This window comes from Pseudoalteromonas sp. TB64 (assembly GCF_000498095.1).
GTDB lineage: Bacteria > Pseudomonadota > Gammaproteobacteria > Enterobacterales > Alteromonadaceae > Pseudoalteromonas.
In genome coordinates, this window is record NZ_AUTQ01000081.1 from 1 (window position 1) to 57671 (window position 57671).

58 protein-coding genes, 1 tRNA gene and 1 pseudogene (1 of these 60 running past the window's edge) are annotated in these 57671 nt (G+C 37.4%); 16 read left to right on the forward strand and 44 right to left on the reverse strand.

Annotation, left to right across the window (positions count from 1 at the left end; all coding sequences use genetic code 11):
• Nucleotides 1–390 precede the first annotated feature (390 nt).
• Nucleotides 391–2010 (forward strand): M28 family metallopeptidase, encoded by a 1620-nt coding sequence (locus L647_RS0104445; RefSeq protein ID WP_024610112.1) that lies wholly within the window; start codon nucleotides 391–393, stop codon nucleotides 2008–2010.
• A gap of 228 nt (nucleotides 2011–2238) precedes the next feature.
• On the opposite strand, the gene L647_RS0104455 is transcribed toward L647_RS0104445, so the two are convergent.
• From L647_RS0104455 to L647_RS0104485, 7 genes are all read right to left on the reverse strand, one after another.
• The gene (locus L647_RS0104455; RefSeq protein WP_024610113.1) at nucleotides 2239–2454 is read right to left on the reverse strand and encodes an EF-hand domain-containing protein; all 216 of its coding nucleotides are present in this window, start codon (nucleotides 2452–2454) and stop codon (nucleotides 2239–2241) included.
• A 79-nt stretch (nucleotides 2455–2533) separates the two neighbouring features.
• Complete coding sequence (locus L647_RS0104460) at nucleotides 2534–2746, reverse strand: EF-hand domain-containing protein (RefSeq protein WP_024610114.1); 213 nt, start codon at nucleotides 2744–2746, stop codon at nucleotides 2534–2536.
• Nucleotides 2747–2908: 162 nt separating this feature from the next.
• Nucleotides 2909–3121, reverse strand: a complete 213-nt coding sequence (locus L647_RS0104465) for a calmodulin (RefSeq protein WP_024610115.1) — start codon at nucleotides 3119–3121, stop codon at nucleotides 2909–2911.
• 534 nt (nucleotides 3122–3655) lie between these two features.
• A complete protein-coding gene (locus tag L647_RS0104470) occupies nucleotides 3656–3871 on the reverse strand; it encodes a TIGR02450 family Trp-rich protein (protein ID WP_024610116.1) in 216 nt (71 codons plus the stop codon).
• Between the two features lie 75 nt (nucleotides 3872–3946).
• Entirely contained in the window at nucleotides 3947–4300 is a 354-nt protein-coding gene (locus L647_RS0104475) for a cupredoxin domain-containing protein (protein WP_024610117.1), read from the reverse strand.
• Nucleotides 4301–4330: 30 nt separating this feature from the next.
• On the reverse strand, nucleotides 4331–6577 hold the full coding sequence (locus tag L647_RS0104480) for a heavy metal translocating P-type ATPase (protein WP_024610118.1): 2247 nt from the start codon (nucleotides 6575–6577) through the stop codon (nucleotides 4331–4333).
• The gene (locus L647_RS0104485) at nucleotides 6577–7011 is read right to left on the reverse strand and encodes a MerR family transcriptional regulator (protein WP_024610119.1); all 435 of its coding nucleotides are present in this window, start codon (nucleotides 7009–7011) and stop codon (nucleotides 6577–6579) included. Before L647_RS0104485 ends, L647_RS0104480 begins: the two co-directional genes overlap by 1 nt.
• Nucleotides 7012–7279: 268 nt before the next feature.
• On the opposite strand from L647_RS0104485, the gene L647_RS0104490 reads away from it, so the two are divergent.
• Entirely contained in the window at nucleotides 7280–7840 is a 561-nt protein-coding gene (locus L647_RS0104490; RefSeq protein WP_024610120.1) for a hypothetical protein, read from the forward strand.
• 272 nt (nucleotides 7841–8112) lie between these two features.
• Complete coding sequence (locus tag L647_RS0104495) at nucleotides 8113–8679, forward strand: hypothetical protein (RefSeq protein ID WP_024610121.1); 567 nt, start codon at nucleotides 8113–8115, stop codon at nucleotides 8677–8679.
• Between the two features lie 67 nt (nucleotides 8680–8746).
• On the opposite strand, the gene L647_RS0104500 is transcribed toward L647_RS0104495, so the two are convergent.
• From L647_RS0104500 to L647_RS0104580, 16 genes and pseudogenes are all read right to left on the reverse strand, one after another.
• A complete protein-coding gene (locus L647_RS0104500; RefSeq protein WP_024610122.1) occupies nucleotides 8747–9079 on the reverse strand; it encodes a Na+/H+ antiporter subunit G in 333 nt (110 codons plus the stop codon).
• Between the two features lie 9 nt (nucleotides 9080–9088).
• Nucleotides 9089–9358 carry a K+/H+ antiporter subunit F gene (locus tag L647_RS0104505; RefSeq protein WP_013464545.1) on the reverse strand — a complete coding sequence of 90 codons (270 nt, stop codon included), beginning with the start codon at nucleotides 9356–9358 and terminating at the stop codon, nucleotides 9089–9091.
• On the reverse strand, nucleotides 9352–9888 hold the full coding sequence (locus L647_RS0104510; RefSeq protein WP_024610123.1) for a Na+/H+ antiporter subunit E: 537 nt from the start codon (nucleotides 9886–9888) through the stop codon (nucleotides 9352–9354). The genes L647_RS0104505 and L647_RS0104510 overlap by 7 nt, the downstream gene beginning before the upstream one ends.
• Nucleotides 9888–11389 (reverse strand): annotated as a pseudogene (locus L647_RS01000000123665) (monovalent cation/H+ antiporter subunit D). The gene L647_RS0104510 and the pseudogene L647_RS01000000123665 overlap by 1 nt, the downstream one beginning before the upstream one ends.
• On the reverse strand, nucleotides 11386–11739 hold the full coding sequence (locus L647_RS0104520; RefSeq protein WP_024610124.1) for a Na+/H+ antiporter subunit C: 354 nt from the start codon (nucleotides 11737–11739) through the stop codon (nucleotides 11386–11388). Before L647_RS0104520 ends, L647_RS01000000123665 begins: the two are co-directional and overlap by 4 nt.
• Complete coding sequence (locus L647_RS0104525; RefSeq protein ID WP_024610125.1) at nucleotides 11739–14531, reverse strand: monovalent cation/H+ antiporter subunit A; 2793 nt, start codon at nucleotides 14529–14531, stop codon at nucleotides 11739–11741. Before L647_RS0104525 ends, L647_RS0104520 begins: the two co-directional genes overlap by 1 nt.
• A gap of 197 nt (nucleotides 14532–14728) precedes the next feature.
• Nucleotides 14729–15808, reverse strand: a complete 1080-nt coding sequence (locus L647_RS0104530; protein ID WP_231613205.1) for a hypothetical protein — start codon at nucleotides 15806–15808, stop codon at nucleotides 14729–14731.
• Between the two features lie 34 nt (nucleotides 15809–15842).
• The gene (gene nlpI / locus L647_RS0104535; protein WP_024610127.1) at nucleotides 15843–16721 is read right to left on the reverse strand and encodes a lipoprotein NlpI; all 879 of its coding nucleotides are present in this window, start codon (nucleotides 16719–16721) and stop codon (nucleotides 15843–15845) included.
• A gap of 284 nt (nucleotides 16722–17005) precedes the next feature.
• On the reverse strand, nucleotides 17006–19132 hold the full coding sequence (gene pnp / locus L647_RS0104545; protein ID WP_024610128.1) for a polyribonucleotide nucleotidyltransferase: 2127 nt from the start codon (nucleotides 19130–19132) through the stop codon (nucleotides 17006–17008).
• Between the two features lie 352 nt (nucleotides 19133–19484).
• Complete coding sequence (gene rpsO, locus L647_RS0104550) at nucleotides 19485–19754, reverse strand: 30S ribosomal protein S15 (protein WP_024610129.1); 270 nt, start codon at nucleotides 19752–19754, stop codon at nucleotides 19485–19487.
• Nucleotides 19755–19910: 156 nt separating this feature from the next.
• Entirely contained in the window at nucleotides 19911–20870 is a 960-nt protein-coding gene (gene truB / locus L647_RS0104555; RefSeq protein ID WP_024610130.1) for a tRNA pseudouridine(55) synthase TruB, read from the reverse strand.
• Nucleotides 20854–21360 (reverse strand): 30S ribosome-binding factor RbfA, encoded by a 507-nt coding sequence (rbfA, locus tag L647_RS0104560; protein ID WP_024610131.1) that lies wholly within the window; start codon nucleotides 21358–21360, stop codon nucleotides 20854–20856. Before rbfA ends, truB begins: the two co-directional genes overlap by 17 nt.
• Nucleotides 21361–21469: 109 nt before the next feature.
• Nucleotides 21470–24130: a translation initiation factor IF-2 gene (infB, locus tag L647_RS0104565; RefSeq protein WP_024610132.1), complete on the reverse strand. Its 2661-nt coding sequence runs from the start codon at nucleotides 24128–24130 to the stop codon at nucleotides 21470–21472.
• A 25-nt stretch (nucleotides 24131–24155) separates the two neighbouring features.
• Nucleotides 24156–25655, reverse strand: a complete 1500-nt coding sequence (nusA, locus tag L647_RS0104570; protein ID WP_024610133.1) for a transcription termination factor NusA — start codon at nucleotides 25653–25655, stop codon at nucleotides 24156–24158.
• A gap of 39 nt (nucleotides 25656–25694) precedes the next feature.
• On the reverse strand, nucleotides 25695–26150 hold the full coding sequence (rimP, locus tag L647_RS0104575; RefSeq protein WP_024610134.1) for a ribosome maturation factor RimP: 456 nt from the start codon (nucleotides 26148–26150) through the stop codon (nucleotides 25695–25697).
• 272 nt (nucleotides 26151–26422) lie between these two features.
• Nucleotides 26423–26499 (reverse strand) — tRNA-Met (locus tag L647_RS0104580).
• 391 nt (nucleotides 26500–26890) lie between these two features.
• On the opposite strand from L647_RS0104580, the gene L647_RS0104585 reads away from it, so the two are divergent.
• Entirely contained in the window at nucleotides 26891–27352 is a 462-nt protein-coding gene (locus tag L647_RS0104585) for a globin (RefSeq protein ID WP_024610135.1), read from the forward strand.
• 2 nt (nucleotides 27353–27354) lie between these two features.
• On the opposite strand, the gene L647_RS0104590 is transcribed toward L647_RS0104585, so the two are convergent.
• Complete coding sequence (locus L647_RS0104590; protein WP_024610136.1) at nucleotides 27355–28161, reverse strand: hypothetical protein; 807 nt, start codon at nucleotides 28159–28161, stop codon at nucleotides 27355–27357.
• A gap of 77 nt (nucleotides 28162–28238) precedes the next feature.
• Here L647_RS0104590 and L647_RS0104595 point away from each other — a divergent pair, with 77 nt between their 5' ends.
• Complete coding sequence (locus L647_RS0104595; RefSeq protein WP_024610137.1) at nucleotides 28239–29795, forward strand: cryptochrome/photolyase family protein; 1557 nt, start codon at nucleotides 28239–28241, stop codon at nucleotides 29793–29795.
• A gap of 62 nt (nucleotides 29796–29857) precedes the next feature.
• On the opposite strand, the gene L647_RS0104600 is transcribed toward L647_RS0104595, so the two are convergent.
• From L647_RS0104600 to L647_RS0104635, 8 genes are all read right to left on the reverse strand, one after another.
• Complete coding sequence (locus L647_RS0104600) at nucleotides 29858–30304, reverse strand: Hsp20 family protein (RefSeq protein WP_024610138.1); 447 nt, start codon at nucleotides 30302–30304, stop codon at nucleotides 29858–29860.
• Between the two features lie 233 nt (nucleotides 30305–30537).
• Nucleotides 30538–31065, reverse strand: coding sequence for a redoxin domain-containing protein (locus L647_RS0104605; RefSeq protein WP_024610139.1), 528 nt, complete (start codon nucleotides 31063–31065; stop codon nucleotides 30538–30540).
• Between the two features lie 125 nt (nucleotides 31066–31190).
• A complete protein-coding gene (locus L647_RS0104610; RefSeq protein WP_024610140.1) occupies nucleotides 31191–32585 on the reverse strand; it encodes a sigma-54 dependent transcriptional regulator in 1395 nt (464 codons plus the stop codon).
• 9 nt (nucleotides 32586–32594) lie between these two features.
• Complete coding sequence (locus tag L647_RS0104615; RefSeq protein WP_024610141.1) at nucleotides 32595–32969, reverse strand: Hpt domain-containing protein; 375 nt, start codon at nucleotides 32967–32969, stop codon at nucleotides 32595–32597.
• Between the two features lie 143 nt (nucleotides 32970–33112).
• The gene (locus tag L647_RS0104620; protein WP_253948831.1) at nucleotides 33113–33925 is read right to left on the reverse strand and encodes an EAL domain-containing protein; all 813 of its coding nucleotides are present in this window, start codon (nucleotides 33923–33925) and stop codon (nucleotides 33113–33115) included.
• Nucleotides 33926–34253: 328 nt separating this feature from the next.
• Nucleotides 34254–34547 carry a hypothetical protein gene (locus tag L647_RS0104625; protein ID WP_231613152.1) on the reverse strand — a complete coding sequence of 98 codons (294 nt, stop codon included), beginning with the start codon at nucleotides 34545–34547 and terminating at the stop codon, nucleotides 34254–34256.
• Between the two features lie 375 nt (nucleotides 34548–34922).
• Nucleotides 34923–37718, reverse strand: coding sequence for a PAS domain S-box protein (locus tag L647_RS0104630; RefSeq protein WP_253948832.1), 2796 nt, complete (start codon nucleotides 37716–37718; stop codon nucleotides 34923–34925).
• A gap of 384 nt (nucleotides 37719–38102) precedes the next feature.
• Nucleotides 38103–39137, reverse strand: a complete 1035-nt coding sequence (locus L647_RS0104635; protein WP_024610145.1) for a response regulator — start codon at nucleotides 39135–39137, stop codon at nucleotides 38103–38105.
• A 266-nt stretch (nucleotides 39138–39403) separates the two neighbouring features.
• Here L647_RS0104635 and L647_RS0104640 point away from each other — a divergent pair, with 266 nt between their 5' ends.
• A complete protein-coding gene (locus tag L647_RS0104640; protein WP_024610146.1) occupies nucleotides 39404–39667 on the forward strand; it encodes a GrxA family glutaredoxin in 264 nt (87 codons plus the stop codon).
• 170 nt (nucleotides 39668–39837) lie between these two features.
• Nucleotides 39838–41682, forward strand: a complete 1845-nt coding sequence (locus tag L647_RS0104645) for a DEAD/DEAH box helicase (protein WP_024610147.1) — start codon at nucleotides 39838–39840, stop codon at nucleotides 41680–41682.
• Between the two features lie 413 nt (nucleotides 41683–42095).
• Here the strand turns inward: L647_RS0104645 and L647_RS0104650 are convergent, their stop codons facing one another.
• The 5 genes from L647_RS0104650 to L647_RS0104670 all read right to left on the reverse strand — a co-directional run bounded on the left by L647_RS0104650 (nucleotide 42096) and on the right by L647_RS0104670 (nucleotide 45628).
• Nucleotides 42096–42371 carry a YfcL family protein gene (locus L647_RS0104650; RefSeq protein ID WP_024610148.1) on the reverse strand — a complete coding sequence of 92 codons (276 nt, stop codon included), beginning with the start codon at nucleotides 42369–42371 and terminating at the stop codon, nucleotides 42096–42098.
• On the reverse strand, nucleotides 42368–43531 hold the full coding sequence (locus tag L647_RS0104655) for an ATP-NAD kinase family protein (RefSeq protein ID WP_024610149.1): 1164 nt from the start codon (nucleotides 43529–43531) through the stop codon (nucleotides 42368–42370). The genes L647_RS0104650 and L647_RS0104655 overlap by 4 nt, the downstream gene beginning before the upstream one ends.
• On the reverse strand, nucleotides 43521–44075 hold the full coding sequence (locus tag L647_RS0104660; RefSeq protein ID WP_024610150.1) for an elongation factor P hydroxylase: 555 nt from the start codon (nucleotides 44073–44075) through the stop codon (nucleotides 43521–43523). Before L647_RS0104660 ends, L647_RS0104655 begins: the two co-directional genes overlap by 11 nt.
• 582 nt (nucleotides 44076–44657) lie before the next feature.
• The gene (locus L647_RS1000000126325; protein WP_029880373.1) at nucleotides 44658–44918 is read right to left on the reverse strand and encodes a zinc-ribbon domain containing protein; all 261 of its coding nucleotides are present in this window, start codon (nucleotides 44916–44918) and stop codon (nucleotides 44658–44660) included.
• A 62-nt stretch (nucleotides 44919–44980) separates the two neighbouring features.
• The gene (locus tag L647_RS0104670; RefSeq protein ID WP_024610151.1) at nucleotides 44981–45628 is read right to left on the reverse strand and encodes a glutathione S-transferase family protein; all 648 of its coding nucleotides are present in this window, start codon (nucleotides 45626–45628) and stop codon (nucleotides 44981–44983) included.
• 118 nt (nucleotides 45629–45746) lie between these two features.
• On the opposite strand from L647_RS0104670, the gene L647_RS0104675 reads away from it, so the two are divergent.
• Nucleotides 45747–46586, forward strand: coding sequence for a LysR family transcriptional regulator (locus L647_RS0104675; RefSeq protein WP_029880374.1), 840 nt, complete (start codon nucleotides 45747–45749; stop codon nucleotides 46584–46586).
• A 7-nt stretch (nucleotides 46587–46593) separates the two neighbouring features.
• Here the strand turns inward: L647_RS0104675 and L647_RS0104680 are convergent, their stop codons facing one another.
• From L647_RS0104680 to prmB, 4 genes are all read right to left on the reverse strand, one after another.
• Entirely contained in the window at nucleotides 46594–46983 is a 390-nt protein-coding gene (locus tag L647_RS0104680; protein WP_024610152.1) for a DUF4112 domain-containing protein, read from the reverse strand.
• A 136-nt stretch (nucleotides 46984–47119) separates the two neighbouring features.
• Nucleotides 47120–47560, reverse strand: a complete 441-nt coding sequence (locus tag L647_RS0104685; protein ID WP_024610153.1) for a DUF4274 domain-containing protein — start codon at nucleotides 47558–47560, stop codon at nucleotides 47120–47122.
• Between the two features lie 164 nt (nucleotides 47561–47724).
• On the reverse strand, nucleotides 47725–48822 hold the full coding sequence (aroC, locus tag L647_RS0104690; protein ID WP_024610154.1) for a chorismate synthase: 1098 nt from the start codon (nucleotides 48820–48822) through the stop codon (nucleotides 47725–47727).
• A 66-nt stretch (nucleotides 48823–48888) separates the two neighbouring features.
• Complete coding sequence (prmB, locus tag L647_RS0104695; RefSeq protein ID WP_024610155.1) at nucleotides 48889–49824, reverse strand: 50S ribosomal protein L3 N(5)-glutamine methyltransferase; 936 nt, start codon at nucleotides 49822–49824, stop codon at nucleotides 48889–48891.
• A gap of 152 nt (nucleotides 49825–49976) precedes the next feature.
• Between prmB and smrB the strand changes: the two genes are divergently transcribed.
• The 7 genes from smrB (at nucleotide 49977) to L647_RS0104730 (ending at nucleotide 54408) form a co-directional block, all read left to right on the forward strand.
• The gene (smrB, locus tag L647_RS0104700) at nucleotides 49977–50534 is read left to right on the forward strand and encodes an endonuclease SmrB (RefSeq protein WP_024610156.1); all 558 of its coding nucleotides are present in this window, start codon (nucleotides 49977–49979) and stop codon (nucleotides 50532–50534) included.
• A gap of 27 nt (nucleotides 50535–50561) precedes the next feature.
• On the forward strand, nucleotides 50562–51491 hold the full coding sequence (locus L647_RS0104705; protein WP_024610157.1) for an AEC family transporter: 930 nt from the start codon (nucleotides 50562–50564) through the stop codon (nucleotides 51489–51491).
• 420 nt (nucleotides 51492–51911) lie between these two features.
• Nucleotides 51912–52184: a hypothetical protein gene (locus L647_RS1000000125765; RefSeq protein WP_139015423.1), complete on the forward strand. Its 273-nt coding sequence runs from the start codon at nucleotides 51912–51914 to the stop codon at nucleotides 52182–52184.
• Nucleotides 52185–52267: 83 nt separating this feature from the next.
• Entirely contained in the window at nucleotides 52268–52870 is a 603-nt protein-coding gene (locus L647_RS0104715) for a DUF2589 domain-containing protein (protein WP_024610159.1), read from the forward strand.
• A 29-nt stretch (nucleotides 52871–52899) separates the two neighbouring features.
• The gene (locus L647_RS0104720) at nucleotides 52900–53541 is read left to right on the forward strand and encodes a DUF2589 domain-containing protein (RefSeq protein WP_024610160.1); all 642 of its coding nucleotides are present in this window, start codon (nucleotides 52900–52902) and stop codon (nucleotides 53539–53541) included.
• A 70-nt stretch (nucleotides 53542–53611) separates the two neighbouring features.
• Complete coding sequence (locus L647_RS0104725; protein ID WP_024610161.1) at nucleotides 53612–53833, forward strand: hypothetical protein; 222 nt, start codon at nucleotides 53612–53614, stop codon at nucleotides 53831–53833.
• 224 nt (nucleotides 53834–54057) lie between these two features.
• Nucleotides 54058–54408, forward strand: coding sequence for a hypothetical protein (locus L647_RS0104730; protein ID WP_024610162.1), 351 nt, complete (start codon nucleotides 54058–54060; stop codon nucleotides 54406–54408).
• A gap of 79 nt (nucleotides 54409–54487) precedes the next feature.
• Here the strand turns inward: L647_RS0104730 and L647_RS0104735 are convergent, their stop codons facing one another.
• Genes L647_RS0104735 through sixA form a run of 3 tightly spaced genes read right to left on the reverse strand, consistent with a single transcriptional unit; the run spans nucleotide 54488 to nucleotide 56053 of the window.
• On the reverse strand, nucleotides 54488–55192 hold the full coding sequence (locus L647_RS0104735; protein WP_024610163.1) for an SDR family oxidoreductase: 705 nt from the start codon (nucleotides 55190–55192) through the stop codon (nucleotides 54488–54490).
• 7 nt (nucleotides 55193–55199) lie between these two features.
• The gene (locus L647_RS0104740) at nucleotides 55200–55556 is read right to left on the reverse strand and encodes a RidA family protein (RefSeq protein ID WP_024610164.1); all 357 of its coding nucleotides are present in this window, start codon (nucleotides 55554–55556) and stop codon (nucleotides 55200–55202) included.
• 26 nt (nucleotides 55557–55582) lie between these two features.
• Nucleotides 55583–56053 (reverse strand): phosphohistidine phosphatase SixA, encoded by a 471-nt coding sequence (gene sixA / locus L647_RS0104745; RefSeq protein ID WP_024610165.1) that lies wholly within the window; start codon nucleotides 56051–56053, stop codon nucleotides 55583–55585.
• Between the two features lie 191 nt (nucleotides 56054–56244).
• On the opposite strand from sixA, the gene L647_RS0104750 reads away from it, so the two are divergent.
• A protein-coding gene (locus L647_RS0104750) for an insulinase family protein (RefSeq protein ID WP_024610166.1) crosses the window boundary here: on the forward strand, nucleotides 56245–57671 show its 5' portion. The gene runs 1297 nt beyond the window's last position; 1427 of the gene's 2724 nt are visible here — the first part of the coding sequence; it begins with the start codon at nucleotides 56245–56247; its stop codon lies beyond the right edge, outside the window.

A 57671-nucleotide genomic window follows, 5' to 3' on the forward strand; every position in this document is an offset into this window, starting at 1 on the left:
AGTTGCAAAATAAAAGGCTCCTGAATAAATTCAGAAGCCTTTATAAACTAACCAGAAGATCGGTCAATGGATCGTTAAATATTTCTTAACTGATCGGCATTAAGCTTATGCTGGTTTTTTGCTAAATACAGATAAGTAATGTTTAGTGCTAATTCTTTAATATACATTTTTTTACTCATCATTTAAGGGCAATAAATACTAATAGCACAATAGAAAGCCCTACTGTTTTTATTTCTGCTCATTTTAAGTTATTTTCATTGTTTAATTAATAATACTCATAACAAGTAAAAAATTACGCTCGATATTACCTTAATAATCTAACTAAAAAATTCGACATCGTTGACCAGCTTCCTTATATTAAAAGCAACTTTTAATAACAAAATGAATACCATGGCATCTACTCTTTTAAAAAGCGCGAGCCTAAGCCTACTAGTTACGCTATTTGGCTGCTCGGAGCCTGCTCAAGAACAATCTACACTTGAAAATACAACAGGTGTAAATCTCAATAATATTAAACAACATATTAAAACACTTGCCTCAGATGAATTTGAGGGTCGTGGTCCACTAACTCGCGGCGAAGTAAAAACGGTAGGTTACTTAAGTGAGCAATATAAAGCACTTGGTTTAACTGGCGCTTATAACAGCAAATTTTTACAACCCGTAAAAATGGCGATGGTAACTGCTGATCAAAACATGCAACTTAACATTGGCGATTTAAGCTTTAAAGCCGGTAAAGACTTTACTGCGCGTACCAAGCAATTACAGCCTCTTATAGATGTACGCGATTCTGACGTTGTTTTTGTAGGTTATGGTATTAATGCGCCAGAATACGACTGGAACGATTACAAGAATATTGACGTAACAGGCAAAACCGTTGTTGTATTAGTAAATGACCCAGGGTTTGCAACACAAGATGATGCTCTATTTACTGGCAACGCAATGACTTACTACGGTCGCTGGACTTATAAATACGAAGAAGCGGCACGTCAAGGCGCAAAAGCAGTGTTTATTGTGCACGAAACAGCACCAGCAGCTTACCCTTGGGGCGTAGTTGAAAGCTCAAATACTGGCACAAAATATACCTTAATGGATAACAATCTAAACGCATCCGAATTACCTGTTATGGGTTGGTTGACACTTAACGCAACCGAGCAGCTATTTAAATCAGCAAATCTTAGCTATCAACAATTAAAGCTAGAAGCGCTTAATAAAAACTTCAAAGCAACTGCACTAAATTTACAAGCAAACCTCTCGTTTAAAAATGAAGTATCACATGCTAAATCACATAATGTGGTTGCTCAAATAATAGGGAGCGAATCGCCTGATGAATACGTTGTAATTAGCGCTCACTGGGATCACTTTGGTACAAAACAAACTGATACAGGCCCTAAAATTTACAATGGCGCAGTAGATAACGCATCTGGTAGCGCTGCGACTTTAGAAATAGCTCGCATAATGAGTAAAATGAACAAAGAGCACCCATTTAAACGCTCTATTATTTTTGCCAACTTTACTGCTGAAGAAACAGGTTTAATTGGCTCAGAAGAATTTGCATCGGGAACTATAATCCCTACTAAGCAAATGGTTGGGTTATTAAATATAGATGGTATGAACGTACTTGATGGGACCGACTACATTTTACAATACGGCAAAGATTTATCGACAATGGAAAACTACCTAGCGAAAGCAGCTAAAGCGCAAGGTCGTGTTGTAAAAATGGACCCTCGCCCACAAAATGGTTTGTTTTTCAGATCTGATCACTTCTCACTTTCTAAGCAAGGCGTACCTAGCTTATTATTTATGAGCCTTGGCGATACTGATCCTGAGTATATTGCACATAAATATCACAAAGAAGCAGACGATTACTCAGCAGATTGGTCATTAGGTGGTGTAAAACAGGATATAGAATTAATTATTGATATAGCTACTCAGCTTGCTAATAATGGGGATTGGCCAAAGTGGACAAGCGATTCAGACTTTAAAGCTAAACGCGCTGAAGATAAGCAATAACGATTATTAAATGATCACTTTAAATTTATAAAATCCTCCTCCTTGGGGGATTTTTTATTAAACATATATTAATAATAAATGTCATTACTAAAATTAGATAATAAACTCACTCTCATCAGTTTAAAAAAACAAATTTTTATTCAAATATCAATTTTAGGTGCTCATAAAAAAGCAGCCTAACACTATTCGTATTAAGCTGCTCGAGTATGATTTTTTACTAATGTATAACTATTGTACTGTAGCAAATTCTTCTTTAGAAAGTTCACCATTTCCGTCTAAATCTAAGTCGTTAAATAACTGTGCTAACTGTTTGTTAGTTTGCGCTTCTGTTTGACTAATAGCGCCGTCACCATCAGTATCAAATGAGTCAAAATCTACTGCTGCAAACGCCGCTGAAGAAGATGCTAATGCTATTATTGCTAACGTTTTATGTAATGTTTTCATATTATCTTCCTTTGGCTTAAAGCCCTAATAAATGGTAAGAAGTCCTTTTCAAAGATCCTTTAGGAGTCGAATTTATATATTAATACTCAGAGAACTCTTCTTTAGAGAGTTCACCGTTACCATCGATGTCTAGCTCAGAAAATAACGCCATTAAATCAGCATCTACCGATGCCTCTGCTTGGCTGATTGCTCCGCTGCCATCTACATCTAACGTTTCAAAATCTGTGCTTGCAAATACCGCTGATGAAGAAGCAAGAGCCATTAATACAAGTGTTGACTGTAATTTTTTCATAATTTAATCCTTCAGTAATATATAGCGAATAAATGTGCCCATATGTAAGTACCAACACGTCCTTGTTATTCTTTTTAATAAGCTCCCTTGCCTATTAAGGTTGTCTTTGGCAACTCAGAATTTAAATAACATTACTGGGCATCAAACTGTTTTTATTGAAGCTTACGCCTCTGTAAATTCGTCTTTTGATAGCTCACCGTTTTGGTCAGTATCTAGGTCTGTAAACTGGCTCATTAACTCTGCATCTACCGAAGCTTCTGCTTGGCTAATTGCACCGTTACCGTCTACATCAAGTGTGTCAAAATCTGTTGCTGCAAAAGCCGCTGATGAAGAAGCTAGAGCCATTAATACCAGTGTTGATTGGAAAGTTTTCATAATAGTAATCCTTCATTCGGTTATTGCGATTTAGCTACTTAGCTTAATCACGTTTTGCTTAATACAAACCAAGTATTACAAGTTCGATGCCAACTTTAAAAAACACCTTAAAACCAATGGCTTAGGTTTATTTTTGAGGGTTTTACCAGAAAAGCGAGGGTTCGTTTGTTGCCTTTTAGCAACAACTAGTTAGCCGCCAATAAATTAGCATTAAAAATCAATGACTTAGGGCTTAATAAAAAGACACAAAACATAAACTAAATTATTTTTATCATAGCTTTAAGCTACTTTTTTAATAAACGCATCCTGAATATGTTTTTATTGAAAAGTAACAAAACAAAAAACAAAAAATAACTCAATGATATATAAGGGTTTAATTATAATTTAATAACTAGTTAAAATATATTTAGTCATTTAAAATTAAAAACATGAGTTTGTTGCTATTTGGCGAATACATGTATTTTTTAACAATAAAAAACCGCTAACAAGGTAGCGGTTTTAAAGGTTAGCTGTTAATTGAGCTCGTATAAATAATTACTTCCACCCTTGTAACCAATTTTGTGAGTTTTTTAAATCTCGCCAGCTAATTGGATATTGGCTTTTTGAAATAATAGCTTCAGTAATACATTCAATTACGTTTGCATCTTCATCGTAATCAACCTCAATAATAATAAAGTGCTTTTCTTTATTAATTGCAGGTACTGCCGTCCACTTACTATTCAATAACTTCTTAGGGTTTAGCTTATTCATTGTTTATATTAAGTCCGGATAACCTAAATTTATGTTACAAACTAATACGACTCAATTATATATTTAGTTCAAACTCTATTGAGCAATCAACTTACCTTTATACATTTGCATTTGACAATGAAAGTCATATTCGCCAGCCTCAAGCGCAGGTAATTTAATAGTATTACCATCGCCCATTACAAGGGTTTTACTAATATCGAGCTGTGGGAATATGACCATTTCGGCGCAAGGGGCGCTGTCTTGTCGATCAAAGGTTAGCTCAACTTCTTTATTAGCAACTACTTTAATATGCCCTGGCTGATATACGCCGTTATTAACAACAACCTTTACTTTATTGTCGTCACTCTGGGTTTGTTCTGGTTTGTATAACCAAAACCAGTAAATAATTGCAGCTATTAACAAAGCGCCTAGTATATTAATCATCAACATAATTGTTACTCCTAAATGAAAGGCTTTAGCTTATGATTTTTCTGGTTTGAAAAAACGTAATCTATTTGCGTTACTTACTACCGTTAATGATGAAAGTGCCATAGCTGCACCTGCAACAACGGGGTTGAGCAATATTCCAAAAAATGGATACAATAAACCAGCCGCAATCGGTATACCTGCGACGTTATAAACAAATGCACCAAATAAGTTTTGCTTAATATTTGAAATGGTCGCGTTACTAACTGCAATTGCATCAGCAAGTCCATGAAGCGATCCGCGCATCAGAGTTATATCAGCACTTTCTATTGCCACATCGGTGCCTGTGCCTATTGCAAAGCCAACATCAGCTTGAGCAAGTGCAGGGGCATCGTTTATACCATCGCCTGTCATTCCTACTATCTCACCTTTCGCTTGGCGCTTTGTAACTTCGTCTACTTTATCGTTTGGCATTACTTCAGCTATAAAGTCATCAATCCCAACTTGCTTAGCAACAGCTTGTGCTGTGGCTTTGTTGTCACCTGTTAGCATAACCAAGTGAATACCTTTATTTTGCAAACGTTTAATTGCTGCGGCTGAATCTTCTTTAATCGGATCGGCAACAGCTATAATCGCTTGTAGCTGATTGTTGCTAGCAAAATACATAGGTGTTTTAGCATCTGCGGCAAGTGTTTGTGCTTGCTCGGTTGCATCATCAACTGCCACGTTGTATTTATCCATTAAGGCTTTATTACCAAATAATAATACCTGCCCATCAACGCTCCCTGCTACACCTTTACCTGTAAGTGCATTAAAGTCGGTTACTTTACTTAAACTTAAGCCCTCGTTTTTAGCATAACGTGTAATCGCTTCAGCAAGTGGATGCTCAGAGCTATTTTCAAGGCTGCCAACAAGTTGCATTACGGTATTTTTATCACTGTTATTAAAGGTAATTACATCGGTCACCTCAGGTGTACCTTGAGTAATAGTGCCGGTTTTATCCAAAATCATAGTAGTGATTTTAGAGGTCGTTTGCAGTGACTCGCCATTTCGGATTAATATTCCAGATTCTGCAGCTTTACCAATACCGACCATAACCGACATTGGCGTTGCTAAACCAAGCGCACATGGGCAAGCAATAATTAGCACGGTGGTTACTGCAACTATTGCATACGCTATTGACGGATCAGGTCCAAAATTTAACCATACTAAACCAGCTAATACAGCAATAATCATAACTGTTGGTACAAAGATCCCCGATATAACATCGGCTAAACGACCAATAGAAGGCTTTGAGTTTTGTGCACGTTTTACCATATTGATAATATTAGCGAGTGTTGTTTCGCTACCAATATGCGTCGCTTTAAATAGTAAAGTGCCACTTTTATTAATACTTCCTGCGACTACCTTATCGCCCGTTTTTTTACTTACAGGCATAGGCTCACCGGTTAACATTGATTCATCAACCGTGCTGCTACCCTCTATAACATCGCCATCTACTGGGACTTTTTCACCAGGGCGCACCCTCACTTCATCATTTTTTATAACATCACTAATATTGATGTCTTGCTCTTCGCCACTTCGAATAACGCGTGCTGTTTTTGGCTGTAGACCAATTAAACGTTTAATCGCTTGTGAAGTACGTCCTCGCGCTTTAACTTCAAAGGCAAGACCTAGGCTAATTAAACCAATGATCATCGATGAAGCTTCAAAATACACGTGCCTTGCTACTTCAGGTAATAAATTAGGTGCTATAACTACAAACATTGAATATAACCACGCAGTACCTGTACCAAGTGCTATAAGCGTGTCCATATTTGCTGCATGATTTTTAAATGCCTGCCAAGCGCCGTTATAAAACTGTTTACCCGACACAGCCATCACAACTAATGTAATAATACCAACTACAAACCACGCAATTCTTTGTGGATTTGTGGCTACGCTCATATCAAAAATAAGCCCGTATATCATTAAAGGTATGCCTACACCCAATGCGAGCATCATATTACGCATTAGCTTTTTATAGTGTGCCTCGTCCGATTTAGCTTTTTCATCAAGCGCATCTTGATCGGAGTCGTTGCTCATTGGCTTAGCGGCATAACCAATATTTTCGACAGCTTTGATAAGTGTGCTTTCCTCTGCACTCCCCTCTACACGTACGGTACGTTCTGCAAAGTTCATTTCTACATTTTTTGCACCTTGTACACCTTGCAGGGCTTTTTCAATTTTCCCCACGCAACTGCCACAGTTAGCGCCTTCAATCATAAAGTTTTGCGCGGTGTCTCTTGTATTAGTAGTCATTACGCTTCCTCTTTGTTCATTTGATTGTTAATTGGGTCAACAAACGATTCTATTAAGCTACATACATCGCTTGCATTTGCACCATCCGCTGAAGAGTCCCACTGGGCAAGAGCTGCTTGCATCCGTGTACGCAATTTTAGCGTTTCTTGAAAGAGTGCCTCTGTTTCTTCTAAACGTTTGGTTATAAGTTTACGTGTTAATGGGCACGGGCAATTTCCTTGCTGTGACTCACCAATAATTTGTTGAATATCTTTAACTGAAAAACCTAGCTGACGCGAACTAATAATAAACTTTAAACGCTGCTGATCACTTGCTGTATATTCTTGATAGCCATTTCCTGTACTGCGTATTGGATTAAGTAACCCTACACGCGTGTAATGGCGAACGGTATCGGGGGTAACACCCATTAACTTTGCTAGTTGCTTAACATACATAATGTAGCTCCATGGTTGTTCAATACCTGAATCATAAACCTAGGTGCGACACATAGGTCAATGGCTATTTTTAAATTAGTTAAATAATGGCACAAACATAATTAACTTGAACTGATTTAACTACTGACTTTATATATTGTTATTAATTATGGCTATTTGATAGGATACTATGTGTAAAGGATGTAGCTGAAAAACTAAGGATAGAACATATGCTAATTCAATTAATAAAACAAAGTGTCAGTAAATTTTTAGATGGGCTTAAAAGCCCATGGTAAAACTTATTAAAGACGAACCTAGTGATATAAATGTTGCAGGCTATTTTATCGTGCTAGTTTCATTTACTTTGTTCAACGTCGCAATAACATGGTATCTACTTTCATATGGGCTAGATGACATCTTTCAAATGCTATCGTACCCATATAGCGGCTACCCTGTCATCGTTTATTCAAATGGCAGTTTAGCTGCGCCAATCATTTGGTTAATACTGTTCACGACGTTACTTCTTATCGTAGTTCGTGGGGGTTATGAATTATTTAAAAAACCTTGGCTGAAGAAAGTGCTTGTTCACCTCCAAATAGCTCTTTGCGTTGCGGTGATTCTGGTTATTTTAGCTTTTTTTGTACACTCTATTATTTGGAAATCTGCTGCTCGCGAACATGGTTATATTGAATGCCCTAGCTCCAATACTACACTTGTAAAATTTAGTAAAAGCAGAACTGCTTGGACTAAAAAAGAATCCTTATGTCATGACTATCAGGTTGGTGAAGCTCTTTCGTCAGGCAATCATGAAGATATTATAGAAACAGCTGAATACTTGAAGAACAGGTAATAAATTACACCTAAATCACTTAATTTATATTGTAGGAGGGAGAAATAAAGCTCTCTGCTACTTTATAAATCCTATTATCACCTAGTAACCAAAAAAAACATTTAATCTGACAAGGTAAAATCTGCCACTAATTACACACACGACTCTTAATTATAGGTATTTTATCGGGTATTATAGATAAAGGATGTAGCTAAAAAACTAAGGATAGAACATATGCTAATTCAATTAATAAAACAAAGTGTCAGTAAATTTTTAGATGAGCTTAATAACCCATGGTAAAGCTTATTAAAGATGAATTTGATGATCTAAATATTGCTAGCTATTTTATCGCGCTAGTTTCGATAACTTTGTTCACCGCCGCAATAACATGGTATTTATTCTCATATGAGCTAGAACATATTCTTCAAACACTATCTTACCCATATAGTGGCTACCCTGTCATCGTTTATTCAGATGGCAGTTTCGGTATACTACCTGTCTGGCTAATACTGTGCACGATTGCACTTTTGAGCGTATTTCGTGGGGTTTATGAACTATTTAAAAAATCTTGGATAAAGAAAATAATTCACTACCTTCTGATAGGTCTCTGTGCTCTGCTTGTTTTGGCTACTTTATCTTCATTTATTCATTCTCTCATTTGGGAGTCTGCGGCTCGCGAACATGGTTATATTGAATGCCCCATGTTTGATACCACACTTGTGAAGTATGCTAAAAACGTAACTGCTTGGACTAAAGAAGAATCCTTATGCCATGATTATCAGGTTGGTGAAGCTCTTTCGTCAGGCAATCATGAAGATATTATAGAAACAGCTGAATACTTGAAGAACGGTAATAAGTAACAACTAAGTTACTAATTTATTTTGAAGGGAGGCGTAAATCCTCCCTTTCTATTTAAAGTTACAGCACTTAGTCGTCTTTTATATTGTTAAGGCCTTTGGTGCCCTCTTTAGCTTTAAGCTTATGGTGTATTGCCGACTTAATTAGCATATAACCACTAATAGGCGCTGTAATTAATAAAAATATTGTAATCAATATTTCTTTAACACTAAGCCCATTCTCTGCATTGGTAAAAAAAACCATTGAAGCAATTAAAACACTCGCCATACCCAGTGTTGTTGCCTTAGTAGGTCCATGCAAACGCATAAAAAAATCAGGTAATTTAATAAGCCCAATCGAGCCTATTAGTATAAACGCGCCACCAAACAACAATAATATTGATACAACCCATTCGCTAATCATTATTCCACCCTATTCGATTATATCGCCACGAAGTAAATATTTGCACACCGCTACCGTGCTTATAAAACCAAGCATAGCGATAAGTAACGCTGCTTCAAAGTAAAGCCCTGTGCCCATACTAATACTGTATAAAATAATAAGTGCTATTACATTTATATACATAGTATCGAGCGCTAAAATTCGATCAGGTACTGATGGACCGATAATTAATCGCCATAAATTAAGTAACAGTGATAACCCAATCATTGAAAAAACAATAAGTAATACAGTGTCTAACATTGAAATATCTCCTTGAGAGGAGCTTCGTAGCGTTGTTTAATTTGCTTAATTAGCGCCTCTTCGTCTTTTAAGTCCAACACATGAATAAGTAAATAACGCTGTATTGGCTCATCGCCCTTATTTATTGATTCAGGAATAGGATAAACCTCTGCGCTTACTGTGCCTGGTGTTAACGATACACTGCTTGCCAATATAGTGATTGGCATATTATGCGTTAAATCAATTGGTATTTTTACAAACGCTGGACGTAGTTTTTTAGTTGGACCAAGTATTAGTAAAGCAACCTGTAAATTGGCAACAACAATATCGTAAAGCACAATAAGTAACTGTTTAAATGCTAACCCAGGCTTTAAAATAAGCGGCTGAGGATCGCGTAGTGAAAAGCTTAGTAAAGGTATAAATATGGCAAAAAACACTGCCAATACTAAATGCCCTGCCGAAACACTATTATTGAGTAATAACCAAACGATAAACAAAAACAAACTACGAAATGGCGTTGGTAACCATCGAAAACGGGCTTGTAATCTCATTACGAACCTCCTCTTAGTACAGCGTTAATACCACCGCCTATATCGTGGAGTTGCGTTGCAGCTCCAATCATGTACTCGCTTATCGGTCCACCAAAAATAACCAGCAATGGCGAACAAGCAAGCAAACAAACTATTACGGTTACTTGTAATGGGTGTGCATTTACATCATCAGAACTTTCATTTTTTCTGTCTTTACGTTCCCAAAACAAGCTGGTACCCGCACGAGATAATGCTATTAGTAGTACAAAACTTGTAATTAAATAGACAGGCCAAAATAATAAAGCTTGTTCGCTATTTAAAGTGGTTTTAAGAATCCAAATTTTTCCTACAAAACCCGAAAATGGTGGCATTCCAACAACCGTTAAAGCTGCAATAATAAAACACCCACCTAACAAGAAAGGCTGATTAACCATGCGTCCGCNGCTTTACCACGTTGGGTTGCTATTAAATCGGCTAGTAAAAACAATGCAGCACTAACAAGTGTTGAATGTACCAAATAATATAACAGCGCAGCAGTCGCATTTACGTTTTGTAATGCAATCAGTGCGACTAAAGTACCTACTGAAACAACAACTAAATTAGCAGTTAATTTACGTAAATCTTGCGCTGCAACTACGCCTATAGCACCTACAACTATGGTGGCAATAGCTAACCCCCATAACCAAGGTTGTGCCATATGTTCAAGTTCGCCAGCTTGCTCTCCAAATATCACTGTATATACACGTAACATGGCATATACACCAACTTTGGTCATAATTGCGAATAACGCTGCAACCACAGGTTTCGCACTCGCATAAGTATTTGGCAACCATAAATGAAGTGGTAGTAATGCCCCTTTTAACGCAAATACAACAAGTAGTAATAAACCACCCGCTTTTGCTAAATAAACATCATCGCCAGTAAGAAGTGGCATTTTGCGTGCCATATCAGCAATATTAAGCGTGCCTAATACGCCATATAAAATACCTAAGCCAATTAAAAATACGCTTGAACCTACTAGGTTTAATATTACGTATTGCAGCGCTGCACGCGTGTTTTGTTTATCGCCTGCGTGCATAAGCAATGCATATGAGGCAATAAGTAGCACTTCAAAAAATACAAATACGTTAAATAAATCGCCAGTTAAAAAAGCGCCGTTAACGCCCAATACTAAAAAGTGAACTAACGGGTGAAAAAAGCTGCCTTTTTCATCATCCCCTGCACAACTATATAAAATAACACCTAACCCTAAAAAAGAAGTTAGCGTTACTAATAATGTTGAGAGCATATCGGCAACAAGTACTATACCAAACGGCGCAGACCAGTTACCAATGGCGTACACGTTAATACCTGTGTTATACACATGTATTAATAAAAACACGCTTACTGCAAACGTAATTATGCCCATAATACTTGAGGCAATACGTCGTATTGGTACGCTTTTACCACACGGTGGCAGCAGTAAAATAACCGCAGCAAACATGGGTAATAAAATAGGTAAGGATGCTAAATGTTGAATCATTTTTGCTCCTTATTTTCAGCCGACATTTTTACCAAATGACCATCAACATGGTCGCTACCTAAGTCGGCACGACCACGGATTGCTAAAATAACGACAAATGCTGTCATTGCAAAACCAATCACTATTGCAGTTAACACTAATGCTTGAGGTAAAGGGTCAGCGTAGTCGGCACCAGTACCAAGTACTACTGCTTTGTTAATGGTAAGACGACCAGCAGAAAACAAAAATAAATTAACTGCGTATGAAATCATAGTAAGCCCTAGCACTACAGGGAATGTACGCGCTCTTAGCAGTAAAAAAATACCGCAACTCACTAATACTCCAACGCAACATGCGTACAATAATTCCATTAAATATTTACCTCTTTGTTCTGGGTATCTGCTGTCATGTTACCTAAGCTTGCTAAAATCATTAGTGTAGCGCCCACAACCGTTAAGTACACACCTAGGTCAAATACAATAGCACTGGCAAGCTCTGTTTTACCGATAAATGGTATATCGAAATAATCAAACCACGTTGTTAAAAATGGCTTATCGAAGAACCAACTACCCACGCCTGTAAACATTGCAATAGCGATACCTGAGGCAATTATTTTACGGTAATTAACATCAAAACGTTCGCTTATCCATGCGGAACCATGCGCCATATATTGCAAAATAAAGGCAATAGATGTAACTAAGCCAGCAATAAACCCACCGCCTGGTAAGTTATGACCTCGTAAGAAAATATACGCCGATACTAACAAAGCAAGTGGTAATAAACTGTGTGAAATACTCGCTAACAAAATAGGATGACGCTCTCGTGCCCATGGGCGTCCTTCACCATCACTCGCTGGCATAAACAGAGGAATTCTAGAAAGCATTTTAAATATGCCTAATGCAGCAATACCTAAAACAGTAATCTCACCAAGCGTATCAAATCCTCTAAAATCAACCAAAATAACATTAACAACGTTAGTACCACCACCACCTGTTTTTGCGTTGGCAATAAAAAAGTCAGAAATCGATTCAAGTGGGCGTGTAAGCAGTGCATAACAAATACTAGCTATAACTACACCTAAAGTAGAAGCTATACCGATATCGCGTAAAATACGCAGCGAACTTGATTCTTTTGGCGTATGTTGAGGCAAAAAGAATAACGCCAGCATAAGCAGTATAACGGTAGCCACTTCAACGGTAAGTTGAGTAAGTGCTAAGTCGGGCGCCGAAAAACGCGTAAATGCGACTGACACCATAAGACCCACAATAGAGAGCATTAACAATGCAACCACTCGCGACCTGTGCCAAATAACAGTTGCTAATGCACCTATCATTAATAAACCGGCACCAATAGCATTGTGTACGTCAATTGGGGTTCTTGGCATACTGCCAGCTAATTGTTGCATTTCAAATAATGGCCAACCAGCACACAGCAATACTACACCTAGCATAACGACAAGGTAGCGCTGTAAAGAACCATTTTCAGTATGACTAATTTTTGATTGACACCAAGTTATAACGCTGAGGATAACGCGTTCAAATGTTTTTTTAGCATTAAATGGCGGTAATGAAGCTTGGAACTGGAACAAATACTTACGATTTACATATATAAACAAACCGCCAACCACAGCCATTGCACTCATCAGAAGTGGTAAGTTAAATCCATGCCAAATAGCAACTTGATAATCAGGCATTGCTTTACCTAAAACAGCAGTGGATGCTGCAGATAGAATATCGCCAACTACAAAATGTGGAAACATACCAACTAATAAGCAAAGAACAACAAGTATCTCTATTGGTACTCGCATATAACGTGGTGGTTCATGCGGTGTACGTGGTAAATCAATTGGGTCGCCATTAAAAAATACATCGTGGATAAAGCGAGCAGAATACGCCACCGAAAATGCACCTGCTATTGTAGCCAGTACTGGAATCAACCAAGACATAGAACCAAGAACTTGTTGGTGCAATGTTTCTGCAAAAAACATCTCTTTTGATAAAAAGCCATTAAGCAATGGGACACCTGCCATTGATGCAGCAGCAACCATAGCAAGCGTTGCGGTATAGGGTAAAAATCGCCACATACCATTAAGTTTACGCATATCACGCGTGCCTGTTTCGTGATCTATTATGCCTGTAGCCATAAATAACGACGCTTTAAACGTTGCGTGATTTATAATATGCAAAATAGCTGCAACGGTAGCAAGCTCAGTATCTAGACCAAGTAATAAGGTAATTAAACCTAAATGACTTATTGTAGAGTAGGCCAATAGCCCTTTTAAATCGTGTTTAAATAACGCAATGTAAGCGCCAAATAATAAAGTTGTTAAGCCTGTTAACCCTACAATTGCAAACCAAATATCAGTACCCGCTAAAGCAGGATAAAAACGAGCCAATAAAAATATACCTGCTTTTACCATAGTAGCAGAGTGTAAATAAGCGCTTACCGGTGTAGGCGCAGCCATTGCGTGTGGCAGCCAAAAGTGAAACGGAAATTGTGCCGATTTGGTAAATGCACCAAGTAACACTAATACAAGCGCAAATTCGTATAAGTCATGCGACTGAATAATCGCCTTACTTGCTAAAATAACATCAAGGTCGTAACTACCAACAATATCACCAAGTATCATTAACCCTGCAAGTAATGCCAATCCGCCAGCACCCGTTACAGCAAGTGCCATACGCGCACCTTTGCGTGCTTCAGATTTATGCCACCAAAAACTAATGAGTAAAAATGAGCTTATGCTAGTTAATTCCCAAAATAACCAAAGTTGAATAACGTTGTTAGACATGACAATGCCAAGCATTGCGGTCATAAATAGCATTAAATAACTGTATAACTTAGCCATCGAATCGTTAGAGCTTAAGTAATACCGGGTATACAAAATAACTAGTAAGCCTATGCCTAAAATCATAAACATAAACAATAAGCTAAGACCATCTAACCGCAGTGATAAATCAAGTCCTAAAGATGGGATCCACGACACTGAGTAACGAATTGTTTCACCCGCTAAAGCTGCAGGCGCATGGTATAGCGTAATGCCTAAAGCAATTAATGGCGCAAGAGCCGTTAAGCTAGCAGATTGATTGCGTGAAAGTTTGCCAGTGCATGCTGAAATAACACTGCCAATTAAGGATAACAAAGGTATCCAGAGCAAAGTCATAATGAAGGGCCTTTTAGAGTCATAAGTTTATCAGTGCATCACTTGGTTTACATTAAGTGATGCTTTTACTGCCTGTTTTTTAACGACATTAATACATATAGTTATACTGATAAACATGCTTTTTGTCTATAAAAAGCGGTAGTACCTGAATGAATATTGAACGAAGAAAGTAAAATTACGAAAAAAGTATTCTAGGGTTAAAAACGGTGAGGGGTAGCCTTTATATGTGCTTGCCAAAGCGCCCTATATTGCCCTGAAAGCCCTATCTGTTGATATTCCATAATGGACCAAGTTTTAGATGGTTTATAAGCTGTCCCACCTTGCTGGCAGCTCTCACTTTTATACCATCCTTTAGGCGCAGGTTCCCCGTGCGAAATAAATAAGTTAGGTGCAACAAACCCTTTTTTACTACATAACCAAGCTTGTTTTGTATTTGGCAGCGCATATTCATCCTCAAAACCACTAAAATGCATAAGTTCATGTAAAAATACGTTGTAGTTAACATGTGAATTCAGCTGCATTATGTTGTTTTGTACATTCGCACTGCCATACCTTGGCATCATTATTATAAAATCAAATTTTCCAGAAAGTTGTTTTTTTAATGATGATGACTGCCAATTGCACTGCGCCATTTTATTTACTGTATTTGTGCAATCAATAGCGCCTGCAACATAAACAGGCTTAGTGAAACAAAATACATTGTTATCAGGTTCTGGTTTTTCGTTGTATTTTTTTATCAGCTCAGAGAGTTTATAAAGTCCGCTACGATGATCGCTCATCGTTACCACATTAAACAAACATTGATTATTTACAGGCAACTCTGAACCTAATGCTAAAAAACCAAGGTTGTGTATGAACGATTCTGGAATATTGGTGTAAGGCGCACTTAATTTTAAATTAAGGTGATTCAAAGTATCGCCTTTAGGCAGTAAACCATTTTTAGCTAATAATTTAAGATCATCCCACCGAGATTGGGTAAATAACTGACGTGCTAAATTTTGCCGCTGTGATTCACTTAAGCTATAAATACTTGCTTGCCAAAATAGTTTAGCTGTATCGCTACGTTTATTTTTTAATAACCTAAGAGAATACACATATTGCGCCAAAGGAATTTTGTTACGTGCTAACAAAGCGAGCTTAAAATCAGGGAGTAATTGTAAATGCTGAGAAAAATAACGAGGAAACTGCCAATAACTTTGCACAGCATTGGCTTTTGCGTTTAAAACGTGCCAAAAGCCAAGTACATTATGGTGATTACTGGAGCCAGAAATTAACAAGCTACACAGTAATACACCAACTATCTTTAAAATATTAACCCGCGTTTTCGCCAGTCATTAGCTCAAGCTCTAAACGCGCATACTTATATTCAATAAACTCATGGACGTTAGTAGCAAGCGCTAATCTAAAATAATCAGAGGCTAAATACTCATTACCTGCGGCTTGGTGTAACTTAGCTAAATAAAAATAAGCTTCGCATAAGCGCTGCGCATATTCTTGTTCTGACTTAACACCCTCACTGATGCCTGATAAAAATGTGTGTTCACTCATATCACCCGTAAAAAGCGAAATTAGCTGATACGCCCATTGTGATTCATCAAGCGCTGTTGCATTTGTTTTTAGCTCAGTAAGCGCTTGCTCTTTATTTTCTTGAGCCTCTGCCAAATAAAGCCATAGTACACGGTAAGGATCATTTGGAGAGCGCGCTAAAAACTCAACGAAATCGCTTTTAGCAATATCGGCTCTGTCGCCATAATAAAGTGCAATGCCACGATTTAAATAAGCGTATTCGTGTTGTTCATCTAGTTCTAATGCCGAATCAAAAAACTCATAAGCTTTTTCGTATTGCTGCATTAGCGTATGTTGAATACCCAAGAAGTTATACACTTCTGATAAATCAGGTTTTAACTTTATTGCACGATTAAAGTCAATGCGCGAAAGTGTAGTCATACCTAAGCTATCAAATAGTACACCACGATCGTAGTACAGCTTTGCTTGTTGTTCGGGACTAAGATCGGCTCTGTTAAGTAGCTCTGAATAACGTGCTATAGCAATTTCACTTCTAAAGTCAGAAGCTAATGGAGCAGTAAAAGGCACATTAATAATAGGTGTAGGTTCTGACTGTGCAGTTGATTGGCAAGCGCTTAAAGACAAAATAGCGAAAGATGCCAAAGCTAAGTGTTTGAGTCTCATTAAAATCCTTAGTACCAAGATATGTAACAATATGACAGGAAATGCCTGAATAGGTTCATAACAACCGACGAACTATTATTGCCACACTAAAATTGCTCAATAACAACATCAAATTTAAATGCATTGGTATTCCATTTAAAGTTTTGATCACTATATATGAGTAATTTAGCTTCCTTGAATAATCTTTGTTTAAATTTAATTAACCTCATTAAAGCATAAAAAAAGGGGCTAAACAGCCCCCTTTTATATTATCCAGTAAATATATCTGGATGAAGTATTAGCAATTACGCGTCAGTTGGCGCGTCAGCTGCAGGTGCTGCTGATTCCATTGCTTCTTTAATACTTAGACGTACACGGCCTTGGCGGTCTACTTCTAGTACTTTAACTTTAACTTCTTGACCTTCAGAAAGGTGATCTGCAACGTTATTAACGCGCTCAGTACTAATTTGAGAAATATGTACTAGACCATCTTTACCAGGAAGAATGTTTACAAACGCACCGAAGTCTACGATACGTACAACTTTACCTTCGTAGATAGTACCTACTTCAAGTTCAGCTGTTAATTGCTCAATACGGCTAATTGCATTAGCTGCACTTTCGCCATCTGTAGCTGCAATTTTAATTGTACCATCATCACCGATTTCAATCGTTGTACCAGTTTCTTCAGTAAGTTGACGAATAGTTGCGCCACCTTTACCGATAACTTCAGCGATTTTCTTCTGTGGGATCTTCATAGTATAAATACGAGGAGCAAATTGAGATAGCTCTTCTGAAGGTGTAGAGATTGCTTCGTCCATTACCGCTAGGATATGTAAACGTGCTGCTTTTGCTTGTTTAAGAGCAATTTGCATGATCTCTTGAGTAATACCTTCAATTTTAATGTCCATTTGAAGCGCAGTGATACCGGCAGCAGTACCCGCAACTTTAAAGTCCATGTCACCTAAGTGATCTTCATCACCTAAGATATCTGAAAGAACAACAAACTTTTCGTCTTCTTTAACTAGACCCATCGCGATACCCGCAACAGATGCTTTAATTGGTACACCAGCATTCATAAGTGCAAGTGAAGTACCACATACAGAAGCCATTGAAGATGAACCGTTTGATTCAGTGATTTCAGATACTACACGGATTGAATATGGGAATTCAGTCAATGTTGGCATTACAGCAGCGATACCACGCTTAGCAAGGTTACCATGGCCGATTTCACGACGCTTAGGAGAACCAACAAAACCAGTTTCACCTACACAGAATGGAGGGAAGTTATAGTTAAGCATAAAGTGGTTTTTGTGAGTACCAGTTAAATCGTCGATTAACTGTGAATCACGTTCTGTACCAAGTGTAGCTGTTACTAACGCTTGAGTTTCACCACGAGTAAAGATAGCAGAACCGTGAGTACGCGGTAATACGCCAGTCATTACGTCTAGTGCACGAATCATATCTGGTTCGCGACCATCGATACGTTTTTCGCCAGCAGCGATACGACCACGAACGATTTTCTTCTCAAGTGAACCGAAGATTTTACCAACTTCTTGCTTGTCTAAAGACTCGCCTTCAGCAAGTTCAGCTGTTAGTACTGCAACAACTTCGTCTTTCGCTTCGCCAAGTGCTTCTTTACGCGCTACTTTATCAGTGATTAAGTAAGCTGCGCCTACTTTATCAGCTGCAATTGCTGCTACTTTATCTTCAAGTACAACGTTTTTAGCCGGTGCAGTCCAATCCCAAGTAGGTTTGCCTGCTTCTGCTTTAAATTCTTCGATTGCAGTGATGATCGCTTGAGATTGCTCATGACCATATACAACAGCGCCAAGCATTACGTCTTCTGCAAGTACGTTAGCTTCTGACTCAACCATAAGTACAGCTTTATCAGTACCGGCTACCACTAAATCAAGTTGGCTTTCTTCAAGCTCTTTTAATGTAGGGTTAAGTACGTATTCGCCGTTGATGTAACCAACACGAGATGCACCAATTGGACCACTGAACGGGATACCAGAGATAGCAAGTGCTGCTGAAGTACCAATCATCGCAACCATATCAGGTTGGATTTCAGGGTTTACAGAAACAACAGTAGCAATAACTTGTACTTCGTTTACGAAACCGCTTGGGAAAAGTGGACGAATTGGACGGTCAATAAGACGTGCAATAAGTGTTTCGCCATCGTTAGGACGACCTTCACGCTTTAAGAAGCCACCTGGAATACGACCAGCAGCGTACATACGCTCTTGGTAGTTAACTGTTAGTGGGAAAAAGTCTTGACCTGGTTGAGCTTCACGCTTACCTACAACAGTTACTAAAACTGAAGTATCACCAATGCTTACAAGTACTGCGCCGTCAGCTTGACGAGCAATAGCACCTGTTTCTAGGGTTACTGTGTGTTGACCTAGTTGAAATTTTTTAATAATTGCTTGCACTTAAAATATTCCTTAAATGTGTTCTTAAATAAGTTGCCATCAAAGAACCAATTACAGTACATAATTGTATTTATTTTAAAATCAATTAAGTACTACAATTGGCGATGACGTAAATAATCAAGCTAAACCTTTTTAGCTTGTGCCGTAGTATATACCAAAGCACCGTTAAAATGCGAGCCTAGCAATCAGATAAACACGACTCTAAATACGTATTTAAAATCATTTTATCTAGTTTGAATAATGGGGTTTTTATTTTTAAATTCAAGAAGTTTAAAATTGCTTTGTGCGGTAGGTGAGGAATTTAAGACACAAAAAAAGGAGCTAAAAAGCTCCTTTCTCTGCAATCAAGTTCTTAGCGACGTAAGCCAAGCTCTTGGATTAATGCTGTATAACGCGTGATGTTTTTACCTTTAAGGTAATCAAGCAATTTACGGCGAGTACTTACTTTACGAAGCAGACCACGACGTGAGTGGAAGTCATGCTTGTGGTCAGCAAAGTGACCTTGAAGCTTGTTGATATCAAAAGTAAGTAAAGCTACTTGTACTTCAGGTGAACCAGTGTCGCCTTCAGCACGTGCAAATTTAGCAATGATATCGATTTTTTCTTGATTACTTAGTGACATAATAACTCCAGAAATTAAATTTAAAAGGTGTCTTAGCCGATCACTAATTCAGCCAAAACGATTAAGCGGGCGTATTCTACCAACTGTGGGGATAACTACAAGTTAATTATCCCCAATATGTATTAATAAGCTGTCGTTAATAATACATATTACTTTTTATTGCGGTTTAACGTAATCATCTTGCTGACTAGCAAGACCACGTTTGACTTTTAAATGACCGCTTGAATTACGCTCACCAGTACCAATAAACACCCCTTGTGCAACCACTTTAATTGCCCCTTCAGGCAAAGTAACAGGAAGTTCTACCGCCTGCCCGTGGCTAAACACCGAACCCTGTTCAGTTGTTATTTCAACAACAGGCAGATCGGTTAAAGCAGTATCTATTGGCAATAATAGCGAATCTAAGTAGATAGAAGGAGCAACCTCTTCTTCTTTCGCTTTAGCAAGCAACGCTTCAATTTCGTCAAGCGTTACCATTTTATCTGCGGGATACTGACCAACAGCCGTTCTGTGAAGCATAATAACATGAGCACCACAGCCAAGGTTTTCACCTAAGTCATCAACGATAGTACGAATGTAAGTCCCTTTAGATACATGGGCCGTCATTTGTAATACGTTGCTTTCTTCATCAAATTCGTCAAATGATAAGCTAAATACATTTATCTTTCTGCATTTACGAGGTACTTCAATACCTTCGCGAGCATACTTATATAAAGGTCTGCCTTGGTACTTAAGCGCTGAATACATTGATGGATATTGATCAGACTCGCCAACAAATGCGGCAATTTCTTTTGTTAGCTGCTCACGCGTTACGTTCACATCTTTTGTGCTAACAATTTCACCATCAGAATCTGATGTTGTTGTACGCTCACCCAGTTGTGCTCGAACAATATAGGTTTTATCTGTATCGAGTAGAAACTGCGTAAACTTAGTTGCTTCACCAAAACAAATTGGCAGCATACCTGTAGCAAGTGGATCTAAAGCACCTGTATGTCCAGCTTTTTGCGCAAAATAAACACCTTTTGCTTGCTGTAGTGCTTTATTTGATGAAATGCCTTCAGGTTTGTTTAACAACAAAATACCGTCAACCGCACGGCCTTTACTGCGTTTTGCCATCTGTATTAGTGCCTTCTTCGCTATCTGTATCGTCTACGTGCTTAGTACTTTCTTCGCTGTCTGAAACTTCAGCAGCATCAACACTCTCAGCTTCGTCATCAACATGCTCAACTTCGTCATCTACATGCTTAGCATTATCTTCACGAATAATCGAATCAACTAAGTTAGAAATACGCATACCTTCCATAAGTGAGTTATCAACAACAAACTTTAACTCAGGCATAATACGTGCGCGGATACGCTTACCAAGTAATGAGCGAATATAACCCGTTGCTTCATTAAGTACTTTTGCACTTTGTTTTGCTGCATCTTCATCTTGTGTATTAAACACCGTAATGAAAATTTTGGCATAAGATAAATCACGCGATACTTCTACCGCAGACACTGTCACCATACCTAAGCGTGGATCTTTAATTTCGCGTTGTAAAATGACAGCAATTTCTTTTTGGATTTGCTGTGCAACACGATCAGTGCGAGAAAACTCTCTCATTGCATTTGTCCTAAAATCATAACTTATTGAAATTTAATAATAAGCTAATTAAATACTAGATACACAAATGGGGGCTAAGCCCCCATTTATTAGTTTAGCGAGCTAACAATTATAAAGTACGTTGTACTTCAACTGTTTCAAATACTTCGATTTGGTCGCCAACACGTACGTCATTGTAGTTCTTAACGCCGATACCACATTCCATGCCGTTACGAACATCAGCAACATCGTCTTTAAAGCGACGAAGTGACTCAAGTTCACCTTCATAGATAACCACGTTTTCACGTAGTACACGGATTGGAGCGCTACGTTTAATAACACCTTCAGTAACCATACAACCAGCGATAGCGCCAATTTTTGGAGACTTGAATACGTCACGAACTTGAGCAAGACCAATAATCTCTTGCTTAAATTCTGGTGCAAGCATACCTGACATTGCTTGTTTAACTTCGTCAATCAAGGCATAAATTACGCTGTAGTAACGTAGGTCTAAGTTTTCAGTCTCGATAACTTTACGAGCTGAAGCATCAGCACGAACGTTAAAGCCAACTACAATCGCGTTAGACGCTGCAGCTAGTGTTGCATCAGTCTCGGTAATACCACCAACACCTGAACCTACAATCTTCACTTTTACTTCATCAGTAGAAAGTTTAGTTAGTGAATCAGAGATTGCTTCGATTGAACCTTGAACGTCTGCTTTAAGTACCACGTTAACTTCAGAAACATCGCCTTCAGTCATGTTAGTAAACATGTTTTCAAGCTTCGCTTTTTGTTGACGAGCTAACTTAACATCACGGAATTTACCTTGACGGTATAAAGCAACTTCACGCGCTTTACGTTCATCTTTAACAACTGTCGCTTCATCGCCTGCAGCAGGAATACCAGAAAGACCTAAAATCTCTACTGGAATAGATGGACCAGCAGACTTAATGTCTTTACCGTTCTCATCTCTCATTGCACGAACACGACCGTACTCAAGACCACATAATACAATGTCACCTTGGTTAAGCGTACCAGATTGAACAAGAACAGAAGCTACTGGACCGCGACCTTTATCAAGGCGAGATTCAATAACAACACCAGCAGCCATACCTACAGTAGGAGCTGAAAGCTCTAAAAGCTCTGATTGGTTTAATACAGCTTCAAGAAGGTCATCGATGCCTAAACCTGTTTTTGCAGAAATATGAACGTACTGCGTATCACCGCCCCATTCTTCTGGAATAACGTCTAGTACAGCAAGTTCGTTTTTAACGCGATCTGGATCTGCGCCTTCTTTATCCATTTTGTTTACAGCAATAATTAAAGGAACGCCAGCAGCACGAGCATGCTGTACCGCTTCTTTAGTTTGTGGCATTACACCATCATCTGCTGCAACCACAAGGATTACGATATCTGTCGCTTTAGCACCACGAGCACGCATTGAAGTAAATGCAGCATGTCCTGGTGTATCTAAGAACGTGATCATGTGACCGTTCACGTCTACGTGGTATGCACCAATGTGCTGTGTAATACCACCGGCTTCGCCTGAAGCAACTTTTGCTGAACGAATGTAATCAAGCGTAGATGTTTTACCATGGTCAACGTGACCCATAACAGTAACTACTGGAGCACGTGGCTCTGATTTACCATCTTCATGGCGATCATTAAGTACTGTTTGCTCTAATTCGTTTTCTTTAACAATGATAACTTTGTGACCCATTTCTTCTGCAACTAGTTGCGCAGCTTCTTGGTCAATCACTTGGTTAATGGTAACCATGTCACCCATTTTCATCATTGTTTTAACAACTTCAGCGCCTTTAACTGCCATGCGTGATGCAAGCTCAGCTACTGTAATTGTTTCGCTAATACGCACTTCATTTTTAACATCAACAGTTGGTTTTTGGAAACCATGTTGTAATGATGCTGGTGCTTTTAGCTTGGCTTTATTACGGCCTCTTGACGCTGCAAACTTATCTTTTGCTGGCGCTTTTTTCTTTTTCTTCACACGGCGTGTACCTTGCTCATCACGAGCATCGGCAACATCTTCTGCTTCACGTGCATAAGTAGAAGTCGTAAGATGGTGATCCGCTGTTTCTTCGCGTTTCTTACGTTCTTCTTCTTCTTTCTTCCAGCGTGCCGAGTTTTCTTCAGCTAGCTTTCTTGCTTCTTCTGCTTGACGTTTCGCTTCTTCTTCAGCTTTCTTCAATGCGGCCTCTTCTGCTTCTTTTTGCAGACGCTCAGCTTCTATGCGATCTTTCTCAGACTTAGCACTTTGCTCTGGGGTCATCTGCTTTTGTTTCGCTTTACGCTCTGCATCAGCTTTGCGTTTAGCTTCTTCTTTGGCTTTACGATCAGCGTCTTCTTTCGCTTTACGTTCTGCCTCTTGTTTCGCTTTTAATTCTGCGGCTTCTAGCTCAGCTTTTTGCTGCTCTTCAAGGCGCACTTTTTCTTCAGCGGCTAAGCGTGTTTGCTCTTGTTCTTGTTCCATTGCGCTTTTTTTCACGTATGTACGTGTTTTGCGAACTTCAACTTGAACAGCTTTAGCTTTACCCGTAGAGCCAGTTACACTTAATGTGCTCTTACTCTTACGTTGTAAAGTCATACGCGCTGGGCCATCTGAACCAGTACCGCCATGATGCTTGCTTAAATGATCAAGTAACGTTGCTTTTTCTGCTTCAGTTACATTATCAGTAGCCTGCTTAGTGATACCTGCTTGTGAAAACTGCTGTAGCAATTTATCAACAGTTGTACCTATATCGCCGGCTAGTTTTTCAACATTTACTTCTGCCATAGTGTGTAATACCTCCGTTAATAAATTACTCGTCTGCAAACCAACAAATGTTACGTGCAGCCATAATTAGTTCACCCGCTTTTTCAGATGTAAGCTCTGTGATATCAACTAATTCGTCAATACCTTGCTCTGCCAAGTCTTCAAGTGTAACAACACCTTTGCTCGCCATAACAAATGCTAAGTGACGTTCTAAGCCTTCAAGCGCAAGTAAGTCTTCAGCTGGTTCTGCACCATCTAAGCTTTCTTCCGTTTTAAGGGCTTTAGTCGTTAATGCATCTTTTGCGCGTGAACGTAAAAGATCGACCATTTCTTCATCTAAGCCATCAATTTCTAAAAATTCAGATGCAGGTACATACGCCACTTCTTCAAGTGTCGAGAAACCTTCATTAATAAGTAATGATGCAAACTCATCATCAATTTCTAAACTTTCAGTGAATAAGTTAAGTAACTTATCAGATTCTGCTTCATTTTTAGTGCGCATATCTTCAACAGTCATTACGTTTAGTTCCCAGCCAGTTAATTGGCTTGCTAAACGAACATTTTGACCATTACGACCGATTGCTTGCGCTAGGTTATCAGCTTCTACTGCGATATCCATTGAGTGAGTGTCTTCATCCATTACGATTGAAGCTACTTCTGCTGGTGACATTGCATTGATAACAAACTGTGCTGGGTTATCGTCATAAAGTACGATATCAACACGCTCACCACCTAACTCAGACGATACAGCTTGAACACGAGCACCACGCATACCAACACATGCACCAATTGGATCAATGCGTTTGTCGTTAGATTTCACGGCGATTTTAGCTCGAGAGCCAGGATCGCGTGCCGCTGCACGTAACTCTATCATTTCTTCGCCAATTTCTGGCACCTCAATGCGGAATAATTCCATCAGCATTTCTGGTTTAGAACGCGTAACAAACAATTGTGCACCGCGTGCTTCAGGCTTAACTTCGTATAAAAGACCACGGATACGGTCACCCGGACGGAAGTTTTCACGTGGAAGCATATCATCACGGTAGATAACGGCTTCTGCGTTATTGCCTAAATCAAGAACAATAGAGTCACGCGTTGCTTTTTTAACAACACCTGTTACTAACTCGCCTACTTGATCTTTGTACGCATCAACAACTAAAGCACGCTCAGCTTCACGTACTTTTTGTACGATAACTTGCTTAGCCATTTGTGTTGTAATACGGTCAAATTTAATTGAGTCAATTTGCTCTTCAACGTAATCACCCATTTGCAAATCAGGTTCTTCAACCTGCGCTGCTTCTAAGGTAATTTCGCTGTAAGGGTTCTCTAAAGAACCATCTTCTAAGACTGCTGCAATCTGCCAACGACGGAACGTATCGTAATCACCCGTTTTACGGTCAATTGCTACACGCACTTCAATTTCGCCATCGTGTTTTTTCTTTGTCGCTGTCGCTAATGCGAACTCTAGAGCTTCAAAAATCTTTTCTTTTGGAACCGCTTTCTCATTGGAAACGGCTTCAGCAACCAATAATATCTCTTTTGCCATGGGTAATGCCTCGCTTGCCCTATTCCTTCGCGCTCGAATTTAAAACTTCGCGATTAAATTCGCACGTTCGATGTTACTAAGCATGATTAGATGCTCTGCACCATCGCTAGATAGTGTGATCATATCGCTGCTAACTGTTACTAAATCGCCTTTAAAATTACGACGACCATCTTGTGGAAGTTTAGTACGCACGCGTACTTCCTCTCCCTGCGCCTGCTCGTAGTGATCTTGTTTGAATAATAGACGATCAACACCAGGAGACGATACTTCCAAATCATATTCATTTGTAATCGGGTCTTCGACGTCTAAAATCGCACTAATTTGGCGACTTGCATCCGCACAGTTATCAACTGAGATCCCATCCTCATGAGCAATGTATACTCTTAAGGTAGAATGGCGACCCGCTTGCACAAATTCAAGACCATGTAATTCAAAGCCTAACATTTCTACCGCTGGCGACAACATGGTTACTAAATCTTGTTCAAGTTTTGTCACGAAAATCCTCCATACAAACAAAAAAAGGGCTTATAGCCCTAAAATACTGAGTTTAAATTTAATGACAATTGCCATCAAACCGTAAGGTGCAGATACAACAACGCCCCGAACCAAGCGGGGCGTCACACCAAAAAGCATAAAACTGTGTGGCCTAGGGCCGAGCTTGGTTGCGAGCCAGCAATCTGACCAAATTAAACTACACTAGCTTAAACGCAAAACGCGCATTACTTAGAATGCGCGATATAAATTAATAAGCTTACACTTATTAGAATTGGTTGCGGGAGCCGGATTTGAACCGACGACCTTCGGGTTATGAGCCCGACGAGCTACCAGACTGCTCCATCCCGCGCCAATAGATATCAAATTTAATTAATATCGCTGTTAGCTGTTTTACAACATGCTAAACAATGGCAGCTATTATAAGGATGCGCGGGATAATTAGCAACCATAATAACTAATAACTTTATAAAAACTCGAATCTTTAAAATAGGCAAACTCAACATATGTAATTAAAATGTTGAATAGAATTTTAAAAAATAATTCCAGAAAAACTCAAGGTACTATTATTTCACAAAAAAATAATTTTATTTACAACAACAAAAGCGAGGTTAAATCATAAGCTTAACAACAAACCAATACTTTAATATCAAAAAAGCGTGCGATATCTGAGTTCCTGACTATAATAAGAATCAATCACTAATACAATAATAAAAATTATACTTAATGCAACGAGGCATTTAATGAATACACATCAACCAGTACTGTTAAAAAGCCTTACTATTATAAAACCAAACTTCCATGCTTTTACGGCACGTTTTCATGGTAAGTTAGTTGAGTCTGATATCACCATGGGTTACTTAACAGCTGCACAATTTAACGAAAGAAGTTATACGCTTTACTGTGTGTTAGAGCGCATAATTAAAAATCTAGATAACCCATCATCTGTTGCTCCGTTTTTATCACATCATATAGCTTTTTTAAAAAACGGTCATATTCAACAAGTTGATATCAAAATCTTATGTGATGCTTTTTATTCGACTTTGGAAGAGCATTTAGGGCGACTTTTTAGTGTAGAAAGTCAATTAGCATGGCAGAAAGTTTTAAGGTTTTTTACAAACTTTGCAAATAATATCCTCTTTAATGTTTCTAATGTTGTTTCTCTTAAGCAACAAATAGAAAAGAAAACAAATAGCGAAACGTAACTTTATGGTAAAAAGCTTATTTCATCATTTAGACGATTAAGCTTTTTATGCTCAACTTCTATTAATAAATTATATTGAGTGTTTAATGCACTCATTCGTTTTGATAACGCATTATCAAATTCGGCATCCTTTTCGTAGTTTGTTCCATTACTTAGCCTACTTTCTAACTTCAATGTTTCTTCTTTGAGTTCATTACTAAACGTTATTATTTTATTGTTAGATTCTCTAACTTCACGCTCTATCTGTTGTTTGCGGATAAAAGTATCTATTTTTTTATTTTCATTACTGTAAGTATCATTTTGCTTAGTAGAACTAAGTCGTCTGAGTTGTTGGTTAAGTATATCTATGCTTACTTGTTCATTTTTAATAAGCACGTCAAAACGCGATATAGTTGCCATTATTTGCTCCGCAATCGCGACACTTCGCTTAGCTCCAGCTAAATTATCTTTTTGTGAATCCGACTTTTTATTCAAAACGCTAACCTGCTTTTGCATTTCAATTTTATAAGTTTTAATTTTATCTTGATGCTCAATAATTTGTTTTTTTAATGCGGTTATTTTTATATAGGAATCTATATCAGAATCAATATTGTTTATCGAACTGGTATTACTTGGTTTAAGATCATTTTGTTTTTTATCGTTCGGGTTTTGTACATTTAAATGCAATAGTTGAGGATTATCTGCGCATGGTTGTTGGCTAAATTCAACCCCATTACTTGTTTCACATTTATAAATTGCAGTAGTGGCACTAAAACAAACCATAGGGCTTATACCCATTAATAAAATAAAAAGCCTTGTTAATGTACTCATATTTATAACTCCAATTATTAAATAATAAAACGATCGTCTACTTAAATTAGCTCGTATGGTATTTGTTTGGCTTTGTCATGAAACACTATAAAACGCTTAGGCTCATTTTAGGCGATCAACTAAATCCATCTCACTCGTGGTTTAAACAAAAAGACAGTGAAACCTTATATCTTATTGCAGAGCTTAAACAAGAAACTGATTACGTTAAGCATCATATTCAAAAATTATGTGCTTTTTTTAACGCAATGGAGAATTTTTCAGTCGCATTAAAAAGTGCTGGTTTTAATATTTTACATTTAACATTAGATGATACTTGTGATGATCAAAACTTAGTTGAATTACTTAAGCGAATTGCCGATAAATATCAATGCGATACTATTGAGTACCAATACCCAGATGAGTTTAGACTTAAATCACAATTAACCTTATTTCAAAATAATAGTTCATTGAATGTAACTGCTACAGACACAGAACATTTTTTATTACCGTTTGGTGATATAAATACACGCTTCAAAAAAAATAAGCATGTAACAATGGAGCACTTTTATCGCGCTATGCGTAAGCAATTTAATATATTAATTGACGATGCAAAGCCAACTGGCGGAAAGTGGAATTTTGATAGTAATAATCGTAATAAATTTTCTAAAAACGACTTAGCAAATATCCCACGACCAAAGCTATTCAACAATGATGTAAGTAGTATCGTTTCACGTTTAAATAAACACAAAGTCGCTTATTTTGGTCAACTAAATGAGCATACATTAGAGTGGGCTACAACGCGTAAACAAGCCATTGAATCTCTCGAATACTTTTGTGAGCACTTGCTTAGTCGATTTGGTCATTTTCAAGATGCAATGACAGATCAAAGTGAAAACAATACCAGCTTGTATCATAGCCGTTTATCGTTTGCTCTAAATGCAAAAATACTCCACCCATTATATGTAATTAAACGTGTAATAAATGAATATGAGCAAAGACCTGATGAGATATCACTCTCGCAAGTAGAAGGGTTTACAAGACAAATATTGGGCTGGAGAGAGTATGTACGCGCTATTTATTGGACTAACATGCCCGACTACGCAACAAAAAACCAACTACAAGCCAAAAATAAATTGCCATCTTATTTTTGGAATGGCTCTACAAAAATGAATTGCCTAAGTCATTCACTCAAACAGAGCCTTGAAACCGCTTATGCTCATCATATTCAGCGCCTAATGGTTATTGGAAACTTTTGTATGCTCACAGGTATTAATCCTGATGAAGTAGATAACTGGTATCTAGGTGTTTATATAGATGCCATAGAATGGGTCGAAATGCCTAATACTCGAGGAATGAGCCAGTTTGCCGATGATGGGATCATTGCAACAAAGCCCTATGCAGCAAGCGGGAACTACATTAATAAAATGAGCGACTATTGCAAAAGTTGCCAATACGATGTTAAACAAAAGGTAGGTGATAAAGCATGCCCTCTCAATAGCTTGTATTGGCATTTTATGGATAGACACAGAGACAGGTTAGAAAAAAACCCACGTATTGGTATGGTCTATAAAAATTGGGATAAACAAGATAAAACGCTTCAAGAACAAACACTACAACAAGCAACCTACTATCTTAATAATTTAGAAGCGCTTTAAACAAAAAAACCGCCTCAGTTGAGGCGGCTAAATAATCAGGGGGAAACTAATGTTAAATAGGTTTACTTACCTTCGAGCAAGTTACCACTACCAATTTCAATTTTTCGTGGTTTAAGTGCTTCAGGAATCTCACGCTGTAACTCTATGCTCAATAAGCCATTAGCTAAATCTGCACTAAGTACTTTCACATGATCTCCAAGCTGGAATTTACGTTCAAAGTTACGCTCTGCTATACCTTGATGAATAAACTTACGTTGGTTAGTTTCATCTTTATTGGCTTTAATACCTGCAACTTTTAATGTGTTGTTTTCTGACTCAATGGTCAATTCACTACCGCTAAAACCTGCTACGGCCATAGTGATTCTGTATTTGTCTTTATCAAGCGCTTCTATATTGTATGGAGGGAAGCTTGGCTGCTTGTCTGTACTAGCTGCAGCATCCATAAGTGATGCTAAATGTTCGAAGCCGATAAATGAACGATAAAGTGGTGATAAGTCTACTGTACGCATAATGATATCCTCATATTTAAGCGATATTTTGCATGTGCTTTTCTATTGAACAAGCTCAAGCAAATTTTAATTAATAATATAAATTTCAGTTATTTAAGTTTAATTTAGGACCCATCAGGCGTCCTACTTAACTATATATGGACGGTAAAATTGTTTTCAAGTAAATTTATTAAAAATAATTAAATATAAAATCAAGCGCGTTGTTAAACGCGCCTAAATTAGTATCTAACTACTTAAGAAAATGTTCCTCTAATAGGATAATCATTTTCACGCGTATATTGAATACCAGACAGTAACTGCTGCATATCAGGACGCGAAAACGGGCTATTTGATTTATCTAAGACTTGAACTTGGTTCTGCTCATTTAAAACAATAATTGCAGGTTCTGCAAATGGATGATCTGTCTCTGTATTGCTTCTAGGTTCACTAATGTATAAACCTAGCTCAGTCATTTGCTCAAGCGTTAAGTTATAATAAAGAGGAAAATTAACGTCTAGTTTTTCATAGTGTGCTTCTAACTGAGCATGGCTATCACCACTTACAGCAACTACTTCTACACCAATATCTTTAAAATCTTGAGTCATTTTAGCCAGTGCGTTTAACTGTTTGGTACACATAGGACAATGCTGACCACGATAAACTACTATCATTTTCCATGGAGCATCTGTAATACGCTGTGTAATATCAACCTGTTCTCGCTCTGTATTACTTACAATCAGTTCAGACAATTTAGATGCGGGTTTTAATGTGTTATTACTCATAATATTCTCCTTAAGAAATGTTATAAATCGTTTACTAAGTAGAGCTTTGGGCATGTAACTAATTTTCAACCATTTAAATTGTAATCGAGTAATATAATTATATTAATAGTTTGGATTATTATGACTTACGACCAACCTTTAATTTTTCTGTAAATTGTAGAAGCACTTACACCTAAATAAGCTGCAGCAAGAGGTATATTATCCTCGCAAACTCTAATTGCTGACTCTATAGCTCTTTTTTCAACTTGCCAAAGTGGTTCTATATCATGGGCAACCATAGGCGAGCCAAGTGTATTGGCAATAATGTGTGATACTGACGAAGTGCTACTTGCGGGCTTTGCTGATCCTAAACCAAAGGAGCTTGGTAGCATATCTAACTCAACAATTTCTCCATCATTTATTACAACCGTATTTTCAATAACATTTTGTAATTCACGAATATTACCCGGCCAATCATAATTGCAAAAAAGCTGTTTTACATCATCAGCAAATGCATTGAAATTTTTTGCATTGCTCTCACTTTTTTGTTTAAGGATATACTCGGCCAATAACAATATATCGTTACCTCTCTCACGTAGTGGAGGGAGCTTTACAGGAATAACATTTAGTCGGTAGTATAAGTCTTCCCTAAAACGCCCTTCTGCGACTTCTACAACAGGATTTCTGTTTGTAGCGCACACTAAACGAACATTACTATGCAATACTTCACTACTACCCACTTTACTAAATATACCAGTTTGCAAAAAGCGCAATAACTTAGCCTGTAAGTTAAGCTCCATTTCACACAATTCATCTAAAAATAACGTCCCACCATTAGCAACCTCAACTGCGCCCTTACGATCGCTTAAAGCGCCACTAAATGCCCCTTTAACATGCCCAAAAAATTCAGACTCAAATAATTCGGTTGGTATAGCGGCGCAGTTTATTGCAATAAAAGGACCTTGGCTGCGAGGGCTCGAATCATGAAGGGTTTGTGCGCATACTTCTTTACCTGTGCCACTTTCACCAGTAATAAACACACATGCTTTGCTACGAGCAGCACTGTCGAGCAATCTAAATACTGTTTGCATTGCTAGCGACTCACCAACGAAGTCTTCATTTTTATTATTGTTTTTAACTTCAGGTACTATCTTTACTTGCTTTTTAGGCGTTAGTGCACCTTCAACTGCACTGATCAATCGCTGACTTGTAAACGGTTTTTCTAAAAAGTCAAATCCACCCAAACGCATTGCTTCAACAGCTACATCAATAGAGCTATTTGAAGTAATCATTACTACATTTGCTGGATTATCTTGTTTATTAACAAACTGAAGAACTTCAAGCCCACTTATATCGGGTAAACAAACATCCTGTACAATAACAAGAGGCATTTGTTCTTTAATCCCAACCAATGCAGAGTAACCATCAGCAAAATGCTTACACTCATACCCAACTTGCTCTAGTTGGCTCGCATATAGCGCTCCACTAGCGATGCTATCTTCTACAATATAAACCAACCCTTTGTCCTGTTTACTGCTCATTGCCTTCTCCTATATGGCTATACTTTGAACCATGACTTGGTAGGCATGACGAGTTTTATTTATATTGTGCTTAATAATTATAGCTAGGTTTAAATTTTCTTGTTCTACTATTGGAGGAAAATCATGGAGTTGACCAGCTAAAGTAGCTAAAGGAATAGCTCCGTATAAGGCTGCTGAATTTTTAAGAATGTGCATTATATCTTTAACTTTTAATACGTCGTTTTTCTCTATCGCATTACTTAACTCAGTTGTCATAACACCTAACTCATCAATAAATAAATTTACTAATTTAAGCAGTGTTTCTAACCCTACATCTTTTTCTAATTGCGCTAAAATTTGTGGATCGGTAATACTTTTATCGATAAATTGCTCAGGTACTGGCATATATAACCTTCAGCGTTTTTATTGTTTTAAACTAAAGTTAAAAACGGTTTCTTGTGAAATAATAAAAACTGAAAAATAGTGTATACATTGAGAGTAATTCGTTTTTTGCATTTTGCAAATCAATATGAAAAATAGATTTAATACTACTTTGCCCATTTAGCGACGTTTCTCGCTAAACTCTGCGGTTTATCAATTAAATAGCCTTGTGCTATATCACACCCAAGTTGCTCTAAAATTTGCAGCTGTTCATTTTCTTCTATTCCTTCTGCAACCGTTTCTAAACCTAACCTTTGCGCCATCGCGATAATGGCACTACACAAAGTAAAGTCTTCGTTATTAGTCGCTATACCATTCACAAAACTGCGGTCAATTTTTAAACCGTCTATATTAAATTGGCGCAACAAACCTAAAGACGCATACCCAGTACCAAAATCATCAAGCCATACTTTAACCCCTTCTTTGTGAAAGTTTTCGAATACCTTCTCTATTTTTTCAGGGCTGTGGATTAATGCTGTTTCGGTCAATTCTATTTTAATTGCACTTGGTGGAATTTGATGTTTATCAAGTAAATGCATTACTCTAGAAAAAATATTGCCATTTAATATCTGAACAGGTGAAATATTTAACGACACTGTAATACCAGTCATACCAAAATTTAGCATCTGCTTTAAATCAGAAAGGCTTTGCTCAAAAATCCAATCTCCAAGCTCTAATATCATGCCTGATTGCTCAACATGTGGTATGAACTCGTCAGGTCCTACAATACCAAAACGTGGTGACTGACACCTGATTAACGATTCAAAACCAACCAGCTGCCCTGTTCCTAAAGATAAGAGTGGTTGATATACCATTTTAAAATAATCATTTTTCATTGCATCAGACATAATACGCTCTAGCTCGTGCCACCTTGCAAGATCAACTGGGTTTTCTGAATCTAAAGTTTTAAATGCATTCATTGTCTGCTCCAATTTAATTTATTCTTAGTACCTATCTAACTAATAGCAATTTACAGACCAAGACACCCGCAAAGAAATAAATATAAACCAAATAAATTCAATGACTTAACTATTTATTTTTGAACGTTAATAATTATTTTTCAGTATTTTCATTTTGCAATTCACTTTGCAAGTCATATTTTGATCAATTTAAGACTAGTCAATTACTTAAGTTAACACCAAATAAATATTATTTAAGCTGTGAAGTATTTTGAGGATTAAAAAAGAGGCATTAAAAGAAGAGTTAGCGAAAAAGCTGGCAATGTTGCATTACCAGCATTAAATCATATTAGTTTGAGCGAATATTACTATGTTTATCATTAGTTCTTACTGTTTCATTTTGTGCATAGCTAGTATTTTGAGAATCGAATGTATTATTGGCTATTTGCGTATTATCAGTATCATCTTGCAAAAAAGTAACAGGCTGCATATTAATCACAGGTTGCGCTACATTCGTATCTCGCAAAGCTGTAATGCCAATAATCAAAACGGCCACAAGTGCGATAGATAAAATCATAATTTCAGGCGTTAATACCCAATTGCTTTGCTTTGGTTGTGAACTTTTAGTATTTGTTTGCATCATGTCTACCTTTTAAATAAATGTGGGAATTCTCTAAATTTAATTCATCGATGAATTTTTCAGATGATTCCCTCTATCTTATAGTTAGTAAATGCGAAAGATGTGCCAATCACACAAAACTAAATAAAATTTGAAATAGAACTAAAAATCAGTGCCTTAAAAAAACAAAAATAATCTATAAATTAAATCACCATTAAATAGCCGCATATTTTTATTTTGAATTGCAAAATGCAAATCAGTTTGAGAAGCACAATAAAACAACCTTTAAATATCAAACAAAAAAACTAAGCTACGCTTAAAATACTAGGCTAAATTTCACATTAACCAAACTTTTTAACTAATTAAATATAAATACCTACTACATTAGTTAAATCATTCCTAGTTAATCATCTCCCAAATCTCAGCTAAACGCGTATGTTTTAAATATAGTGCATCACGCGCGTGCTCAAGAGCATACTTTTCAAGCATGGTATAAAGTATTTCTCTAACAATTGGTTTAGCTAAATAATCATTCATCCCTGCTTTTATAAACCGTTCTCTATCTCCATGAATCGCATTCGCTGTTAGCGCAATAATGGGGGTAGTAACATCTAACGCCCTAATAGCCTTCGTCGCTGAAATACCATCTAAAATGGGCATTTGTATATCCATAAAAATTAAATCAATTTTTGGGTTTTGTGCTTTACTAATCGCCTCTTGCCCATCACTTGCAATCTCAACATTACATCCCTTTTGTTCTAAAAACTGCTTTATTACTATTTGGTTATTAGTGTTGTCTTCAACAACCAATACTGTAATTCCCGTTAATTGATCTAAGTCTTGGGAATGATTTAACGATGCCTCTTGATCGCGATTGGTAAATATTATGTCTAAATGAAATAACTGTTCCTCTAATAAGTGAATCCCTCGAAGTAAATGAGATACTTTAAAAGGACCATTGAGTCTCAATTCATTATCGTTAGTGCTCTCTGGTAATAAGCTTTTACCAAGTAAGTCTATAACAAGTAAACAAGGTCTATTTGGTAAGAGGAATGAATCTAATCCTTTACGTACTAAAGGAACCATTTTAGGGTCGGTCACAACAATGGCATCAGGCGTATCAGTTATTGGCGTATGAGGAAGCTCCTCATAACATTCAAAAGTTACAGAGTGGCGTAAAAGCATATGCTTAATGGCTTTTTGCAATACTTTATTACTTCCTAAAATCCATACTTTAGGTTTTTTACTGCGTGCAGCAAATCCCTCTCGCTGTATTGAATTAGTAGTATCTATTTTTAAAGGGTAGTTAATAATAAACTCACTTCCCTTTTTAAGCTCAGACTCAACTTTAATATCACCACCAACTACATCACAAATTTGTTTACAAATGGCAAGCCCTAAACCGCTACCACCATGTTCGCGGGTGATTGAGTTATCTGATTGAATAAATGGCTTAAACATACTTTCTAGTTTATTTTTTGCAATACCAATACCTGTATCTTTAAAACAAAGCTCCAGAGTGAGATCATCATTTATAATTTTTATGCATTTAACAGTAATAGTGATTGTGCCTTGCTCAGTGAATTTAATTGCATTTGCTAATAAGTTTATTGCAATTTGTCTTATTCGAGCATGGTCTCCAACAACCTCTGCTGGTACATCTGGATATAAATCAAAAATAACTTCCAGACCTTTTTGCAGTGCACTTCCTGTAACTATATCTATAGCTTCTTCAATGCAGGTATCAATACTAAAAGGTCTATTATCGAGAGATATAGCTTGAGCTTCAAAACGAGAATATGTAAGTACATCATCTAAAACACTTAACAAAGCATCTGAACTCGTTTTTATCATTTGTGTATAACGCATTTGTTCAGAAGTTAAACCGGTATGATGTAAAATATCCGCAGAGCCAATAACTGCATTTAAAGGCGTGCGTATTTCATGACTTATATTCGCCATAAAACGACTTTTAGACTCGGCAAGCGTTATAGCCTGATGCTTAGCTTCTAGTAGTGCATGCTCTGCTTCAATTCGCTCTTGAATATCAACCAAGGTCGCAGCAATAGACGACAAACTCTTATCGTAAGAACTTACAATTGGGGTTAGCGTCATTTCGACCCAGTTACTTTCACCTTTAAAATTAATTAATCGTATATCAAAACGACAAATGTCGCGCTGTCCCTGCTCATAATTTAATAGGGCGCCATTTACTTTTTCAATATCATCTTGAGCAATAAATTTTATAATGGGCAAGCCAATATTTTTGTGAGCTTCGCTATTAAATAAACGCTCCCACGCTTTATTTATAAAGAGCAAGTTACCTTGCGTATCTAATCTCAATACAATGTCTGGAATATTATCAACGACCGAATGGTAGTTATATTCTATTTCAGCCATTGCTTGTTCAGCTTGCACCCGCTGTGTAATATTCGTTTGTATTGCAATAAAGTGCTTAACTTCACCAAACTCATCTTTAACGGGGTTAGCATCAATAGCAACCCAGTATGGTTCACCACTTTTACCGTAGTTAATTGTTTCTACTTGAAAAGGTTGACCATTTCTCACTGCCTCCGACATTACTTTACATGTACTTTCACACGTTTTTTGACCTTGTAGAAGCTTACCAGGGATTTGCCCTATAACCTCCTTACATTCATAACCCGTAAGTGTTTCAAAACTATTATTAACCCACTCTATAAAACCAAACTTATCTGTAATAATAACCAAATTATTAGTATGACTCGCCACTAACGACAACCGCTTGGCATGCTCCTGTTGCTGTGTTGATCGTAATTGAAAGTCTTTGTGGCGCTGTACGTCGTGCAACGACCCTACAAAACGACCATCATTATCGTAAGCAAGTTTAAGTTCAAACCAGTTAGCTAAACCATCACTATTTTTTACTTGCAGTTCAATACTACAAGTTGCAGCACCTTCAATTAATCCACAGCCATACATAGTTAAATGCAATACATCTCTGCCAGCTATCAAATTAGTAAGCGGTTTTCCTATTAATGACTCACTTGAATAACCTAATCTAGTTTGCCAAGCTTCGTTTATATAAGTTAATAAAAAACTTTTATCGCACTCAAAAATACATTCATCAAGCAATGATAAAATTTTTGCTTGATGACGATTTTTATTTGATAGTTGCTCAACTAACGTATATTGAACTTGTAATTCGTCATTCATTAACATTTCCATCTTTAATTATTCCGACTAATGCCTTTATGAACACTGCTATTTTCAAAGGCCTCTTTACAAAAATAATTACTTATAAATAATTGCCTTTGATATTTTAAGTTTAGTTTTCAAGCAAAATAATCCCCCAATAACAGGCGTAAAAAAGTACCAAATGTGGTCGGTACAATTTTTTATGGGTAATTAGTTTTTTATTACCCGCTATGGGTGAAAATGTAAGGGTATAAACAATACAAGGACTTTATCGATTTTTGACCTTCTCGTTAGTTTGTAGATATTGCGTCAACGCTAAATAATTACGAATGTAATCAAATTCTTAAAAATCAATACCCCGATACCTAAAATGTCACCTGGGTATGCTTTTATTAAAATTAATTACGCAGCTTGCCAAGGTTTAATAAATTTTTCGAGAACGGCTTTAGTAACAGGTTTTTGCAAATAATGAGTAATACCTTTGTCAAATAGCTCAGCAATTTGTTCATCACATGTAAGCCCCGTTAAAATAACTTTAGGTGTGGTGTTGTTTGGCGAGTTTTGCTTAGTAAGTTGCTGAGCAACATCACTGCCGTACATACCAGGCATACGTTCATCCAATAACAATAAATCAAATGATTCATTCTGAGCGAGAATTAAAGCGCTTTCGCCATTTTCAGCGCATGTTACTGAACAGCCAAGCATTTCTAGCATAACCTTAGTCGCTATTTGGCTAGGTAAACTATCATCAGCAACTAAAATTGATAAACGGGTTTGAAAGCGCACCGTACTTAAAACCGTCATTAAATCGGTGTCAAAAAACGGCCACGCTATAACTTTCTTCGATAACCTATCTTCTTTGTTAAAATTACTTAATTGCTCAATAGAACAAAGCTTAAGATGTGTTTCTAAGCTAGAACCATTCAACTTTTCTAGTAATGCATCCTCATTTAAGTAACGTAAGTCCTCGAGTTGTACGCTTCCTCGCGCAACACTATCAAACAATTTAAATTGCAAACCATAACGTCCATTTATTTCTGACGATATTCTTAAACAACTTTTAAATAAAGCTTCACTACCAGTTAAAACATCAATATTTTGATCATCACTAAGCAATAATTTAATAGGCTCTTTTGTTGAGATATGACCATTAATGTCCAACGTATTTATCTGATCTTTGTCGTCCACTTTATAATGAATGCTAATACCTTTTAAGGTTGCTTCAACTATTAGCACAAAGCAATGTTGTGTAGATTTTAGAGCTGGGATAATAAACGTTTCAATTTCAGTAATTAACTGTTCTGGTTTTATTTGAATGCACACATAACTACATTGCAGTTTATTAATTAATGTAATAGCCAAATGGCTGTTATGTTTTTTGCAATACTTACCGACTATCCCTTGGATAGATTCTAAAACATGGCTATGAGTATTCATTTGGTATCCTAAAAACCAATGTATAGCCAAATATTTACAAGTTATATGCCATAAATTTAAAAACGTTTTATTTCATTACATTCAATACGTTATAAATTAACTTTTAAAAATTGATTATTTAATTCGCATTTTGCAAATCACAATGCAAAGCGGATTAGTGTTACTCTTCGTAAAAATGCTTTATTAGAACAGTGCAATCGATTTTTTACACTTTAAAATATTTTTTAATCATTTAAACTGATATTAATCAAATAAAGGAGAGCATTATGTTAACAGTAATTTTTGGTCGTGAAGGCTGCCCATTTTGTGTACGTGCTAAAGACGTAGCAGAACAATTATCAAATGAACGTGATGACTTTAAATTTCGTTACGTAGATATAATTAAAGAAGGCATCAGTAAAGTTGACCTTGAAAAGTCAGCTGGTAAACCTTGCCCTACAGTTCCGCAAATTTTTATTGACCAAGATCATATTGGTGGATTTACAGAATTTGAAGCTTACGCAAAAGAAAACCTAGGGCTCTATAAATAAGCCTTAATAAGCTCTGTATCAAAAATGTTAACCAGTTTAATTACCCTAGAATTGAACTGGTTAAATTTCGACCAACATCAACCACATAGAAATTAGTTGTAATTTATACAAGCATTTGCCTCGCGAATCCTATATAATGCGCGCCTCTTTAAATTCGTTGAGGCGTATTAATGTCAGAACCAGTCACGTTTGAATCTCTAAATCTTTCTCCTGCAATTTTGAAGGCAGTTGAAGAGTTGGGTTACAAGACACCATCTGAAATCCAAGCTCAATGTATACCGTTATTGCTAGAAAGAAAGGACGTACTGGGACTAGCTCAAACGGGTACAGGTAAAACCGCAGCATTTGCACTGCCATTGTTAAATAATATTGACCCGTCTGTAAAACAGCCGCAGATCCTTGTACTTGCACCTACACGCGAGCTTGCGATCCAAGTTGCTGAGGCATTCGAACAATTTTCTAAACACATTCGTGGTGTTGAAGTATTGGCACTTTATGGTGGTCAAAGCTACAGCATCCAGTTAAGCGCACTTCGTCGTGGCGCACAGGTTATTGTTGCAACTCCAGGTCGATTAATCGATCACATTAACCGTGGCACTATCAAGTTTGATGCTTTACAAGCACTTGTACTTGATGAAGCCGATGAAATGTTACGTATGGGCTTTATCGATGATGTAGAAAGCATCATGGAAAAAACACCGCGCGAAAAGCAAACATGTCTTTTCTCTGCGACTATGCCTAAGCAAATTCAAAACATCAGTAGCCGTTATATGAACAATCCTGAACAGGTTCATATTTCAGCACGTAACTCTACAGTATCATCTGTTGAGCAAGTGTTTTGGAATGCAAGCGTACACAAGAATAAAGCGATTGTTCGCTTCTTAGAAGCTGAACAGTATGAAGGTGCTATTGTTTTCGTACGTACACGTAACGATACAGTACAACTTGCTGAGTTATTAGAGCGCGAAGGTTTCTCTGCTGCTCCACTTAACGGTGACATGAACCAGCAAGCACGTGAACGCACTGTAGAACGCTTAAAAAGCGGCATGCTAAATGTTGTTATTGCAACAGACGTTGCTGCTCGTGGTCTAGATGTTGACCGCTTAAGCTTAGTTATCAACTACGATATCCCACAAGATTCTGAAGCCTACGTTCACCGTATCGGCCGTACAGGTCGTGCTGGTCGTACTGGTAAAGCAATTTTATTCGTAAAACATAACGAACGTTATTTACTTAAAAATATCATTCGTCATACGAAGTCTGAAATTGCACAAGTTGAATTACCAACTGCAAAAATCGTTGAAGAAAAACGTATTGAAGCGTTACAAGCAAAATTAACTATTGCGCTTGAAAACAAAGACATCACGTTCTTCAATGACGTAGCTACTAACATGGCTGAAAAACTTGACCTTCCACTTGAAAGCTTAGCTGGTGCGTTACTGTGTTTAGCACAGCAACAGTCTCCTATTAAAGTTGAAGAAGTTAAGATTCAACCTCGTGAGCGTAACGAACGTAACGATCGCAATCCACGTAGTAACGACCGCAATGACCGTGGTCGTCGTAACGAACGTGGTGGTGAACGCGCTGAGCGTAAACCTCGCGAACGTAACAGTCGTGATGCAGGTCCTATGGATACTTACCGTATCGAAGTAGGTCGTGAACACGGTGTTCAAGTTAAGAACATTGTTGGCGCTATTGCTAACGAAGCTGACATCTCAAGCAAGTTTATTGGTGATATTCGTTTACACGACAATCACAGTACGGTTCAGTTACCGCAAAACATGCCTAAAGATGTACTTGATCATTTCCAAAAAGTGTTTATTTGTAAACGCCCTATGGGTCTAACAATTACACAAGATCAAGGTCCTGCAGAACCACGTGCAGAACGCTCTGAACGCCCACCGGCTGACAAAAAGCGTAGCTTTAGTAAAGACAAAGATGACAGCCAACGCGGTGATAAGCGTACTGGTCCTCGCAAAGAACGTCGCCCAGTAAGCTTTACAACGCCGAAATAAGCAGCGCTTCTTTAATAAAAACCTTGCCACGTAAGTGAGCAAGGTTTTTTTGTGCCTGAATTTTAGCTAGCAATTTATAGAGTATTCTAAAGAGCACTATAATTCTTACTCATAAAACGTCCTACTCGATATATACCAATCTACTTATATGGGGTCTATTTAACAACAAGAAGACGGCACTGTAATTAGGAAAAATTTATATAGTTGTTCTAAAAAATTAACGACATTATGGGATGGATTAACTCACTAAATTGTTCAAATACTTATGCAGATTAGTATTTTTCTAAAACCGTGTAAAATATCTAATTACATTCGTATAAATAAACTAGCTTACTCGACAGAGCTTATGCCAAAAGCAAAAAAACACGATTGCGCTAAGCAAGTCGTGTTTTTATATTGTGCTAAAAGAGCTGTTAAGCGAGTGCTTTAACTTCTTCCCATAGACGCACAACTAATGCTTTGTCTTCTTCGTTAAGCTCACCATTACGATATGCTTTAACTAAGCTTTGCTCTACGGTATCGTTTAGCTCATCTATACTGATTGTCAGCTTTTCTACTTCGGCATAACCTACTGCAAGATCGAAATGACCTCGTAAATAGCCACCTGCAAATAACTCATCGTCAGTTGCTTTTATTACTAAATCATCAAAGTACTGCTGGGCTGCATCGATATAGTTCACTAAACTCATTTATTAATCTCCTGGTTTTGCAGAGCACCTGTATTTTCAAGGTTTTGATGCCCTACTGCATACATAATATGGTCGTTATATCCGGTGGTTACTTTAATATAACCCGTTAATTCATCATCTAATTCGCTGTCGCCAGTATCACAAATAAGGGGGCGACCATTAAGCGCTTGTAGCTTTGTTTTTGTTGCTACTACAATAATATTTTCTTTGCCAATTGCACGTATAAGCGCGGGGCTTAATTGCTGATTACCACGACCAAATATATGTCCTTGCCCGCCAATTAGGGTAATTACCAATTTAGTATTTTGCTCATGAGTAAGCTCAAGTAATTGCTTAGACATTAAATCTTGGGCAACTATGGTTTGATCTTTTATTAAATCAACGCCAAGCAATGTATTCTCAAGTCCCATTTCTTCCATTATAGCTTCAACGGTTGAGCCGCTACCCATAATATAAAATGTGTCTTCATCCATTTGCGATACAACATGCGCAGCAATATCAGCTAGTACTAATTCGTCGGTTTCTTTACCGCCATTTTTAACAGCTTGCATATAACGTACTTCGCTGGGTGTTTGCATTTCGCCATAACGTTTTGCTTTTACCGTACCTTGCCTAAAGGCATCTTCATCTATATCCATTACATCTGCATCAGCTAAGGTAACTAACTCACCTTTAACCAGCATTTCAACTACGCGACCTGCTGCTTTTGGTGTAATGGCGTATACACCAGAATGAATTTTACAGCCTGCAGGAATACCAAGTACCGGAACGGTATCCTCTATTGCATGGCAAATATTACGCGCTGTACCATCGCCACCGGCAAATAAAACCAAATCAACGCCAGAGTCTTTAAGTATTTTTACCGCATTCTCAGTATCATCTGGGGTTGTTATAGCAGCAGTGTTGTATATAACCTCAACATTAAAGCTCAAAGCCTTTGCTGTTTTCTCACCCATGTCGCCGTTAACAGTGTAAATAATTAAGCGTTCTTTATAAGGTAATAGCACTTCAAGCGCTGCTTTTGTACGGCTATTTGCCTTTGGCTCTGCGCCTAATTCTATTGCTTTGGCAGCAGTTTGCGCGCCATCACTGCCTTTTAAAGCAACTGTTCCACCTAAACCCGCTACAGGGTTTACAATTAAACCTAATTTAAACGCCATCACAAAGCTCCTTCGGGTGTTGCCAATTAAACTGTTGCGCGGTTATTGGCCACGGTGTGTTATAAAAATGGGATAGTGCTTTTAAAAGTAATTCTGTCCGAGGGTTAAAGCCATTTTCGATAAGCGATAATACACGCGCATGCACTCGTTGTTGAAAATCAAACCGACATGTTTGCTCGCCGTTTAAGTTATCCACCGACACGTTAAAATTAAACCCTGCTGCGGTACTTAATAACCACTCTATAGCTTGAGGCTTTACTTCAACGTTTTCAAATTCAGTCTGCTTTTTTTCATCACGACCATCGGGGCAGTACCAATAACCATAGTCTTCTTGTAAACGACGTGCATCGCCTGCTACTAGCCAATGCGCAATTTCATGCAATGCACTCGCGTAAAAACCATGAGCGAATACAACCTGATGAAAAGAGGCTGTATTATTAGCTGGAATATAAATAGGCTCGCAATCGCCTTTTATCAATCGGGTATTATAACTTTGATAAAAAGTGCGTTCAAAAATTGAAATTAGATCAGCTATTTGATGCATAAAATTAGGCTAATTAGTCTCGGTTACAGCGCTATTTTGCGCATTAAAAACGAGACGAATTGTACGGGCTTTTACAGCTAAAGTAAAAATAAGGCGAGATAGTAAAAAATAAACGGTTAACCATTCACTTTATTGATGTTTTTAATAATACCTAAACAGTAAAGAGTATTACCAAGTTCTTTATGCTGTGTTTTTTCACTTGAGGTTTTATTGGCTAAGCTAGCTAATATATCGTAACGTTTACGAATAGTTCGTATATATCGCGCATGCCTACGGCATTCAAAGCAATGAGTACAATGCGAATCAACCCAAAAGCCAAGGGCGTGTTTATCTTTCGAGATTAAGTTTGCAGCAGTGTGTTTGGCTTTTAGGCAAGGCAGAGTCTATGTAGTTTGGTTGCTCCCCATAAATAGGCGATAACGACGTATAAATGCCAAACACGCGCTGCCCACGGATTCCTTCTAGGGACGATTAACTCTTTGTTGCTCGATTTTTACTTAGCCCACTAGGTTACAAATCTCGCGCCGCGATTAAATAGTCCCTAGATCGAACAAACTTTAATCCTGAAAGGTCAACACGCCCTCATACTTCAAACCAGTATTGTTGCTCTTGAGCAAAGAAAATAAATGCCTTAGAGCAAGTCTCGCACTGCTCCTCAATATCTACATAGAGTGTTCGAGGATAAATGGCATAATTTTGCTTTTTTATATCAGCCAATATTACCGTATTAGAAAAATACTTAAGGTTTGCGTAACGCCAGTGCGCACTCTCAATTGCTTCAATAGTCGAAGGTGTATTGGTAATTATTGGTTTATCGCCATACCTTGGATGGTTAAGGTACATCAGCTCGCCTACTTTAAAGTTATGGTTTTAATACTAAAAAGTAAATCATATAAAAGCAATAGTTATGCAGGCGTGCCTGCTTCATCACATTCTACAATATCGGTTTCGGCTAATGCTTGTTTAACCCAGTTTTGTAGCACTGGGCAGCTCATAACCTGCTCACAGTAACGATTAGCTTGTTCAGATAAGTTAACTTGGTAAGTTTTTAGTCGTAAAACGATAGGTACATACATAGCATCAACAATACTAAATTCACCAAATAACCATCTATCTGGATAAGTAATTTGTTGTTGGTTAAATATTTCGTCAATACGGGCAATGTCTTTTTTAGCAGCATCAGAAAGTGTAATTACACGTGTGGCGCGAATATTCATTGGCATTTCGTTACGTAGTGCCAAAAACCCTGAATGCATCTCAGCACTTAGACTACGTGCTTTAGCTCGATGAGTTATATTTGTTGGCCACCCTGCCCCCAACAAATAAGCATCGTTTATGTATTCACAAATAGCTAATGAATCCCAAACAGCTAAATCACCATCAATAAGCGCTGGTACTTTTTGCACTGAAAACCGCTTTTGTAATTCATTATAAAAATCAGGTGTATCCAGTACTAATTGCACCTCACTAAATACAACATTGAATTTACTCATTAAATACCATGCTCTAAGTGACCATGTAGAATAATTTTTATTACCAATAAATAATTGCATTGTGACTTCCTAAATGATTAAGTTAAGTCAATATACGTTACGGCTTAGGTGAATACTCGCCAAAATTTGTCATACCACATATCAATTACATTGATGTATTAAAATATTAGGAATTAAGATGGATATCGATTCACTTCGCACATTTTTAGCATTTGTAGATACAGGTAGCTTTACTCGTGCCGCACAACAAGTGTGCCGTACGCAATCAGCGGTCAGTATGCAAATGAAAAAGCTAGAGCGTGATATTGGTAATTCATTATTTAGTAAACAAGGTCGACAACTTGTACTTTCCAACGCAGGTATTCAACTAGCCAGTTACGCTAAACAATTAATAGCACTACACGATGAAGCATATAAACAATTAAAAACAAGCACAGTACAAGTTCGTATCCGTTTAGGTTGCCCTGATGACTACGCAAGTTCAATATTGCCAAAAGTTGTTAGTTTGCTCCATCAGCATATTAACCAACTAGATTTACAAATCAGTTGTGCTTCAACCACAGAGTTAAAAAATCAGCTCGATCAAGGCTTGTTAGATATAATAATTGCCACCCGCTCACCAAGCTCTGAGGAAGGGTACTTTTTGTATTCAAGTACGGGAGTGTGGGTTAAGAGCGAGCAATTTATTTATGACTCAAATATGACCTTGCCCCTCGCCATTTTTATGCGCGATTGTAAGTTTCATCAGGCAGCAATTGAGGGGCTACTAAAAACGGAGCGACAATTCAAAATAATAGGTTGCTGCGCAAGCTTAAGTTCACTTGAATCTTTAGTGAAAAGTCACTTAGCCATAGGCGCCATTGCTCAGGTAAGTAAAGCCGATTCGTTATGTATTATTAATGACATTACCCTTCCCGCTTTACCGGTTATTGATATTGTTTTGTTACATGCCAACCATGCACACAATCCTATAAACCAAAATACAGTAAAAAAAATAGCTGAACAGTTTACTTTTTAAGTAAAACTTAAAGCTTACCCTGTTTAATTAAAGCATTTTTTAACAATTGAGTGTTACGCGTATTTGCTTTAAAAAACGCATCAAATATATCGCCAAACAGGGGAATTGATCCTACAAAAAAATCTATCAGCATATTAATTATAATTTTTAGTTTTATGCGTTTACTCATCCCCATACGCTGCGCTTCTAGCAATACATAGCTTGATAATATAAGCCCAGCGGCATCGCCAATCACAGGAACAAGTCCAATAACAGCATCAATCCCTATATTAAATTTAGTAAAAGGAATGCCAATGCTGCTGTCGGTAATTTTACTAAAACGCTCAAGTCGCGTTATTGCTGCGTGTATTTTTTGCTGGGAGCGTTTTACATTTTTTGCTTGTGTCGTATTCGTCATAGTTAATAACCTCCATAAAAGATTATATAAACTAAACTTGAACTAGCCCTGAAGTGTTAATGCTAGCGTGATCAATTAGCAAAATGGGATATAATATTCTTGTTGTAATTCACTCATACTATTAACTTGAATAGCCTTATATTATTTCATCTTTAGGTATTACTTTATTAATAAAGATTTCTGAGACGCCCTGTTTTATTAACGTGTATTTTTCTACTTTTCCTAAAGGTGGTTCAAAACGTATTAAATTCAACTTATACCAGCCAGTACTAATTCTGCTTATCATCTTTTCACAAAAGTCAGACCACTCTTCGTTATATTCGTTTCTTTTAATATCTTTTGTTAAATAACACATTGCATCGGCTAACCAAAAAAGTGATAACGCAACACCAAAGTCACAGTTCTCGTTATCTGCAACTGCATTTATTACCTCTAAGCCGTTGTCCCAATTATAAGCTTGAGCATATTCCAGTAAAAAAAATGGATTTTTTGAATTGCTCACTATATTTACGCTTATTTTTAGATCAACTTCATACTGAGCATTATTTATTAACTGTCTTTCAAATTGAGAAATCATATTTATTGCCTAATAAAAACAGAATAGTTAAATGTTTACCAAGATATTGTTGTCTGATTTTAAATATAACGTCTCTTATATTTTCGCTTTAACTCTATAATTTAATGGTACTTTGATATAAAAAAAAGCGCCTTTCGGCGCTTATTTTATATCATATTAACGTTTTAAACTGAGCCGTTAATTGGACCATGTTCGTGGTTTACATGTGGATTTTGACCGCGTTGACGCAGTAAATGATCCATCAGTGTAATGGCCATCATTGCCTCAGCAATAGGCACGGCACGAATACCAACACACGGATCGTGACGTCCTTTGGTGATCATCTCTACTGCTTCGTTTTCAGTATTAATACTTTTACCTGGAATAGTAATACTCGACGTTGGCTTAAGCGCTATTGAAGCAATAATATCTTGCCCAGTAGAAATACCGGCAAGTACGCCACCAGCATGGTTTGATGTAAAGCCTTCAGGGGTTAATTCGTCGCGATGTTCTGACCCTTTTTGCTCAATAACATCAAAGCCGTCACCAATTTCAACGCCTTTAACTGCGTTAATACTCATTAATGAATGTGCAAGCTCAGCATCGAGCCTATCAAATACTGGCTCCCCTAATCCTACTGGTACATTGCTTGCCACTACTTTTACTTTAGCGCCTACTGAGTCACCTTGTTTTTTAAGGTCACGCATGTATTCGTCAAGTGCTTCTAGCTTGCTTGCATCAGGGAAAAAGAATAAGTTATTTTCAACTTCGTTCCAGTCAAATGTCTCAGCCTTAATAGGACCAAGTTGGCTTAAACATGCTTTAACTTCAATACCATGAAATTGCTTTAAGTATTTTTTAGCGATAGAGCCTGCCGCTACACGAATAGCTGTTTCGCGTGCAGACGAACGACCGCCACCACGATAATCACGCAGACCGTATTTATGCCAATACGTGTAATCGCCATGACCAGGGCGAAATACATCTTTAATTTTTCCGTAGTCTTTTGAGCGTTGATCGGTATTTTCGATAAGTAAACCGATGCTTGTGCCTGTGGTTTTACCTTCAAAAACGCCTGAAAGAATTTTTATTTGATCGTCTTCACGGCGCTGCGTTGTGTAACGGCTTTGGCCTGGTTTACGACGGTCTAAATCTATTTGTAAGTCGGCCTCTGTGATCTCAAGACCTGCGGGAGTACCATCAACAACGCCGCCTAATGCAACGCCGTGGCTCTCACCAAAGGTGGACACTTTAAATAACTGTCCAATGCTATTACCTGCCATTAACTTTCCTCATTCCTAATGACTACCAATAGCCAAACACATGGCTTGGCTATTCATTATTTTTACTTATTTTGTAAAATACTCATCTAACTGCTTTTTGCTAATTACAAATACACCTAAGCCGCCTTGTTCAAACTCAACCCATTCAAACGGCGCACCCGGATACAGTGCATCCATATGTACCATAGAGTTCCCTACTTCTACAAATAACAAACCGTTATCAGTTAGATGCTCACTTGCTTCGCTTAATATTGTACGTGTTACATCTAATCCATCGTGACCTGATGCAAGCCCAAGCTCTGGTTCATGATGAAATTCGCGAGGTAAATCGGCCATATCTTCTGCATCAACATACGGTGGGTTTGCTACTATTAAGTCGTATTTCTGACCTGGTACACCACTAAATACATCAGACTGAATTGGTAGCACGCGGTCACTTAACATGTAATCGCTAATATTTATGTCAGCTACTTCAAGTGCTTCATACGATATATCTACCGCATCAACTTGTGCCTGCTCAAATGCTTGTGCAAGCGCTATTGCAATACAACCAGAGCCAGTACATAAATCTAAAATACGGTTAACCGACTCAGGCGCATCTAACCACGGGGTAAAACGGTTGCTTATGAGTTCAGCAAACGGAGAACGTGGAATAAGTACGCGCTCATCAACATAAAACGGCATACCAGCAAACCACGCTATGTTTGTTAAGTAAGGTACTGGCGTGCAATCGTTAATGCGTTCTGCAATAAGACCTGATAACAGGTTTTTTTCTGTGCTTGTTAAACGCGCATGCATTAATTCTTTTGGTGCATCAACAGGTAAACTAAGCGCAGGAAGTAGCAAACTTACAGCTTCATCCCAAGCGTTATCTGTACCGTGTCCAAAAAATATACCACTACTTGCAAATTGGCTTGTAGTCCAACGTAACCAGTCATGTAAAGTTGACAGTTCTGCAACGGCTTCTTCTAATGTTGCTTCTTCTATTTGTAAATCGTTCATATATTTTTACCTGTAGTAGCTTACTGACTGTTTTGAGTCTTTGAGACGATTGCATTGCCTATCTGCGCTGGGCAAATTACAATTGCCCCTCATTTAAGTATTGTACCGCCTTTTGCGCTGCGTATTTACGTTTTTTTGTTTAGGTAAAAGTTATGAAAAAAGACATTCCACTACATTCGTCCCTAAGCAATGACGATATAAGCTTATTTCGTCAAACGATCACAGGCGCTAAAGTATTCAAACAAGATACTCATCGTTTTGATACAAAACCTAAGGTGTCACAAGCTAAGCAATTTGCCCAGCAAAAAAAGCAGGCTCAGTCTGAATTTTTCTTCTCAGACGTTTATATTCCCGATATAGACACCCACGGCACGGTAAAATATGTAAAACCAGGGCAAGACAGCTTTTTAGCTAAACAGCTTCGCCGTGGCGACTTTGCACCCGACTTAACGCTTGATTTGCATGGCTTAAATAAAGAATTAGCTAAAGATGAACTTGCTGGCCTAATTCACGAATGTAAAAAACAGCATTATTATTGCGCGTGCGTGATACATGGTATTGGTGGTGGCGTACTAAAACACAAAGTCCCCCAGTATTTAGTGCAGCACCCAGACGTTATAGCTATGCATCAGGCCCCACTTGAATATGGTGGAAGAGGCGCAGTGCTCATACTAATCAATTTGCCGCAAAGCGATGAATTTAGACGCTAAATTAATCTATTACTAGGATGTAACTACGTGCACATTTTTTCGATTATTTTTCCGCTCATATTCATTGTTGCGTTAGGGTATGCTTGCTGCCGATTAAACTTTTTTGAAAAGCAACATATTGCAGGGCTTAGTAAATTTACTTTTTATATTAGTTTACCGGCTTTTTTATTGTTAAATATGTCGCAAATTAATTTACAGGAGAGCATTAGCCTTTTTGCATTTTTAAGCTTTTACATACCCGTACTGACTGTGTTTGGCTTAGGTATTTTAATCGACCGCTTTTATTTAAATAAAAAGCACTTAAAAAATTATCAACAACACGGTGTGTTTGGTCTTGCTTCTAGCTATTCCAACATGGTGCTTGTGGGCATTCCTATTGTTATTGCGTCATTGGGGAAAGAGATGATTGCAATTGCGTTTATGATCATCACTTTTCATAGTCCATTATTGTTTGCGCTTACTTTTTTAATAGGAGCTAAAGGCAGTAGCGATAAGTTTTCATGGTCACACTTTGGTAAGAGTATGGTATTAAACCCTATTGTACTAAGTATTGGTTGTGGGCTTATATTAAACATATTGGGAGTAACACTGTTTACCGACTTAGCAAATAGTTTGGAGCTATTAGCTAAACCAGCAATTGCCTGTGCATTATTTGTGCTTGGTGCAAATTTAGCTTTTTATAAAATAGCCGCAAATTGGCAACCAGCCCTAATTGCATCCGTTTTAAAAATAACTCTATTACCGGCATTAGTGCTATTGGTAGGTACTTATGTATTTAAACTAGACACGCAAATACTTAATGTATTAGTGCTTTTAAGCGCATCCCCTGTTGGTGTAAATGCCTACCTCATTGCGAGTCAAATAAAGCAACACGAAGCCACACTTGCTGGCGCTGTGGTGTTGTCTACTATTTTAAGTGTTATTAGTTTTACATTTTGGCTGGCTATATTATTGTAGCCAAAATTAAAACTGTGCGCTTTTCCTCTTTTTAAATTAATTTGGGTAACTTGACCATAATTACACATCTCTAACTTTAACCAGTATAGCAATGTAACAACGCTTTTCATTACCCAAGCCTCACCACAAAGTACCCACAACATAAACAAAAGCAACTACATTTAATATAGTTGTTGCTATGCACTTATCAACTTCTAAAAACTATAAATACCAACACTTATACAAAACTTCGATTGGAGTCGCAAAGAATGCATTACGAAATTTTTGGCGTCATTTATACAAATAAAATAAATCATATGAATGAGTTATATATCTTCTATGAGGAATACAAAGTTGAAGTACTTGCTAGACTACCCTTTTTCTTATCTGAATTAGTCGAGCCATTCACGGCAAATGAGTTCTACTACTTTATAGAAAAACATGGTGGAAAAAATTTACTTAGGAAAGCAAAAATCAAAATTAGAAATGAGATTGGAGATAGATTTAACAGAATCTCATTATTGTAAACTTTGCTCTCTTGCTGACTCATCTGGGTATATTGAGATCCCTAATAGGTGGGGCATATTTAGCTTACTTAGAAAAATAGCGTATGAAAATTCGATAAAGAACGGCATGGCTAATGAAGAATTAATCAGAGTTTTCGGTATTAGTCAGCGTACTATATTAACAGTTAGAAAAAAATTACAATTTTAAAATAATCATAAGATCAGTTCTTATTAACTTATTTTCTTTTAATACCTATAACTGACGTAACAACGTCACAACGGAATATAAAGATGATTAAATTTGAAATGCTGATACATGAACTTCACTCAAGTATTAAGCAAGCAGCTAACGAGGTTGAGGCCCAAGGTATAAAACACATCAATAAATTCTTTGAGATTGTAGAGATACCTAAAACGAATGTAACAGATCTTGATGACGAATCGATTCAAAAAATTAAAGTTTTTATTGATAGTAATGATACAGAATCAGCACTTAACATTCTCAATAACCACAATGAGAAACTAGCATCAAATAATCAGGTTCGTCGCGTACTTAAGCCCAAAACAATGCAAATGGCCTTTCCTGATAAAGACCACAATGGACCTAAGATCAGCTATGTCGATGTGCCAATTATCACTTTAACACCAATCAGCTCAACAAAAATACAAGAAGTTATCATTAAAGCAAAGCTAGAAGTTACAGCTAACGAACAAAATGAATTATTAGTCGCATTTCCAAAGCAAACTCAAGGAGGCATTTTTTCTACATCGCACGAAAAAAGCACTTCTAATGTGGAAATCGAAATAAAACTTCAAGGAGGTGAAACTCCTGAAGGCCTTCAAAAACTTGTTGAAGGTTACGAGCGTTCACTTAGAGCGCAAATCCCTGGATAAAAAGCTAACATTAGAAAAAGGATACTATAATGGAAAATTCACTAGTAAGTATGGCTCAACAATTTTCAGGTTTACCAATGAAATCTTTAATTGGTGCTCCTTTAAATGCAGCAGCTGATGCTAATGCGAACATGGCAATGACCCAAACGCAGTTTCTATTAGAAACTTGTTTTCAGCCAGTTAATAAAGACGACAAAGAAGGAGGTATACGTAGACCAATTATGGTTAAACTTGAAATAACTCGCCCCGTTATTGATCAAAATACAGGTGAGTCATCAGATCCTGCAGTCTCTACTTTAAATTTACCTATTTTAACTATTCTACCGTTAAACTCACTTGCCATTAAAAATGTCGATGTTAGTTTTGAAATGGAAGTAAAGAGCTCTTATTCGCACGACACTGAAAAATCAGATAGTCAGAGTGGAGAAACTAGTGGCAGCTTTGAAGCTGGTTTTAGCTATATGGGGTTTTCTGCCAAAGTAGAGGGATCAGTTAAATCAACTAGCCAGTCATCATCCTCAGATAAAGAGCACTACGAAAAGTCAAATTCCGCTAAATACACCATAGCAGTTAATGCTGGGCAGTTGCCACTTCCTGAAGGGGTAGCAACAATAATCCAAGCATATACGGCAGCTATTCAACCTATAATGATTAAACCCCCTCAAGATTAAAAATCAAAATCTTAACTAACAGCATATACGCGTCTTTTATAAAGGCGCTATTTAAAAAATAGGAATTACTATGAATTTAACAAATACAATTAACTGTCCTCACTGTCAGCATTCTAAAATTATTATTAGTATTGAAGCCTTATGTGCTGGAGATAAGTTTTGCTGCCAATTATGTAATACTGTAATTAGCTTAGCGGCAGAAGATAGAATGCAAGTAAAATCTGCCAGTGAAAAGTTACAGTCTAGCTCCGCCATAGGAAACTGTAATAGCGATTATGCTAAGTTTAGTTAATAGTATCTTCATTATTATATGGTTTTTTAACCCTTCTCATTTATATACAATCCAATCTTAAAGTTGATCTCTGGAGTGAAATCGACTTTTAATATTTCTATTCAACATCTCTGCAATACACTACATAACTTATTGTAAAAAGAATCATATGACCATTTTAATACCTAAAATTATTTTGCTGCTATTATCAATAAGTAACTTAGTACAACAAAAAAGGTGAAAATATGAAAACGACGAATATAAAATTAATTAAAGTCATTGTATGCTCATTAAGCTTATTATCACTTAGTAGCTACGCGGAATGTATAGTCAGTGAACATGCCACTTTCCCTCAAGAACAAGGTAGTATTAATTATTGGCAACAGTTAATCCGAAATTCAGATGATGACGCACTTGCTATTTTTTGGGATCAGGGCAATTGCTCTATATCAAAAGGTCCTCACGATGGTGGGAAAGCCCCAGATAAAAGGAATGGTTCTACATTGCATATAACTATTGAAGATGGCTTTAGAACATGCCACGTTTTTAACCAAAAAAACAGTGAATTAAGAACACTGACAACTTGTAATCCATAGCTGAGACTAAGAGTATTTATCCTAAAAGCTTAACAGTCCTATGCAGTGCCTCTTACTTACTCAGCAAAAGAGAAGACATTTACAAACCACCAGCTACATCAATAAAACTACCCGTCGTAAAAGCAGCATCACTGGAAGCTAAAAAGTAAATTGCAGCAGCAACTTCTTCAGGCTTACCCCCTCTGCCAAGCGGTAGTTTGCTTTTAAGCCGATCTACACGATTTTTATCGCCACCATCGCTATGCATATCAGTGTAAATAAGCCCTGGTCTGACTGAATTAACACGAATACCTTTACTTGCCACTTCTTTTGCTAAACCAACAGTCAACGTATCCATAGCCCCCTTTGAAGCAGCATAGTCTATGTATTCATNATTAACAATATTGCCGCCATTTCCCATGCGCTTTACCGCCTCACGGCTACATAAAAAAGCACTGGTAATGTTTGTTGTCAAAACTTCGTTTATACGCTCAGCATTCATATCTAACAAAGGCATTTGTGGTTTTAATATACCGGCGTTATTTACTAATACATCAAGTTGACCAAACTCTTTATCTATATGGAAAAACAAAGCTAAAACATCCGCCTCTTTCGATACATCTGCTTTTATAACTTGAGCTCTAACACCAAGGCTTTTTACTTTACTTGCAACTAACTGCGCACTTGTTAAATCAGACTTATAATTAATGCAAACATCATAACCCTGCTTTGCAAAATAGAGTGCCGTAGCCGCACCAATACCTCGGCTAGAGCCAGTAATAAGTACAACGGGAGGACGAGTCATTAAAGCTCTATTGTGCTTTTAAAGCTGCGACTACTGAAATTTCAACAAGTAAAGCATCTCGAGCCATTTTTGCTTCTACGCAAGCACGAGCAGGAGCATACCCTTCGGGTACCCACGCATCCCATACTGCGTTCATATCAGCAAAATAATCCATACTTTTAACGTAAATAGTAGCACTTAGCATATGCTCTTTTGAACTGCCAGCTTCATTAAGTAGTACTTCTACCTTGTCGAGCATAGTTTGGGTTTGATCTTTAATATCTTTTTGCGCGTCAGCACATACTTGTCCGCATAGATAAACTGTACCATTGTGTTTTACAATGCGGCTCATACGCGCACCCGTTTGAAGGCGTTCAATCGTCATACTTATACTCTATTTATTATTTAAGTTTATACATTTTCGGGAGCATTTATGCTCATATATTGACTACGCTGAGTTTTCTCATCGTAATTAATTACTGCGATTGCACCAGTGTTAAAAATAGGCATATTTCCCGGACTTAACTGATCAACCAAATAACTAACAATAGGCATATGCGCTACTACAAGCCAAGAATCACATTCTGGGTGTGAAGCTATTAAAGTCTCTAGATAGTCGGCAGCAATGTGTGGTTTGCCTTCGGGTACTATATCGTTGGTGGTTTCACTAAATTTGAAGATATTATTTTTTGCTACACCCTGTGCAGTTTGTTGTGCACGAATGTAAGGACTAACTAACAAAGCATCGGGTAAATGATTTTTGCTAAGCCATATGCCCATTTTTTCAGCTTCTACATGCCCTACTTGAGTTAAATTTCTAGCTGCATCGTCAGCCTGCATAGGTGTTGCTTCGCCGTGGCGCATTATTAGGATTGTTTTCATAAAAAATCAACCGATTAAAGAATATAAAACAGTAGCCAGTCTGCCCATTTGTCCGCTATATTAACAACATAAACCTATTTATTTCTAAATAGTTCTTTCATGATATTCAGGTAAATCTTTTAGCACTATTTCTCTATCCTGAAGCTATCATTTGTTGTTAACAAGTAAACGTTTAGTTTCAGGAGCATCATTTGAATATCAGTCGTAACGATAACAGAGCATACCGCGCCCTCACACTGGACAATGGTCTAAAAGTACTATTAGTGCAAGATAAAGATTCAACAAAAGCAGCTGCATCTATGGCTGTTAATGCTGGTCATTTTGACGACCCTATTGATAGACAAGGCTTAGCTCATTTTTTAGAGCATATGCTTTTTTTAGGCACTGACCAATTTCCAGACTCTGGTAGCTTTAATAATTTTGTATCTCAAGCCGGCGGTAATACAAATGCGTGGACTGGTACAGAGCATACCTGCTACTTTTTTGATATAAATAATCAAGAGTTTGAAGAAGCGCTAACGCAATTTAGCCGTTTTTTTATAGCACCACTTTTAAATCCAGCCGAAACAGAAAAAGAACGCAATGCGATTGAAGCTGAATTTAAGCTCAAAATTAAAGACGACGGTCGCCGCATCTACCAAGCTCACAAAGAAACCGTTAATCCAGCTCACCCTTTTGCTAAATTTTCGGTGGGTAACTTACAAACTCTCGCAGATAGAGAGCGCTGCATAAGTGATGAGTTACGTGATTTTTTTAATACTTTTTATCAAGCCCAATGGATGACCCTGGTTATTTGTGCAAACGAAGAGCTTGATACATTACAAAGCTGGACTAACACATACTTTAACGAGATTAACGGCAGTAAAAACCTTAAAAAACCAGAAATTAGTGAGCCACTATATCGCAAACAAGATATTGGAAAAATACTCCATATTGAGCCACATAAACATATGCAAAAGCTTATCGTTAGCTTTGCAATGCCAAATATTGATGATTTTTATCGCCATAAAACAGTAAGTTTTATTGCTCATTTATTAGGTTATGAAGGTGCTGGTTCACTTTATTCTATTTTAAAAGAGCAAGGTTGGATAAACGCGCTTTCTGCCGGTGGCGGTATTAATGGCAGTAACTTTAAAGACTTTAATATAAGTATGGCGCTTACCGACGAAGGTATTGAGTACTTTGAAGATATTATTGAAATGGTATTTGAGTATATTTGTTTAATTAACGATAACACCGAGCAATTACCACGCCTGTATCAAGATAAAAAAAATCTATTACAAATTGCTTTCGACAATCAAGAAAAGTCACGCCTTATTGATTGGGTTAGTAATTTAAGTGTAAACATGCAGCATTACGATGAAATTAACTACGTGCAAGGCGACTATTTAATGGAAGGCTTTAAAAAAGCGACCCACGAAATGGCGATGCAATGGTTAACACCAAACAATATGCGCATTGTGTTAATACACCCAGATGTAGAACCCGAGCATAAAACGGCATGGTACAACACGCCCTATAAAGTAGAAAAAGTGTCGCCTCACTGGCTTGATGCACTAAGTGATATAAATAAACCGCTTAATGAAATGCTACTGCCTACAGCAAACCCTTATTTAAC

Bases quoted from the DNA above. Each gene is read 5' to 3' on its own strand.
- L647_RS0104445 (WP_024610112.1), top strand. From the start codon at position 391: ATGGCATCTACTCTTTTAAAAAGCGCGAGCCTAAGCCTACTAGTTACG.
- L647_RS0104455 (WP_024610113.1), bottom strand. From the start codon at position 2,454: ATGAAAACATTACATAAAACGTTAGCAATAATAGCATTAGCATCTTCT.
- L647_RS0104460 (WP_024610114.1), bottom strand. From the start codon at position 2,746: ATGAAAAAATTACAGTCAACACTTGTATTAATGGCTCTTGCTTCTTCA.
- L647_RS0104465 (WP_024610115.1), bottom strand. From the start codon at position 3,121: ATGAAAACTTTCCAATCAACACTGGTATTAATGGCTCTAGCTTCTTCA.
- L647_RS0104470 (WP_024610116.1), bottom strand. From the start codon at position 3,871: ATGAATAAGCTAAACCCTAAGAAGTTATTGAATAGTAAGTGGACGGCA.
- L647_RS0104475 (WP_024610117.1), bottom strand. From the start codon at position 4,300: ATGTTGATGATTAATATACTAGGCGCTTTGTTAATAGCTGCAATTATT.
- L647_RS0104480 (WP_024610118.1), bottom strand. From the start codon at position 6,577: ATGACTACTAATACAAGAGACACCGCGCAAAACTTTATGATTGAAGGC.
- L647_RS0104485 (WP_024610119.1), bottom strand. From the start codon at position 7,011: ATGTATGTTAAGCAACTAGCAAAGTTAATGGGTGTTACCCCCGATACC.
- L647_RS0104490 (WP_024610120.1), top strand. From the start codon at position 7,280: ATGGTAAAACTTATTAAAGACGAACCTAGTGATATAAATGTTGCAGGC.
- L647_RS0104495 (WP_024610121.1), top strand. From the start codon at position 8,113: ATGGTAAAGCTTATTAAAGATGAATTTGATGATCTAAATATTGCTAGC.
- L647_RS0104500 (WP_024610122.1), bottom strand. From the start codon at position 9,079: ATGATTAGCGAATGGGTTGTATCAATATTATTGTTGTTTGGTGGCGCG.
- L647_RS0104505 (WP_013464545.1), bottom strand. From the start codon at position 9,358: ATGTTAGACACTGTATTACTTATTGTTTTTTCAATGATTGGGTTATCA.
- L647_RS0104510 (WP_024610123.1), bottom strand. From the start codon at position 9,888: ATGAGATTACAAGCCCGTTTTCGATGGTTACCAACGCCATTTCGTAGT.
- L647_RS0104520 (WP_024610124.1), bottom strand. From the start codon at position 11,739: ATGGAATTATTGTACGCATGTTGCGTTGGAGTATTAGTGAGTTGCGGT.
- L647_RS0104525 (WP_024610125.1), bottom strand. From the start codon at position 14,531: ATGACTTTGCTCTGGATACCTTTGTTATCCTTAATTGGCAGTGTTATT.
- nlpI (WP_024610127.1), bottom strand. From the start codon at position 16,721: ATGAGACTCAAACACTTAGCTTTGGCATCTTTCGCTATTTTGTCTTTA.
- rpsO (WP_024610129.1), bottom strand. From the start codon at position 19,754: ATGTCACTAAGTAATCAAGAAAAAATCGATATCATTGCTAAATTTGCA.
- truB (WP_024610130.1), bottom strand. From the start codon at position 20,870: ATGGCAAAACGCAGTAAAGGCCGTGCGGTTGACGGTATTTTGTTGTTA.
- rbfA (WP_024610131.1), bottom strand. From the start codon at position 21,360: ATGAGAGAGTTTTCTCGCACTGATCGTGTTGCACAGCAAATCCAAAAA.
- infB (WP_024610132.1), bottom strand. From the start codon at position 24,130: ATGGCAGAAGTAAATGTTGAAAAACTAGCCGGCGATATAGGTACAACT.
- nusA (WP_024610133.1), bottom strand. From the start codon at position 25,655: ATGGCAAAAGAGATATTATTGGTTGCTGAAGCCGTTTCCAATGAGAAA.
- L647_RS0104585 (WP_024610135.1), top strand. From the start codon at position 26,891: ATGAATACACATCAACCAGTACTGTTAAAAAGCCTTACTATTATAAAA.
- L647_RS0104590 (WP_024610136.1), bottom strand. From the start codon at position 28,161: ATGAGTACATTAACAAGGCTTTTTATTTTATTAATGGGTATAAGCCCT.
- L647_RS0104595 (WP_024610137.1), top strand. From the start codon at position 28,239: ATGAAACACTATAAAACGCTTAGGCTCATTTTAGGCGATCAACTAAAT.
- L647_RS0104600 (WP_024610138.1), bottom strand. From the start codon at position 30,304: ATGCGTACAGTAGACTTATCACCACTTTATCGTTCATTTATCGGCTTC.
- L647_RS0104605 (WP_024610139.1), bottom strand. From the start codon at position 31,065: ATGAGTAATAACACATTAAAACCCGCATCTAAATTGTCTGAACTGATT.
- L647_RS0104610 (WP_024610140.1), bottom strand. From the start codon at position 32,585: ATGAGCAGTAAACAGGACAAAGGGTTGGTTTATATTGTAGAAGATAGC.
- L647_RS0104615 (WP_024610141.1), bottom strand. From the start codon at position 32,969: ATGCCAGTACCTGAGCAATTTATCGATAAAAGTATTACCGATCCACAA.
- L647_RS0104620 (WP_253948831.1), bottom strand. From the start codon at position 33,925: ATGAATGCATTTAAAACTTTAGATTCAGAAAACCCAGTTGATCTTGCA.
- L647_RS0104625 (WP_231613152.1), bottom strand. From the start codon at position 34,547: ATGATGCAAACAAATACTAAAAGTTCACAACCAAAGCAAAGCAATTGG.
- L647_RS0104630 (WP_253948832.1), bottom strand. From the start codon at position 37,718: ATGAATGACGAATTACAAGTTCAATATACGTTAGTTGAGCAACTATCA.
- L647_RS0104635 (WP_024610145.1), bottom strand. From the start codon at position 39,137: ATGAATACTCATAGCCATGTTTTAGAATCTATCCAAGGGATAGTCGGT.
- L647_RS0104640 (WP_024610146.1), top strand. From the start codon at position 39,404: ATGTTAACAGTAATTTTTGGTCGTGAAGGCTGCCCATTTTGTGTACGT.
- L647_RS0104645 (WP_024610147.1), top strand. From the start codon at position 39,838: ATGTCAGAACCAGTCACGTTTGAATCTCTAAATCTTTCTCCTGCAATT.
- L647_RS0104650 (WP_024610148.1), bottom strand. From the start codon at position 42,371: ATGAGTTTAGTGAACTATATCGATGCAGCCCAGCAGTACTTTGATGAT.
- L647_RS0104655 (WP_024610149.1), bottom strand. From the start codon at position 43,531: ATGGCGTTTAAATTAGGTTTAATTGTAAACCCTGTAGCGGGTTTAGGT.
- L647_RS0104660 (WP_024610150.1), bottom strand. From the start codon at position 44,075: ATGCATCAAATAGCTGATCTAATTTCAATTTTTGAACGCACTTTTTAT.
- L647_RS1000000126325 (WP_029880373.1), bottom strand. From the start codon at position 44,918: ATGTACCTTAACCATCCAAGGTATGGCGATAAACCAATAATTACCAAT.
- L647_RS0104670 (WP_024610151.1), bottom strand. From the start codon at position 45,628: ATGCAATTATTTATTGGTAATAAAAATTATTCTACATGGTCACTTAGA.
- L647_RS0104675 (WP_029880374.1), top strand. From the start codon at position 45,747: ATGGATATCGATTCACTTCGCACATTTTTAGCATTTGTAGATACAGGT.
- L647_RS0104680 (WP_024610152.1), bottom strand. From the start codon at position 46,983: ATGACGAATACGACACAAGCAAAAAATGTAAAACGCTCCCAGCAAAAA.
- L647_RS0104685 (WP_024610153.1), bottom strand. From the start codon at position 47,560: ATGATTTCTCAATTTGAAAGACAGTTAATAAATAATGCTCAGTATGAA.
- aroC (WP_024610154.1), bottom strand. From the start codon at position 48,822: ATGGCAGGTAATAGCATTGGACAGTTATTTAAAGTGTCCACCTTTGGT.
- prmB (WP_024610155.1), bottom strand. From the start codon at position 49,824: ATGAACGATTTACAAATAGAAGAAGCAACATTAGAAGAAGCCGTTGCA.
- smrB (WP_024610156.1), top strand. From the start codon at position 49,977: ATGAAAAAAGACATTCCACTACATTCGTCCCTAAGCAATGACGATATA.
- L647_RS1000000125765 (WP_139015423.1), top strand. From the start codon at position 51,912: ATGGTGGAAAAAATTTACTTAGGAAAGCAAAAATCAAAATTAGAAATG.
- L647_RS0104715 (WP_024610159.1), top strand. From the start codon at position 52,268: ATGATTAAATTTGAAATGCTGATACATGAACTTCACTCAAGTATTAAG.
- L647_RS0104720 (WP_024610160.1), top strand. From the start codon at position 52,900: ATGGAAAATTCACTAGTAAGTATGGCTCAACAATTTTCAGGTTTACCA.
- L647_RS0104725 (WP_024610161.1), top strand. From the start codon at position 53,612: ATGAATTTAACAAATACAATTAACTGTCCTCACTGTCAGCATTCTAAA.
- L647_RS0104730 (WP_024610162.1), top strand. From the start codon at position 54,058: ATGAAAACGACGAATATAAAATTAATTAAAGTCATTGTATGCTCATTA.
- L647_RS0104740 (WP_024610164.1), bottom strand. From the start codon at position 55,556: ATGACGATTGAACGCCTTCAAACGGGTGCGCGTATGAGCCGCATTGTA.
- sixA (WP_024610165.1), bottom strand. From the start codon at position 56,053: ATGAAAACAATCCTAATAATGCGCCACGGCGAAGCAACACCTATGCAG.